Origin of the sequence: Erwinia sp. S43, from assembly GCF_016624745.1 — a bacterium.
GTDB classification, from domain to species: Bacteria; Pseudomonadota; Gammaproteobacteria; order Enterobacterales; family Enterobacteriaceae; genus Erwinia; species Erwinia coffeiphila.
Map to the genome: position 1 here is coordinate 1 of NZ_JACVTX010000023.1, position 57,671 is coordinate 57,671.

General features: G+C 54.1%; 52 protein-coding genes and 6 tRNA genes (1 of these 58 running past the window's edge). 43 read left to right on the forward strand and 15 right to left on the reverse strand.

Annotated features, from left to right (window positions below):
* Window positions 1–58 precede the first annotated feature (58 nt).
* Window positions 59–134: transfer RNA gene (locus IBT47_RS20645), tRNA-Trp, on the forward strand.
* A 168-nt stretch (window positions 135–302) separates the two neighbouring features.
* On the opposite strand, the gene hdfR is transcribed toward IBT47_RS20645, so the two are convergent.
* Window positions 303–1,124 carry an HTH-type transcriptional regulator HdfR gene (gene hdfR / locus IBT47_RS20650; RefSeq protein ID WP_200562686.1) on the reverse strand — a complete coding sequence of 274 codons (822 nt, stop codon included), beginning with the start codon at window positions 1,122–1,124 and terminating at the stop codon, window positions 303–305.
* Between the two features lie 121 nt (window positions 1,125–1,245).
* Here hdfR and IBT47_RS20655 point away from each other — a divergent pair, with 121 nt between their 5' ends.
* The gene (locus tag IBT47_RS20655) at window positions 1,246–1,584 is read left to right on the forward strand and encodes a DUF413 domain-containing protein (protein WP_105595114.1); all 339 of its coding nucleotides are present in this window, start codon (window positions 1,246–1,248) and stop codon (window positions 1,582–1,584) included.
* A 33-nt stretch (window positions 1,585–1,617) separates the two neighbouring features.
* On the opposite strand, the gene IBT47_RS20660 is transcribed toward IBT47_RS20655, so the two are convergent.
* On the reverse strand, window positions 1,618–3,138 hold the full coding sequence (locus IBT47_RS20660; protein WP_200562688.1) for a YifB family Mg chelatase-like AAA ATPase: 1,521 nt from the start codon (window positions 3,136–3,138) through the stop codon (window positions 1,618–1,620).
* Window positions 3,139–3,474: 336 nt separating this feature from the next.
* Here IBT47_RS20660 and ilvL point away from each other — a divergent pair, with 336 nt between their 5' ends.
* The 6 genes from ilvL (at window position 3,475) to ilvA (ending at window position 10,023) form a co-directional block, all read left to right on the forward strand.
* Window positions 3,475–3,573, forward strand: a complete 99-nt coding sequence (ilvL, locus tag IBT47_RS20665; RefSeq protein ID WP_105595116.1) for an ilv operon leader peptide — start codon at window positions 3,475–3,477, stop codon at window positions 3,571–3,573.
* Window positions 3,574–3,712: 139 nt separating this feature from the next.
* Complete coding sequence (ilvG, locus tag IBT47_RS20670; RefSeq protein WP_200562691.1) at window positions 3,713–5,359, forward strand: acetolactate synthase 2 catalytic subunit; 1,647 nt, start codon at window positions 3,713–3,715, stop codon at window positions 5,357–5,359.
* Window positions 5,356–5,613 carry an acetolactate synthase 2 small subunit gene (gene ilvM / locus IBT47_RS20675; protein WP_200547523.1) on the forward strand — a complete coding sequence of 86 codons (258 nt, stop codon included), beginning with the start codon at window positions 5,356–5,358 and terminating at the stop codon, window positions 5,611–5,613. The genes ilvG and ilvM overlap by 4 nt, the downstream gene beginning before the upstream one ends.
* Window positions 5,614–5,631: 18 nt before the next feature.
* Window positions 5,632–6,558 carry a branched-chain amino acid transaminase gene (locus IBT47_RS20680; RefSeq protein ID WP_200562693.1) on the forward strand — a complete coding sequence of 309 codons (927 nt, stop codon included), beginning with the start codon at window positions 5,632–5,634 and terminating at the stop codon, window positions 6,556–6,558.
* Window positions 6,559–6,623: 65 nt separating this feature from the next.
* Window positions 6,624–8,474: a dihydroxy-acid dehydratase gene (gene ilvD, locus IBT47_RS20685; protein WP_105595120.1), complete on the forward strand. Its 1,851-nt coding sequence runs from the start codon at window positions 6,624–6,626 to the stop codon at window positions 8,472–8,474.
* Between the two features lie 4 nt (window positions 8,475–8,478).
* The gene (gene ilvA, locus IBT47_RS20690; protein WP_200562695.1) at window positions 8,479–10,023 is read left to right on the forward strand and encodes a threonine ammonia-lyase, biosynthetic; all 1,545 of its coding nucleotides are present in this window, start codon (window positions 8,479–8,481) and stop codon (window positions 10,021–10,023) included.
* On the opposite strand, the gene ilvY is transcribed toward ilvA, so the two are convergent.
* Window positions 10,020–10,901: an HTH-type transcriptional activator IlvY gene (gene ilvY, locus IBT47_RS20695; RefSeq protein ID WP_200562696.1), complete on the reverse strand. Its 882-nt coding sequence runs from the start codon at window positions 10,899–10,901 to the stop codon at window positions 10,020–10,022. The two genes, ilvA and ilvY, sit on opposite strands and share 4 nt — an antisense overlap.
* A 161-nt stretch (window positions 10,902–11,062) precedes the next feature.
* Between ilvY and ilvC the strand changes: the two genes are divergently transcribed.
* On the forward strand, window positions 11,063–12,541 hold the full coding sequence (gene ilvC, locus IBT47_RS20700; protein WP_200547526.1) for a ketol-acid reductoisomerase: 1,479 nt from the start codon (window positions 11,063–11,065) through the stop codon (window positions 12,539–12,541).
* Between the two features lie 60 nt (window positions 12,542–12,601).
* Here ilvC and ppiC read toward each other — a convergent pair whose 3' ends face one another.
* Entirely contained in the window at window positions 12,602–12,883 is a 282-nt protein-coding gene (ppiC, locus tag IBT47_RS20705; protein ID WP_105595124.1) for a peptidylprolyl isomerase PpiC, read from the reverse strand.
* Between the two features lie 285 nt (window positions 12,884–13,168).
* Between ppiC and rep the strand changes: the two genes are divergently transcribed.
* On the forward strand, window positions 13,169–15,187 hold the full coding sequence (gene rep / locus IBT47_RS20710) for a DNA helicase Rep (RefSeq protein ID WP_105595127.1): 2,019 nt from the start codon (window positions 13,169–13,171) through the stop codon (window positions 15,185–15,187).
* Window positions 15,188–15,195: 8 nt separating this feature from the next.
* On the opposite strand, the gene gppA is transcribed toward rep, so the two are convergent.
* The gene (gene gppA, locus IBT47_RS20715; protein ID WP_200562699.1) at window positions 15,196–16,680 is read right to left on the reverse strand and encodes a guanosine-5'-triphosphate,3'-diphosphate diphosphatase; all 1,485 of its coding nucleotides are present in this window, start codon (window positions 16,678–16,680) and stop codon (window positions 15,196–15,198) included.
* Window positions 16,681–16,687: 7 nt separating this feature from the next.
* Window positions 16,688–17,980, reverse strand: a complete 1,293-nt coding sequence (gene rhlB, locus IBT47_RS20720) for an ATP-dependent RNA helicase RhlB (protein WP_200562701.1) — start codon at window positions 17,978–17,980, stop codon at window positions 16,688–16,690.
* Window positions 17,981–18,110: 130 nt separating this feature from the next.
* Here rhlB and trxA point away from each other — a divergent pair, with 130 nt between their 5' ends.
* From trxA to IBT47_RS20805, 17 genes are all read left to right on the forward strand, one after another.
* Window positions 18,111–18,440, forward strand: a complete 330-nt coding sequence (trxA, locus tag IBT47_RS20725; protein WP_105595130.1) for a thioredoxin TrxA — start codon at window positions 18,111–18,113, stop codon at window positions 18,438–18,440.
* Between the two features lie 360 nt (window positions 18,441–18,800).
* On the forward strand, window positions 18,801–20,060 hold the full coding sequence (rho, locus tag IBT47_RS20730) for a transcription termination factor Rho (protein WP_105595131.1): 1,260 nt from the start codon (window positions 18,801–18,803) through the stop codon (window positions 20,058–20,060).
* A 287-nt stretch (window positions 20,061–20,347) separates the two neighbouring features.
* Complete coding sequence (gene wecA, locus IBT47_RS20735; protein WP_200562703.1) at window positions 20,348–21,436, forward strand: UDP-N-acetylglucosamine--undecaprenyl-phosphate N-acetylglucosaminephosphotransferase; 1,089 nt, start codon at window positions 20,348–20,350, stop codon at window positions 21,434–21,436.
* Window positions 21,437–21,482: 46 nt separating this feature from the next.
* The gene (wzzE, locus tag IBT47_RS20740; protein ID WP_200562705.1) at window positions 21,483–22,544 is read left to right on the forward strand and encodes an ECA polysaccharide chain length modulation protein; all 1,062 of its coding nucleotides are present in this window, start codon (window positions 21,483–21,485) and stop codon (window positions 22,542–22,544) included.
* A 10-nt stretch (window positions 22,545–22,554) separates the two neighbouring features.
* Entirely contained in the window at window positions 22,555–23,685 is a 1,131-nt protein-coding gene (gene wecB / locus IBT47_RS20745; RefSeq protein WP_200562707.1) for a non-hydrolyzing UDP-N-acetylglucosamine 2-epimerase, read from the forward strand.
* Window positions 23,682–24,944: a UDP-N-acetyl-D-mannosamine dehydrogenase gene (gene wecC, locus IBT47_RS20750; protein WP_200562709.1), complete on the forward strand. Its 1,263-nt coding sequence runs from the start codon at window positions 23,682–23,684 to the stop codon at window positions 24,942–24,944. The genes wecB and wecC overlap by 4 nt, the downstream gene beginning before the upstream one ends.
* Window positions 24,945–24,980: 36 nt before the next feature.
* Window positions 24,981–25,676: a dTDP-4-amino-4,6-dideoxy-D-galactose acyltransferase gene (gene rffC / locus IBT47_RS20755; RefSeq protein ID WP_234472025.1), complete on the forward strand. Its 696-nt coding sequence runs from the start codon at window positions 24,981–24,983 to the stop codon at window positions 25,674–25,676.
* The gene (rffA, locus tag IBT47_RS20760; RefSeq protein WP_200562713.1) at window positions 25,673–26,803 is read left to right on the forward strand and encodes a dTDP-4-amino-4,6-dideoxygalactose transaminase; all 1,131 of its coding nucleotides are present in this window, start codon (window positions 25,673–25,675) and stop codon (window positions 26,801–26,803) included. The genes rffC and rffA overlap by 4 nt, the downstream gene beginning before the upstream one ends.
* 1 nt (window position 26,804) lies before the next feature.
* Entirely contained in the window at window positions 26,805–28,052 is a 1,248-nt protein-coding gene (wzxE, locus tag IBT47_RS20765) for a lipid III flippase WzxE (RefSeq protein WP_200562768.1), read from the forward strand.
* Entirely contained in the window at window positions 28,052–29,128 is a 1,077-nt protein-coding gene (locus IBT47_RS20770; RefSeq protein ID WP_200562715.1) for a TDP-N-acetylfucosamine:lipid II N-acetylfucosaminyltransferase, read from the forward strand. Before wzxE ends, IBT47_RS20770 begins: the two co-directional genes overlap by 1 nt.
* Window positions 29,125–30,492, forward strand: a complete 1,368-nt coding sequence (gene wzyE / locus IBT47_RS20775) for an ECA oligosaccharide polymerase (RefSeq protein ID WP_105595140.1) — start codon at window positions 29,125–29,127, stop codon at window positions 30,490–30,492. The genes IBT47_RS20770 and wzyE overlap by 4 nt, the downstream gene beginning before the upstream one ends.
* 22 nt (window positions 30,493–30,514) lie before the next feature.
* Complete coding sequence (wecG, locus tag IBT47_RS20780) at window positions 30,515–31,255, forward strand: lipopolysaccharide N-acetylmannosaminouronosyltransferase (RefSeq protein WP_105595141.1); 741 nt, start codon at window positions 30,515–30,517, stop codon at window positions 31,253–31,255.
* A 178-nt stretch (window positions 31,256–31,433) separates the two neighbouring features.
* Window positions 31,434–31,510 (forward strand) — tRNA-Arg (locus tag IBT47_RS20785).
* 73 nt (window positions 31,511–31,583) lie between these two features.
* Window positions 31,584–31,659: transfer RNA gene (locus IBT47_RS20790), tRNA-His, on the forward strand.
* 13 nt (window positions 31,660–31,672) lie between these two features.
* A tRNA-Leu gene (locus tag IBT47_RS20795) sits at window positions 31,673–31,759 on the forward strand.
* A gap of 31 nt (window positions 31,760–31,790) precedes the next feature.
* Window positions 31,791–31,867, forward strand: a tRNA-Pro gene (locus IBT47_RS20800).
* Between the two features lie 76 nt (window positions 31,868–31,943).
* Window positions 31,944–32,020: transfer RNA gene (locus IBT47_RS20805), tRNA-Pro, on the forward strand.
* Window positions 32,021–32,801: 781 nt separating this feature from the next.
* On the opposite strand, the gene hemY is transcribed toward IBT47_RS20805, so the two are convergent.
* The 4 genes from hemY to hemC are packed head-to-tail and all read right to left on the reverse strand — an operon-like array spanning window position 32,802 to window position 36,878.
* Complete coding sequence (hemY, locus tag IBT47_RS20810; protein WP_105595142.1) at window positions 32,802–33,992, reverse strand: protoheme IX biogenesis protein HemY; 1,191 nt, start codon at window positions 33,990–33,992, stop codon at window positions 32,802–32,804.
* A gap of 2 nt (window positions 33,993–33,994) precedes the next feature.
* Window positions 33,995–35,134, reverse strand: a complete 1,140-nt coding sequence (gene hemX / locus IBT47_RS20815; RefSeq protein WP_200562717.1) for a uroporphyrinogen-III C-methyltransferase — start codon at window positions 35,132–35,134, stop codon at window positions 33,995–33,997.
* Between the two features lie 56 nt (window positions 35,135–35,190).
* Window positions 35,191–35,940, reverse strand: coding sequence for a uroporphyrinogen-III synthase (hemD, locus tag IBT47_RS20820; protein ID WP_200547538.1), 750 nt, complete (start codon window positions 35,938–35,940; stop codon window positions 35,191–35,193).
* On the reverse strand, window positions 35,937–36,878 hold the full coding sequence (gene hemC, locus IBT47_RS20825; RefSeq protein WP_200547539.1) for a hydroxymethylbilane synthase: 942 nt from the start codon (window positions 36,876–36,878) through the stop codon (window positions 35,937–35,939). Before hemC ends, hemD begins: the two co-directional genes overlap by 4 nt.
* A gap of 298 nt (window positions 36,879–37,176) precedes the next feature.
* Between hemC and IBT47_RS20830 the strand changes: the two genes are divergently transcribed.
* The 10 genes from IBT47_RS20830 (at window position 37,177) to IBT47_RS20870 (ending at window position 47,845) form a co-directional block, all read left to right on the forward strand.
* The gene (locus tag IBT47_RS20830; protein ID WP_200562719.1) at window positions 37,177–39,732 is read left to right on the forward strand and encodes a class I adenylate cyclase; all 2,556 of its coding nucleotides are present in this window, start codon (window positions 37,177–37,179) and stop codon (window positions 39,730–39,732) included.
* Between the two features lie 103 nt (window positions 39,733–39,835).
* Window positions 39,836–40,036, forward strand: a complete 201-nt coding sequence (locus IBT47_RS20835; protein ID WP_200547541.1) for a lipoprotein — start codon at window positions 39,836–39,838, stop codon at window positions 40,034–40,036.
* A gap of 27 nt (window positions 40,037–40,063) precedes the next feature.
* A complete protein-coding gene (dapF, locus tag IBT47_RS20840; protein ID WP_105595188.1) occupies window positions 40,064–40,888 on the forward strand; it encodes a diaminopimelate epimerase in 825 nt (274 codons plus the stop codon).
* Window positions 40,885–41,595 (forward strand): DUF484 domain-containing protein, encoded by a 711-nt coding sequence (locus IBT47_RS20845; protein WP_200562721.1) that lies wholly within the window; start codon window positions 40,885–40,887, stop codon window positions 41,593–41,595. Before dapF ends, IBT47_RS20845 begins: the two co-directional genes overlap by 4 nt.
* Window positions 41,592–42,500: a tyrosine recombinase XerC gene (gene xerC / locus IBT47_RS20850; RefSeq protein WP_200562723.1), complete on the forward strand. Its 909-nt coding sequence runs from the start codon at window positions 41,592–41,594 to the stop codon at window positions 42,498–42,500. Before IBT47_RS20845 ends, xerC begins: the two co-directional genes overlap by 4 nt.
* The gene (gene yigB, locus IBT47_RS20855) at window positions 42,500–43,216 is read left to right on the forward strand and encodes a 5-amino-6-(5-phospho-D-ribitylamino)uracil phosphatase YigB (protein WP_105595150.1); all 717 of its coding nucleotides are present in this window, start codon (window positions 42,500–42,502) and stop codon (window positions 43,214–43,216) included. Before xerC ends, yigB begins: the two co-directional genes overlap by 1 nt.
* Window positions 43,217–43,272: 56 nt before the next feature.
* Entirely contained in the window at window positions 43,273–45,435 is a 2,163-nt protein-coding gene (gene uvrD / locus IBT47_RS20860; protein WP_200562725.1) for a DNA helicase II, read from the forward strand.
* A 77-nt stretch (window positions 45,436–45,512) separates the two neighbouring features.
* Entirely contained in the window at window positions 45,513–45,569 is a 57-nt protein-coding gene (gene ysgD / locus IBT47_RS27380; protein ID WP_370569929.1) for a YsgD/CorL family protein, read from the forward strand.
* 147 nt (window positions 45,570–45,716) lie between these two features.
* Window positions 45,717–46,670 carry a magnesium/cobalt transporter CorA gene (gene corA, locus IBT47_RS20865; protein ID WP_200547545.1) on the forward strand — a complete coding sequence of 318 codons (954 nt, stop codon included), beginning with the start codon at window positions 45,717–45,719 and terminating at the stop codon, window positions 46,668–46,670.
* Between the two features lie 131 nt (window positions 46,671–46,801).
* Window positions 46,802–47,845 (forward strand): AbrB family transcriptional regulator, encoded by a 1,044-nt coding sequence (locus tag IBT47_RS20870; protein WP_105595153.1) that lies wholly within the window; start codon window positions 46,802–46,804, stop codon window positions 47,843–47,845.
* On the opposite strand, the gene rarD is transcribed toward IBT47_RS20870, so the two are convergent.
* Together rarD and IBT47_RS20880 are read right to left on the reverse strand one after the other, a co-directional pair.
* A complete protein-coding gene (gene rarD, locus IBT47_RS20875; protein WP_200562727.1) occupies window positions 47,825–48,724 on the reverse strand; it encodes an EamA family transporter RarD in 900 nt (299 codons plus the stop codon). The two genes, IBT47_RS20870 and rarD, sit on opposite strands and share 21 nt — an antisense overlap.
* A gap of 3 nt (window positions 48,725–48,727) precedes the next feature.
* Window positions 48,728–49,198 carry a thioesterase family protein gene (locus IBT47_RS20880; RefSeq protein ID WP_200547547.1) on the reverse strand — a complete coding sequence of 157 codons (471 nt, stop codon included), beginning with the start codon at window positions 49,196–49,198 and terminating at the stop codon, window positions 48,728–48,730.
* Window positions 49,199–49,368: 170 nt separating this feature from the next.
* On the opposite strand from IBT47_RS20880, the gene pldA reads away from it, so the two are divergent.
* Both pldA and recQ read left to right on the forward strand, forming a co-directional pair.
* On the forward strand, window positions 49,369–50,253 hold the full coding sequence (pldA, locus tag IBT47_RS20885; protein ID WP_105595156.1) for a phospholipase A: 885 nt from the start codon (window positions 49,369–49,371) through the stop codon (window positions 50,251–50,253).
* Window positions 50,254–50,574: 321 nt separating this feature from the next.
* Window positions 50,575–52,407 (forward strand): ATP-dependent DNA helicase RecQ, encoded by a 1,833-nt coding sequence (gene recQ, locus IBT47_RS20890; protein WP_105595157.1) that lies wholly within the window; start codon window positions 50,575–50,577, stop codon window positions 52,405–52,407.
* A 44-nt stretch (window positions 52,408–52,451) separates the two neighbouring features.
* On the opposite strand, the gene rhtB is transcribed toward recQ, so the two are convergent.
* Window positions 52,452–53,075, reverse strand: coding sequence for a homoserine/homoserine lactone efflux protein (gene rhtB, locus IBT47_RS20895; protein WP_200547548.1), 624 nt, complete (start codon window positions 53,073–53,075; stop codon window positions 52,452–52,454).
* Window positions 53,076–53,188: 113 nt separating this feature from the next.
* Between rhtB and pldB the strand changes: the two genes are divergently transcribed.
* Together pldB and yigL are read left to right on the forward strand one after the other, a co-directional pair.
* Entirely contained in the window at window positions 53,189–54,181 is a 993-nt protein-coding gene (gene pldB, locus IBT47_RS20900; RefSeq protein WP_200562729.1) for a lysophospholipase L2, read from the forward strand.
* Between the two features lie 69 nt (window positions 54,182–54,250).
* Window positions 54,251–55,051 (forward strand): sugar/pyridoxal phosphate phosphatase YigL, encoded by an 801-nt coding sequence (gene yigL / locus IBT47_RS20905; protein ID WP_200562731.1) that lies wholly within the window; start codon window positions 54,251–54,253, stop codon window positions 55,049–55,051.
* A 541-nt stretch (window positions 55,052–55,592) separates the two neighbouring features.
* On the opposite strand, the gene IBT47_RS20910 is transcribed toward yigL, so the two are convergent.
* The gene (locus IBT47_RS20910; RefSeq protein ID WP_200562733.1) at window positions 55,593–55,988 is read right to left on the reverse strand and encodes a hypothetical protein; all 396 of its coding nucleotides are present in this window, start codon (window positions 55,986–55,988) and stop codon (window positions 55,593–55,595) included.
* Window positions 55,989–56,331: 343 nt separating this feature from the next.
* Here IBT47_RS20910 and IBT47_RS20915 point away from each other — a divergent pair, with 343 nt between their 5' ends.
* Window positions 56,332–57,114, forward strand: a complete 783-nt coding sequence (locus IBT47_RS20915) for a helix-turn-helix domain-containing protein (RefSeq protein WP_200562735.1) — start codon at window positions 56,332–56,334, stop codon at window positions 57,112–57,114.
* A 13-nt stretch (window positions 57,115–57,127) separates the two neighbouring features.
* On the forward strand, window positions 57,128–57,574 hold the full coding sequence (locus IBT47_RS20920) for a hypothetical protein (RefSeq protein WP_200562737.1): 447 nt from the start codon (window positions 57,128–57,130) through the stop codon (window positions 57,572–57,574).
* 50 nt (window positions 57,575–57,624) lie between these two features.
* Here the strand turns inward: IBT47_RS20920 and glpT are convergent, their stop codons facing one another.
* A protein-coding gene (gene glpT / locus IBT47_RS20925) for a glycerol-3-phosphate transporter (protein WP_200562739.1) crosses the window boundary here: on the reverse strand, window positions 57,625–57,671 show its final stretch. The gene runs 1,300 nt beyond the window's last position; only the last 47 of its 1,347 coding nucleotides appear in the window; its start codon lies off the right edge, out of view; its stop codon occupies window positions 57,625–57,627.

Below are 57,671 nucleotides of genomic sequence, written 5' to 3' on the forward strand. Positions count from 1 at the left end.
ACCTGCCTGTCACGCAGGGGGTCGCGGGTTCGAGCCCCGTCCGTTCCGCCACCCTTTTAGGGGCGTAGTTCAATTGGTAGAGCACCGGTCTCCAAAACCGGGTGTTGGGAGTTCGAGTCTCTCCGCCCCTGCCAGATAAAGAAAAAACCTTTGCTTAGGCAAAGGTTTTTTTTTGCCTAAAATTCAAGAAACAAAGCTCATAATGATAAAAGATATGTAACCGCACTTAAAGCTATGCTGTAAGTGCGAGTTATAAAGAGCCGTTCTACGGCTCTTTTGTCGCTTTTATCAACATTAGTTGGTTAGATATTGACCGGTAATTTAATGAGTTGACGGATGTGTGTTTGCTGATCGCTATTTTGTAACCAGACTGCGTAAAGGGGTCTGAGGACAACTGCGGTATCCTGAATTGAGAGAAGATCGCTGTACTCCGCCTCCCAGAAGTCCGGTAAAAATGCACAGGCTCCTGTTGTATGCAACAGCTGGCGCGTTAAATGTGCTGAGGTTGTCGTCAGTACAGGTATGTCATCGGCACCGGCAAGATAGTTTTCATGTTGATGAAAATCGGCCCCCCATTCCAGCTTAATATAATCATATTTCTCCTTTTTCTCCGATTTTCGCGACCTGAACAGCGCCAATGAAATATGGCCAATTTGATGGCTTGTCAGCTCGTCCATTTTGGGTGCTTCAGTGGTAATCAACAGATCGAGTTGACGTTCATGAAGCTGCTTAACCATCAGATGACGCTGAGCGATTCGTGCTTCAAGATGCAGACTCTCGCGCTGTTGATACAGCGTTTGTAGCCAGGGGGTTAGATAGGCTTCCCAGAGCGAAGCACTGGCCCCTATCGACAGCTCATGGTGCTGTTGAGTATGTGAAACCTCTTTCTTAGCCATTTGCCACGTATTCATCAGGCTTTCAGCATATGGCAGTAAACGCTCACCCGCTGAGGTTAACCTGATATTGTTACGGTGCCGGGTAAAAAGGTTCACACCCAGCTGATTTTCAAGCTGTCGAATGCGAAAACTAACGGCGGACTGCGTTAGATAGAGCGCTTCCGCAGCTCGTCCGAAGTGGCGAGTTCTGCTCACTTCAAGAAAGGTTTTTAGTAATTCCGTATCCACAGCGATCTCCTAAAAAACATTTGTCGTTATGATTTAAATGTTTTGTTTTACACTCTGTCAAGCCTATCTAATACTCCGCGCCATAAATAGCTCGGCCTTAAAAGAGTTAGGAGCGTGTAAAATGGCGGAAAGCTTCGCAACAACCAGTCGTTTTTTTGATAACAAACACTATCCCCGCGGGTTCTCCCGGCACGGTGATTTCACCATCAAAGAAGCCCAACTTCTTGAGCGCCATGGTTATGCTTTTAACGAGCTGGATCTGGCAAAGCGTGAGCCGACGACGGAAGAAGAGCGTCTGTTTATCGAAGTGTGCCGCGGTGTACGTGAGCCGCAAACTGAAGCAGAAAGAGTCTGGTCTAAGTACATGACCCGAATTAAACGTCCTAAGCGTTTTCATACCCTTTCTGGCGGTAAACCGCAGATGGAAGGTGTTGAAGACTATTCGGATAGCGACGATTAAGATTAAGGGGCTTCGGCCCCTTTTTAATGCCTGCTATCCCAGACTTTTCTGTAGATTAATCAGTAATCGATCCATTCCCCGATAGCTCACCGCTTCAGTCAGATGTTCCCGATCAATCTCGTTATCATTTGCCAAATCGGCAATCGTCCGTGCCACTTTTAAAATTCGCTGCCAGGCCCTCACCGAGAGCCCAAGTTGATTCAACACCTGTTCCAGCCACTCGGCATCCTCCGTTTTTAACATGCAGAAGTCTTTGATCTCATGATGACTCATCAACGCGTTCACTTTTCCCACGCGTGCGAGCTGACGCTCACGCGCAGCGACAACACGTTTTCTGACGGTATCGCTGGATTCACTGCCACGCCTTTGCGCGCTCAGTGTTCCCGTCGGTAGCAGCGGTACTTCCAGTGAAAGATCAAAACGGTCAAGGAAGGGACCGGATAATCGGCTTAAATAGCGCAGCGTTTGCTGCGGAGAGCAGCGATTATGGGGACCGTTGTAATGACCAGTAGGACTGGGATTCATCGCGGCGATCAGCTGGAATCTGGCCGGATAGGTCACCTTAGCTCGGGCGCGAGATATCCCGATCTCGCCGGACTCCAGCGGTTCACGCAGAGCGTCCAACGCACGGCGTTCAAACTCAGGTAGCTCATCAAGAAAAAGCACCCCGTTATGCGCCAGCGATATCTCGCCCGGCTTTGGTATTGCTCCTCCGCCAACCAGAGCAAACAGTGAGGCGCTATGGTGGGGAGAGCGAAATGGCCGCTGACGCCAGTGAGTATGCACAGTGTCATTCCTGACAAGGCTGGCTATGCAGGCACTTTCCAGCGCTTCCCGATCGTTTAGCGGCGGCATAAGGCCGTTCAGGCGTGTTGCCAGCATCGTCTTACCGGTACCGGGGGGCCCGATTAGCAACAGGTTATGCCCGCCGGCAGCAGCGATCTCTAGTGCGCGCTTGGCCTGCTGTTGGCCGATCACCTCCTGCAGGTCACCCTCCGCTGTTGGCAGGTCATCATGCTTTACACATGCGCGCTCCAGCTGGGCTTCGCCATGCAGAAAGGCGCAGACTTCCAGCAAATCACGAGCAAGCAAATTATCACCGTGTTCTATCAGGCCAACCTCCGCGAGATTATCCGCTGAGAGGATAAGCTGCCTCCCTGCATCATGAGCTGCCATCGCCGCCGGGATAACCGCCTGTACGCCCCTCAGAGCGCCTGTAAGCGCCAGTTCGCCCAGGAACTCATATTGAGTGAGTTTCTCCGCAGGAATCTGTTCTGAGGCTGCGAGAATAGCAACTGCGATAGGAAGATCGAATCTTCCCCCTTCTTTGGGCAAATCCGCCGGGGCGAGGTTAACGGTGATGCGTTTGGCCGGGAAAGAAAATCCGCAGTTAATAATGGCGCTGCGTACCCGGTCACGAGCCTCTTTGACGGCTGTTTCAGGCAGCCCCACCATGGAAAGTGCGGGAAGCCCATTACTGAGGTGGACTTCGACGCAAACCTGGGGGGCCTGAATGCCAATTGCAGCACGAGTGTAAGCAACAGATAACGACATGGAGCCTCCTTTTGGCGTTACTGTGCATACAAATTTCTATCCTGACGATGAGTAAAAGGGATCGCTGTGAGATGGGCTGACAGTTATTTTTTGATGATGGAGCGCGTTTCACCACGCTGCGAGCTGCGACGAAATTCCACTATGTGGAATTAAAGCGATCACGGCAGGTGAGTATTGAAAATAAATCAACATCTTCTTATTCACTGAATAACAATACTTTTTACTTTTTTTGCGTACGCTGTCATAAAATAAAATGATGAAAAAAGTTGAACGCAAACGCGTAACTGTGATAACTCTATAGACATTAATTCGAACAAGTGAATTTACAGAATCCAAATGAAAGCCCTTCTACGAGTCATTAGCCTAGTCGTCATTAGCGTCGTCGTGATTATTATCACGCCGTGCGGGGCTACGCTCGGAGAAAGAAAGGCTTAAAAATCAAGCCTGAATTCGAAAGAACCCCCGCACCGAAAGGTCCGGGGGTTTTTTTTTAGCAAGACAAAACGTGTGAGGAACAGAAGATGAACAGTAGCATAAAATGCTGTTGTTCCCAGCCAGAGGCGGGGGAATAACTATGAATGGTGCACAGTGGGTGGTTCAAGCTTTGCGTGCACAGGGAGTCGAGACAGTATTCGGCTATCCTGGTGGAGCAATTATGCCGGTCTATGACGCGCTCTATGACGGCGGTGTCGAACACCTACTGTGCCGCCACGAGCAGGGTGCAGCCATGGCCGCTATCGGCTTTGCCCGTGCTACCGGAAAAGTCGGCGTCTGTATCGCCACTTCTGGCCCCGGCGCGACCAATCTGATCACGGGTCTGGCTGATGCGATGCTGGATTCTGTTCCTATTGTTGCCATTACCGGCCAGGTCTCTTCTGCGGTCATGGGCACCGATGCCTTCCAGGAGATCGACGTTCTGGGCCTCTCGCTGGCTTGTACCAAGCATAGCTTCCTGGTGGAATCGCTCGATGAACTGCCGGGCGTGATGGCTGAAGCCTTTGCCATTGCTAAATCGGGTCGTCCCGGCCCTGTTCTGGTTGATATTCCTAAAGATATCCAATTGGCCAGCGGCGACCTGATAGCCCATCTGCTGCCTGTGGAAGAGGAGCAGGACCATCCGCACGTTGAACTGCAGCAGGCCCGCCAGCTGCTGGCACAGTCGCAGAAGCCGATTCTGTATGTTGGCGGTGGCGTGGGAATGGCCGATGCGGTCCATGCGCTGCGTGCTTTCGCCAAAGAAACCGGCATTCCAACCGTGGCTACCCTGAAAGGCCTGGGCACGCCGGATGCGGAAGATGAGTGTTATCTGGGCATGCTGGGCATGCACGGCACCAAGGCTGCCAACCTCGCCGTTCAGCAGTGCGATCTGCTGATTGCCGTCGGTGCTCGCTTTGACGACCGGGTGACCGGCAAGCTGGACACCTTTGCGCCGCATGCCAGCGTTATCCATATGGATATCGACCCGGCGGAACTGAACAAACTGCGCCGCGCGCATGTTGCCCTGCAGGGCGATCTGAACAAGCTGCTGCCCGATCTTTATCATCCGGTAGCGATCTCAGCATGGCGTGAAGAGATCAAAGCGCTGAAAGCCGATCACGGCTGGCGTTACGATCATCCGGGCGAAGCGATTTTTGCTCCGCTGTTCCTGAAGCAGCTGTCGGACCGCAAATCGGATAGCAGCGTTGTGACTACGGATGTGGGGCAGCACCAGATGTGGGCTGCACAGCATATGAGCTTTACCCGTCCGGAGAATTTCATCACCTCAAGCGGGCTGGGCACGATGGGCTTTGGTCTGCCGGCTGCCGTAGGTGCTCAGGTGGCTCGCCCCGACGATACCGTGATCTGCGTATCCGGTGATGGCTCCTTTATGATGAATGTACAGGAGCTGGGCACCATCAAGCGCAAACAGCTGCCGGTGAAGATCGTGCTGCTGGATAACCAGCGTTTAGGCATGGTACGCCAGTGGCAGCAGTTGTTCTTCGAAGAACGCTATAGCGAAACCAATCTCTCAGATAACCCGGACTTTCTCACACTGGCCAGCGCTTTCAATATTCCCGGCCAGCGTATTACCCGTAAAGATCAGGTCGACGCCGCATTAGACGCTTTGCTGCACAGTGAAGGGCCATACATGCTCCACGTCGCGATTGACGAGCATGAGAACGTCTGGCCTCTGGTGCCACCCGGTGCCAGCAACGAAAATATGATGGAGAAAACCTCATGATGCAGCATCAATTGTCTATCGAAGCACGTTTTCGTCCGGAAGTTCTGGAACGTATTTTACGTGTTATCCGCCACCGTGGTTTTCAGGTGTGCACGATGAATATGGCTTCGCAGGCGAATACTGACAATATTAATATTGAATTGACCGTTGCCAGCCAGCGCTCTGTCGATTTACTGTCAACGCAGTTAAGTAAACTGATGGACGTTGCATGCGTTCAGGTTCAACAACAGACAACACAACAAATCCGCGCTTAAGCGGGCAAGGAAATTAGAATGACGAAGAAAGCTGACTTTATCTGGTTCAATGGCGAGATGGTTAAATGGGAAGACGCGAAGGTAAGCGTTATGTCCCACGCACTGCACTACGGTACATCCGTATTTGAAGGCGTCCGTTGCTATGACTCGCACAAAGGGCCAGTGGTCTTCCGCCATCGTGAACACATGCAGCGTCTGCGTGATTCTGCAAAAATCTATCGTTTCCCTGTCAGCCAGAGCGTTGATGAACTGATGGAAGCGTGCCGCGAAACGCTGCGCAAGAACAACTTGAAAAGCGCATATATTCGTCCGCTGGTATTTGTTGGCGACGTGGGCCTGGGCGTGAACCCGCCAGATGGCTACAGCACTGATGTGATCATCGCCGCGTTCCCGTGGGGTGCTTACCTGGGTGCTGAAGCGCTGGAGCAGGGGATCGATGCGATGGTTTCTTCATGGAACCGCGTAGCGCCAAACACCCTGCCAACCGCCGCTAAAGCCGGTGGTAACTACCTGTCCTCCCTGCTGGTTGGCAGCGAAGCGCGTCGCCACGGCTATCAGGAAGGTATCGCACTGGACACTCACGGCTACATCTCTGAAGGTGCCGGTGAGAACCTGTTTGAAGTGAAAGACGGCATTCTGTTTACCCCGCCGTTCACCTCTTCCGCACTGCCGGGTATTACTCGTGATGCCATTATTAAACTGGCGCAGGATCTGGGTATTGAAGTGCGTGAGCAGGTACTGTCTCGTGAATCACTGTATCTGGCAGATGAAGTCTTCATGTCCGGTACTGCCGCTGAGATTACTCCGGTACGCAGCGTTGATGGTATTCAGGTCGGTGCGGGCAAACGTGGCCCGGTTACCGAGCGTATTCAGTCTGCATTCTTTGGTCTGTTCACTGGCGAAACTGAAGACAAATGGGGTTGGCTGGATCCGGTTAACTCATAAGAACTATACATTTTCTCGGGCGTCATTTGACGCCCGCGTATCATCGATTTCTGGAGTAATAGAGCATGCCTAAGTACCGTTCCGCCACCACCACCCACGGGCGCAATATGGCGGGTGCCCGTGCCCTGTGGCGCGCCACAGGAATGACCGATGATGACTTCGGTAAGCCGATCATTGCGGTTGTAAACTCCTTCACGCAGTTTGTGCCGGGTCACGTTCACCTGCGCGATCTGGGTAAACTGGTTGCTGAGCAGATCGAAGCGTCAGGCGGCGTGGCGAAAGAGTTTAATACCATCGCCGTTGATGATGGTATCGCTATGGGCCACGGCGGCATGCTTTATTCTCTGCCGTCACGTGAGCTGATCGCTGACTCGGTCGAATACATGGTCAACGCACACTGTGCCGACGCCATGGTTTGTATCTCCAACTGTGACAAAATCACCCCGGGAATGCTGATGGCGTCGCTGCGCCTGAATATTCCGGTGATCTTCGTTTCCGGCGGCCCGATGGAAGCCGGTAAAACCAAGCTGTCGGATAAAATCATCAAGCTGGATCTCGTCGATGCAATGATTCAGGGCGCAAACCCTAACGTCAGCGATGCCGACAGTGAGCAGATTGAGCGTTCCGCCTGTCCGACCTGTGGTTCCTGTTCCGGTATGTTCACCGCCAACTCGATGAACTGCCTGACCGAAGCGCTGGGGCTGTCCCAGCCGGGCAACGGTTCGCTGCTGGCGACACACGCTGACCGTAAAGAGCTGTTCCTGACCGCTGGCCAGCGCATTGTTAGCCTGACTAAACGCTATTATGAGCAGGGTGACGTCAACATGCTGCCGCGTAATATCGCGACGAAAGCCGCGTTCGAAAACGCGATGACGCTGGATATCGCCATGGGCGGTTCAACGAATACCGTTCTGCACCTGCTGGCGGCCGCGCAGGAAGGCGAAATCGAATTCAACATGTCCGATATCGATCGCCTGTCACGTAAAGTCCCGCATCTGTGCAAAGTGGCGCCAAGCACGCCGAAATATCACATGGAAGACGTTCACCGTGCGGGTGGCGTGATCGGCATTCTGGGTGAGTTGGATCGTGCAGGGCTGATCGACACCAGCGTGCGCAATATTCTGCAGCAGACCATGCGTGAAACGCTCGATCAGTACGACATCATGCTGACCAAAGACGAAGCGGTGAAAAAGATGTTCCGCGCCGGTCCGGCCGGTATTCGTACCACTCAGGCTTTCTCACAGGATTGCCGCTGGGACACGCTGGATGATGACCGTCAGGAAGGGTGTATTCGTACCCGCGAACACGCGTTCTCTCAGGATGGCGGCCTGGCTGTGCTGTACGGCAACATCTCAGAAGATGGCTGTATCGTTAAAACCGCCAGCGTTGACGCAGAACTGCTGACCTTCAAAGGTCCGGCAAAAGTCTACGAGAGCCAGGATGATGCGGTAGACGCGATCCTCGGCGGCAAAGTGGTAGCGGGCGACTGCGTTGTTATCCGCTATGAAGGACCAAAAGGCGGTCCTGGCATGCAGGAGATGCTCTATCCGACCACCTATCTGAAATCGATGGGGCTGGGCAAAGCCTGTGCGCTGATCACCGATGGCCGTTTCTCAGGAGGCTCTTCCGGTCTCTCTGTGGGGCACATCTCACCAGAAGCGGCGAGCGGCGGAACCATCGCGCTGATTGAAGATGGCGACATGATCGAGCTGGATATTCCGAATCGTCGCATCCATCTGGATCTGCCAGACAACGAAATCCATGCACGCCGTGAAAAAGAGCTGGCGCGCGGTGATGCGGCTTACACGCCACACGGCCGTGAGCGTCAGGTTTCCTTTGCCCTGCGCGCCTATGCCACTCTGGCAACCAGCGCCGACAAAGGTGCGGTCCGCGATAAGAGCAAGCTGGGAGGCTAAAGATATGGCTGAGTCTCAACCGCTACCCGCACAGCCCTGTGGTGCGGAGTATCTGCGTGCGGTACTTCGCGCGCCGGTCTATGAAGTCGCCCAGGTAACGCCGCTGCAGAAAATGGAGAAAATCTCCTCGCGCCTCGGCAATACCATTCTGGTTAAGCGTGAAGATCGCCAGCCGGTGCACAGCTTCAAGCTGCGCGGTGCGTACGCGATGATCGCCGGGCTGACCGAAGAGCAGAAGGCGCGTGGTGTTGTCACCGCCTCGGCGGGGAATCATGCTCAGGGTGTGGCGCTGTCTGCCACCAAGCTGGGCATTAAATCCCTGATCGTGATGCCGGTTGCCACGGCGGATATCAAAGTTGATGCGGTGCGGGCATTTGGCGGTGAGGCTTACCTGTTCGGTGCCAACTTCGATGAGGCGAAAGCTAAGGCGATCGAACTGGCGGAACAGCAGGGTTATACCTTTGTTCCACCGTTCGATCATCCGATGGTGATCGCCGGTCAGGGTACGCTGGCGATGGAGCTACTGCAGCAGGATGCGCATCTCGATCGCGTATTCGTTCCGGTTGGCGGCGGCGGTTTGGCCGCGGGCGTCGCGGTGCTGATTAAGCAGCTGATGCCGCAGATTAAAGTGATCGCGGTTGAATCTAACGACTCGGCCTGCCTTAAGGCGGCGCTGGATGCCGGTCAGCCGGTCGATCTGCCTCGCGTTGGGCTATTTGCCGAAGGCGTGGCGGTGAAACGGATTGGTAGCGAAACCTTCCGTCTGTGTCAGGAATACATCGACGACATCGTGACCGTAGACAGCGATGCTATCTGCGCGGCGATGAAGGATCTGTTTGACGATGTGCGCGCGGTGGCGGAACCGTCCGGTGCGCTGGCGCTGGCCGGTATGAAAAAGTACATCCAGCAGCACCAGATTAAAGGTGAACGCCTGGCGCATGTGCTTTCCGGTGCTAACGTCAATTTCCACGGTTTGCGTTACGTTTCAGAGCGCTGCGAGCTGGGTGAACAGCGTGAGGCGCTGCTGGCGGTAACCATCCCGGAACAGCAGGGCAGCTTCCTGCGTTTCTGCCAGCTGCTGGGCGGACGTTCCGTCACGGAATTCAACTATCGCTATGCCAACGCCGATGATGCCTGCATTTTTGTCGGTGTGAGGCTGACCCGCGGGCTTGAAGAGCGTGAGGAGATCCTGGCGCTGCTCACCGAGGGTGGCTACAAGGTGGTCGATCTTTCCGATGATGAGATGGCGAAACTGCACGTGCGCTACATGGTCGGCGGTCGTCCATCTAAGCCGCTGCGTGAAAGGCTGTTCAGTTTCGAATTCCCGGAAGCCCCGGGGGCGCTCCTGCGTTTCCTGCAAACGCTGGGAACGCACTGGAATATCTCTCTGTTCCACTACCGCAGCCACGGTACCGATTACGGTCGCGTGCTGGCCGCGTTTGAGCTGAGTGACAACGAACCGCAGTTCGAAGAGCACCTGGCGGCGCTGGGATATGATTTCCACGATGAAACCCATAACCCGGCGTTCCGCTTCTTCCTCGCCGGTTAAAGCAGATTCCAGAACGCATCAATAAGCGGCTCATTGAGCCGCTTTTTTTGTACGCAAACGCCCAGTTCGAACGGCGCAACCATCTCTACGTCTTCCAGTTCCAGAATTCGGTTACGAATCGGTTCCGGGCTGTTCTCCAGCACCACATCCGGCAGCAGCGCAATACCGCAGCCCAGCGCCACCATAGAAACAATCGCCTCATGACCGGATACCGTGGCGTAAATCATTGGATTCGCAATATGACGATGGCGAAACCACAGATCGATGCGGCGGCGCGATGGCCCCTGCGCGGGCAGGATAAACGGGATCTGTGACCAGTCCGGCTCTGCCTGAGTTGCCTGGTTACGTACCGGGCAGGGCAGTGCGGGCGCAATCAGCACCAGCGGGATCAGCCCCAGCGGCATAAAGCCAATGCTGGCAGGCAGCGTCTCCGGGCGTCCGGCAATAGCAATATCGACTTCATTTGCCTGCACTTTCTCTACCGCATCGGCGGCATCCCCGGTGGTCAGCTTGATTTCAACCAGCGGATGCTCCGCGCGAAAGCGGTCGAGGATCGGCGGCAGATGACTGTAGGCGGCGGTAACAGAACAGAACAGACGCAGCTCACCGCTTAGTGATGGGCCGTTCTGCCCGATGGCGTGACGCATCTGCTGATACTGCAACAGCGTCTGCTGAGCAAACTGCCGCAGGCGTTCACCGGCATCGGTCAGGGTGACGGTGCGGTTATCACGCAGGAATAGCGCCTGGCCCAGGTCTTCCTCCAGCCGCTGGATCTGGCGGGATAGCGTGGAGGGGCTGACGTGCATGGCGCGCGCACTGCGCCCGAAATGGCGGCTCTCCGCCAGATGAAGGAATAATTTCAGGTCGCGCAAATCCATGGAATTGAGCCTCGTTTTTACGTTGCAGAACATGCAATGTCACGTTGTTAATATATCAATTTCAGCAATAGATTTCCTGTCATATGATAGGGTCTATTCAGGGCGGAGAAATCGACAGCCCGGACAACAAATAATACGCGAACACAACTTCAGGAGTGCCCATGTCTAACTATTTCAACACTTTGAACCTGCGCAACCAGTTAGCGCAATTAGGTAAATGCCGCTTCATGGCGCGCGAAGAATTTGCTGATGAAGCAAGCTACCTGAAAGGTAAAAAAGTCGTCATCGTTGGCTGTGGTGCTCAGGGTCTGAACCAGGGCCTGAACATGCGCGATTCTGGCCTGAATATCTCTTACGCTCTGCGTGCAGAAGCGATCGCTGAGAAACGCGCTTCATGGCGTAAAGCGACCGAGAATGGTTTCCAGGTAGGCACTTACGAAGATCTGATCCCACAGGCTGACCTGGTGGTTAACCTGACTCCGGACAAGCAGCACTCTTCTGTTGTTCAGGCAGTACAGCCGCTGATGAAAGACGGCGCTGCGCTGGGCTACTCTCACGGTTTCAACATCGTTGAAGTGGGTGAGCAGATCCGTAAAGACATCACCGTAGTGATGGTGGCACCGAAGTGCCCGGGTACTGAAGTTCGTGAAGAATACAAGCGTGGTTTCGGTGTGCCAACGCTGATCGCGGTTCACCCGGAAAACGATCCGAAAGGCGAAGGCATGGCGATTGCTAAAGCCTGGGCAGCGGCTACCGGCGGTCACCGTGCGGGCGTGCTGGAATCCTCTTTCGTTGCGGAAGTGAAATCTGACCTGATGGGCGAGCAGACTATCCTGTGCGGTATGCTGCAGGCTGGTTCTCTGCTGTGCTTCGACAAGCTGGTGGCGGAAGGTACTGATGCTGCCTACGCAGAAAAACTGATTCAGTTCGGCTGGGAAACCATCACCGAAGCGCTGAAGCAGGGCGGTATCACGCTGATGATGGATCGCCTGTCTAACCCGGCTAAACTGCGTGCTTATGCGCTGTCCGAGCAGCTGAAAACCATCATGGCTCCGCTGTTCCAGAAGCACATGGATGACATCATCTCCGGCGAATTCTCTTCCGGTATGATGGCTGACTGGGCTAACGACGACAAAAACCTGCTGGGCTGGCGTGAAGAGACCGGTAAAACCGCATTCGAAACTGCAGCACAGTTCGAAGGCAAAATTGCCGAGCAGACTTACTTCGACGAAGGCGTAGTAATGGTTGCCATGGTGAAAGCAGGCGTTGAGCTGGCGTTTGAAACCATGCTGGATGCGGGCATCATCGAAGAATCTGCTTACTACGAATCACTGCACGAGCTGCCGCTGATTGCGAACACCATTGCACGTAAGCGTCTGTATGAAATGAACGTGGTTATCTCTGATACCGCAGAATACGGTAACTACCTGTTCTCTTACGCGGCAGTACCGCTGCTGAAAGAGTTCATGACTACGCTGCAGGCGGGCGATCTGGGTAAAGCGGCAAGCACTTCGACTACCGTTGATAACGCGCAGCTGCGTGACGTTAACGAAGCGATTCGTCAGCACCCAATCGAGTCTGTTGGCCGCACTCTGCGTGGCTATATGACCGATATGAAACGTATCGCAGTAGCAGGCTAATATTCTCAGCGGAGTGACCCTCCGCCAGAGTGAAAAATGGCACCCTCGGGTGCCATTTTTTTATTTGCGGTACAATACCTTAATGATGTGGTAGCCGAACTGCGTATGCAGCGGGCCCTGCGGCTCGATCAGCGGGCAAGAGAACACCACTTTATCGAACGCCGGTACCATCGCACCCTGTTTGAACTCACCCAGATGTCCGCCTTTTTTCCCTGAAGGGCAGGTAGAGTGTTTCTTCGCCAGCTTTTCGAAATCACCACCCTGTTTCAGCTGTTCCAGCAGATCCAGTGCCAGTTTCTCTTCTTTAACCAGAATGTGCAGTGCTGCTGCCATTTTCGCCATGTTGCTCTCCAGAATATTTAGTCAGTCAGGCCCGCAGGCCGGATGGCGCTTACTATACCTGCTCACTCTTCCCGGCGCGACAGGCGCATTTGTTGCTATCTCCACCAGGTGGCTGAATGATGATTTCATGATCTTGTTCAGGACATGTTTTCAGGCGATGGCATGCGCAGAATTGATTTATCTACCCTTCACTTTTCTTCCCGGTTTTGAACGGCTCCACTGCTCTACAGGCAGGCTTTCTTTGGTTATACTTCCTGCCTGTTTTATTAGTGGAATAATCAAGCTATGCGTCTTAATCCTGGTCAGCAACACGCCGTTGAATTTGTTACCGGACCCTGTCTGGTGCTGGCTGGAGCCGGATCGGGTAAAACGCGCGTGATTACCAATAAAATTGCGCATCTGATCCGCGAATGCGGCTATCAGGCCCGGCACATTGCTGCTGTGACCTTCACCAATAAAGCCTCGCGTGAGATGAAAGAGCGCGTGGCGCAGACGCTGGGCCGCAAAGAAGCGCGCGGACTGATGATCTCAACCTTCCACACCCTCGGGCTGGAGATCATCAAACGTGAATATGCCGCGCTGGGGATGAAATCTAACTTTTCGCTGTTTGACGATCAGGACCAGCTGGCGCTGTTGAAAGATCTGACCGAGGAGTGGTTGGAGAACGATAAAAATCTGCTCCAGCTACTGACCTCGACGATCTCAAACTGGAAAAACGATCTGCTGGACCCACCACGTGCCGCCGCAGGCGCTCAGTCCGAGCGCGACAAGCTCTTTGCCCACTGCTACGCGCTGTATGATAAACACCTGAAATCCTGCAACGTGTTGGATTTCGACGATCTGATCCTGCTGCCCACGCTGCTGTTCCAGCGCAACCAGGAAGTCCGCGAGCGCTGGCAGCAACGCATTCGCTACCTGCTGGTGGATGAATATCAGGATACCAACACCAGCCAGTACGAGCTGGTTAAACTGCTGGTAGGCAGCCGTGCGCGCTTTACCGTAGTCGGGGACGATGACCAGTCTATCTACTCATGGCGCGGGGCGAGGCCGCAGAACCTGGTGCTGCTGAAAGAGGATTTCCCGGCGTTGCAGGTGATCAAGCTGGAGCAGAACTACCGTTCTTCGGAACGTATTCTGAAAGCGGCGAACATCCTGATCGCTAATAATCCGCACGTGTTTGAAAAACGCCTTTTCTCCGAGCTGGGTTACGGAGCGGAGCTGAAGGTGGTGATGGCTAACCATGAAGAGCACGAAGCCGAGCGGGTGGCGGGCGAGCTGATAGCACACCACTTTATTAATAAGACGCAGTATAAAGACTACGCCATTCTCTATCGCGGCAACCACCAGTCGCGGGTCTTTGAAAAAATGCTGATGCAGAACCGCATTCCCTACCGGATCTCCGGCGGTACTTCATTCTTCTCGCGTCCGGAAATCAAAGATCTGCTGGCCTATCTGCGGGTGCTGACCAATGCCGATGACGACAGCGCCTTTATGCGCATCGTTAATACGCCGCGGCGCGAAATTGGATCTGCCACACTGCAAAAGCTGGGTGAATGGGCGATGCAGCGTAATAAGAGCCTGTTTACCGCCAGCTTTGATATGGGGCTGGGCCAGACGCTGACCGGCCGCGGTCTGGAGTCACTCCAGCGTTTCACCCACTGGCTGCAGGAGATCGCCAGGCTGGCGGAGCGGGAACCAGTTGCCGCCGTACGCGATCTGATCCACGGTATTGATTATGAGAGCTGGCTGTTTGAAACCTCCGCCAGCCCGAAAGCCGCTGAAATGCGCATGAAGAACGTCAATACGCTGTTCCAGTGGATGACGGAAATGCTCGAAGGCAGCGATATCGATGAACCGATGACGCTGACCCAGGTGGTTACGCGCTTCACCCTGCGCGATATGATGGAGCGCGGTGAGAGCGATGAAGAGGCCGACCAGGTGCAGCTGATGACGCTGCATGCCTCAAAGGGTCTTGAGTTCCCTTATGTGTATCTGGTGGGCATGGAAGAGGGACTGTTACCCCATCAGAGCAGTATTGATGAAAACAACGTTGAGGAAGAACGTCGCCTGGCCTATGTCGGCATCACCCGTGCGCAAAAAGAGCTGACCTTCAGTCTGTGTCGCGAACGCCGTCAGTACGGTGAGCTGATTCGCCCGGAACCCAGCCGCTTCTTACTGGAACTGCCGCAGGATGATCTGCAGTGGGAGCGAGAGCGCAAGGTGGTGAGTGCGGAAGAGCGGATGCAAACCGGCCAAAGTCGGGTAGCCGGTCTGCGCGCGATGCTGGATAAAGCGAAGAAATAATACGACCGTCAGACGACGGTCAGGTGCCAGTGTACATAGCTCTGCCAGTGGACTTCCTGTTCCAGCAGTTCGGCGCGTAGCGGATGCGCCTGCAGCCAGCCTGCGGGTAGCGTGAGGCTCAGCGTATCATCATCGGCCTGTAAACGAACGGCTGGCAGCGTGTTATCGCGACGGCGGCTGGAGAAGATAATTGCCAGGCGTAGCAGACGGCACAGGCGCTCCGCCACGCGCGGCGGTACGGCATTCTGCTGACTTAACAGTGCCAGATCGATACCGTTGACCTGGTTTTGCAGCAGAGTGGCCAGCAGTTTTTTCTGCGCAGGCGTAAAGCCCGGCAGGTCCAGATGACGTACCAGATAAGCGGAATGCTGCGGAGCCTGGCGGAAATCGACGCTCAGGCCGATTTCATGGATCAGGCAGGCGCTTTCCAACAGGTCGCGGCTCAGATCGTCCAGCTTCCAGCTGTTGCTCACCTGACGGGTGAAGCTTTCCGCCAGCTGGCGCACGCGATCGGCCTGCTCAACATCGATAGCGAAGCGGCGCTGAATATTGTGCAGCGTGCGTTTACGGATATCACGATCGACCGGAAGATGCAGCATGCCGTACACCAGGCCCTCGCGCAGTGCGCCACCTGCCAGGGTCATGCTGCTGATATTCAGTTCGGTGAAAATGGCAATCAGTATCGACAGCCCGCTCGGGAACACCAGAGCGCGCTCCAGCGTCAGGCCTTCAATTTCCAGCTCTTCCAACTTTCCGCACTGAATAGCGCGCTGTTTAAGCTGCTGCAGTTTGTTCAGGGTAATGCGTTCATCCATTCCCTGCGCCATCATAATTTCCTGTAGCGCCTGCACGGTGCCGGAAGCACCGACACAAACCTGCCAGCCCTGCTCACGCAAAACGCTTGCCACCGGGCGGATCATTTCACGCGCGGCCTCTTCGGCCTGGGCGAAATTCTCTTTTCCCAGATGGCGGTCGGTAAAATAACGCTCCAGCCAGGTGACGCAACCCATCGACAGACTGAACAGTGAGGTCGTTTGCGAACCTTTACCGGTGACCAGTTCCGTACTGCCGCCGCCAATATCCACCACCAGGCGTTTATCGGACCCGCCGGTAGTATGAGCGACGCCCTGATAGATCAGCCGCGCTTCTTCTTCACCGCTGATCACATTAATCGGGCAATTGAGAATTTGCTGGGCCTTAACCAGGAAACTGTCGGCGTTGACGGCGATACGCAGTGTGGCAGTGGCCACGACGCGGATCTGCTCCGGGGGAATATCCTGCAGCTGTTCTGAAAACAGCCGCAGACACTGCCAGCCACGCTCCATCGCTTCTTCAGAAAGCTGGCTGCTGCCATCAAGACCTGCAGCAAGACGCACTTTACGCTTGATGCGGGCGATGGTCTGGATACTGCCAGCCACCTCGCGCACCACCAACATATGAAAACTGTTCGATCCCAGATCGATTGCAGCATAGAGTGATGACGCGCTGAGCATAGAGACGTTAACCTGAGCGTTTGCGGTTAGGGTTTCGCGGTGCGCTACCACGGCGATTGTTATTTCCCCCACGACGCAGGTTGTTGCCTGTGCGGTTGCGGGTTAAGCGTTTTGGCGGCGGCAGTTCACTCATCAGCGCATCGCTGTTGTAGCGGCTGACCGGAATGCTGTGACCAATATATTCTTCAATCGCTGGCAAATTCAGCGCGTACTCTTCACAGGCCAGGCTGATTGAGTGCCCATTTGCGCCAGCGCGGCCGGTACGTCCGATGCGGTGAACGTAATCTTCGCGATCGTCAGGCAGATCGTAGTTAAACACGTGCGTTACCGCAGGAATGTGTAAACCACGGGCGGCTACGTCAGTCGCAACCAGGATATCCACGTCACCTTTGGTGAAATCGTCCAGAATACGCAGGCGTTTTTTCTGAGCCACATCACCGGTCAGCAGGCCTACGCGATGACCATCGGCAGCCAGATGGCCCCAGATATCTTCGCAGCGGTGCTTGGTATTGGCGAAAATAATCGCCCGGTCAGGCCACTCTTCTTCCAGCAGCGTTTGCAGCAAACGCATTTTTTCTTCGTTGGAAGGGTAGAACAGCTCTTCTTTAATGCGGTGCCCGGTTTTCTGCTCTGGCTCGACCTCAACGTACTCGGCGTTGTTCATGTTTTCGAAGGCCAGCTCGCGCACACGGAACGACAGCGTGGCGGAGAACAACATATTCAGGCGCTGGTTCGCGGCAGGCATGCGGCGGAACAGCCAGCGGATATCTTTGATAAAGCCGAGATCGAACATACGATCGGCTTCGTCGAGGACGACGACCTGGATAGCACCTAAATTAACGTGATTTTGTTTCGCATAATCGATTAAACGGCCCGTGGTGCCAATCAGAATATCAACACCGCTTTCCAGCACTTTCAGCTGCTTATCATAACCATCGCCACCGTAGGCAAGGCCGAGTTTTAGCCCGGTAACCTGCGCCAGTGGTTCCGCATCCGCGTGGATCTGAACGGCCAGTTCACGCGTCGGAGCCAGGATCAGCGCGCGCGGTTGGTTAATCTGGCGGCCTTCCGGTGCAGGGTGAGAAAGAAGATGATGAAACGTTGACGTTAAAAACGCCATCGTTTTGCCCGTACCGGTTTGCGCCTGACCTGCTACATCACGCCCGGAGAGCGTAAAAGGTAATGCCAGCGCCTGAATAGGCGTGCAATTATGAAACCCTTTATTATCAAGAGCTTCAATGACCTGAGGATGCAGGGCGAAGTCGGAAAACTTCTTTTCGGTTAAGTGTGTTTTGCTCATAGTGTGGTAGAATATCAGCTAAGTATTGCTTTACGAAAGCATATCCGTTGAAATAAAAGCAGTGAAATTGTTAATCTGATGCTGCTTAATGCTACATCATCAAGATCAAGATAATCCCCCTGGAGTAAACATGAGCGCTAAAATTGTTCACCTGTCCGATGATAGCTTCGAAACTGATGTCCTGAAAGCTGATGGTTTAACGCTGGTAGACTTCTGGGCAGAATGGTGTGGCCCTTGCAAGATGATTGCCCCAATCCTGAATGAAGTTGCCGAAGAGTATGAAGGCAAGCTGACGATTGCCAAGCTCAACATTGATGAGCATCCGGCTACAGCGCCTAAGTACGGCATTCGCGGTATCCCAACACTGCTGCTGTTTAAAGGTGGCGAAGTCATCGCGACTAAAGTTGGTGCACTGTCTAAAGGTCAGCTTAAAGAGTTCCTGAACGCGAACCTGGGCTAATCATGCTTTGCCGGCGCCTGGCGGTTTGTAATTTTTCTCAGACCGCTAGACGCCCCGCATTAAGCGTGCTAAGTTAAATCCGCTGCACGACGAACTTACCTGTAGTTTGAATCTTTAGAATTATCCCTTGTTGAATACTGTATTCGTCTAAATCTTACAGACATTCGACAATCTGACGGTTAGCATCAACTGAATTCCGGCGTCTTTCTACACCGTCTCCTCGTTTCGGATCTGCGTTTTCCTGTACGTGATCATCGAGCGGACTTTAGAACAGAGTGCCATTTAACAGGCATGGACCTTTTGCCATACTATTCACGACAAACAGTTCAAGATTTACCCCGAGTTTAAGAACCCACCATTATGAATCTTACCGAATTAAAAAATACGCCGGTTTCTGACCTGATCACTCTCGGCGAAAACATGGGGCTGGAAAACCTGGCGCGTATGCGCAAACAGGATATTATTTTCGCCATCCTCAAGCAGCATGCTAAAAGTGGCGAAGATATCTTCGGCGATGGCGTACTCGAGATACTCCAGGATGGATTTGGTTTCCTCCGTTCCGGAGACAGTTCCTACCTCGCAGGCCCCGATGACATCTACGTTTCCCCCAGCCAAATCCGCCGCTTCAACCTCCGCACTGGTGACACAATCTCTGGGAAGATCCGTCCACCAAAAGAAGGTGAGCGTTACTTTGCGCTGCTGAAAGTTAACGAAGTTAACTACGACAAACCGGAAAATGCGCGTAGCAAAATCCTGTTTGAAAACTTAACTCCGCTGCATGCGAATTCTCGCCTGCGTATGGAGCGTGGTAACGGGTCTACCGAAGACCTTACCGCACGCGTGCTGGATCTGGCATCGCCGATTGGCCGTGGCCAACGTGGCCTGATCGTAGCACCGCCGAAAGCCGGTAAAACCATGCTGCTGCAGAATATCGCGCAGAGCATCGCTTACAACCATCCTGACTGTGTGCTGATGGTGCTGCTGATTGACGAGCGTCCGGAAGAAGTGACCGAGATGCAGCGTCTGGTTAAAGGTGAAGTGATCGCTTCTACCTTTGACGAGCCGGCATCACGCCACGTGCAGGTTGCTGAAATGGTGATCGAGAAGGCTAAGCGCCTGGTTGAGCATAAAAAGGATGTCATCATCCTGCTGGACTCCATCACCCGTCTGGCGCGTGCCTACAACACCGTTGTTCCTGCCTCTGGTAAGGTATTGACCGGTGGTGTGGATGCGAACGCCCTGCATCGTCCAAAGCGTTTCTTCGGTGCTGCGCGTAACGTTGAAGAGGGCGGAAGCCTGACTATCATCGCTACGGCGCTGGTCGATACCGGTTCTAAAATGGATGAAGTTATCTACGAAGAATTCAAAGGTACCGGCAACATGGAGCTGCATCTCGCGCGTAAAATCGCTGAGAAGCGCGTATTCCCTGCTATCGACTATAATCGTTCAGGTACGCGTAAAGAAGAGCTGCTTACCACATCCGAAGAGCTGCAGAAAATGTGGATCCTGCGCAAAATCATTCATCCAATGGGTGAAATCGACGCGATGGAATTCCTCATTAACAAACTGGCGATGACCAAAACCAACGACGAATTCTTCGACATGATGAAACGTTCGTAATGGTTTGATGATGCTCTGAAAGCGGTGCGCTGCTGAAGCGCTGCCGTTTTCGTTGTCCTCGCCAAAAAACAAACTCGGGTAACGCCACGCTTAGTCGTGGCGTTTTTTGTTTTTGACCTATACGCTAGCCGGTTAAGGGAGAACTAAACCTGGTGTATGGTTCAGGACTGCAATTAAACGAGGTTAATTTTTGCTCGTCCTGGTCGATAAAATCAGAATTACACGGATGATTATGGCACTATTTTTGCTTATAACATTACGCAATTCTTCGCAGAGAGCTGATTAATGTGAATTTACTCAATATGAGTACTGAGCTTGCACTGACTTTTGTTTTTTCGCTGGCGTTTCTATTTTTTGCCCGTAAGGCCGCTAAAAAAATCGGGCTGGTGGACAGACCCAACTATCGCAAGCGCCATCAGGGTGTGATCCCGCTGGTCGGTGGTGTTTCCGTGTTTGCCGGCAGCTGCTTCGCTTTTGCCATTTCCGATTATTACATCCCCCATTTTAGCCTCTATCTGGTATGTGCAGGCTGCCTTGTCCTGGTTGGCGCACTCGACGATCGCTTTGATATTAGTGTGAAAATTCGCGCCGTGGTTCAGGCTGGCGTCGCCGTGGTAATGATGGTGAAGGCCAAGCTGTATTTGTTCAGCCTTGGCCATATTTTTGGCCCCTGGGAGCTGGTTGTCGGCCCATTTGGCTATGTACTGACGCTGTTTGCCGTCTGGGCTGCGATCAACGCTTTTAATATGGTTGACGGTATCGACGGCCTGTTGGGGGGCCTGTCCTGCGTCTCTTTTATGGCGATGGGTATCATCCTGCTGTTTGACGGGCAGACCAGTCTGGCAATGTGGTGTTTCACGATGATCGCCGCCATTGTCCCCTACATTCTGCTCAATCTCGGCATGTTTGGTGGCCGTTACAAAGTCTTTATGGGCGACGCCGGTAGCACCCTGATCGGCTTCACGATCATCTGGATTCTGCTGGCCGCAACTCAGGGTGAAAGCCATCCGATTACCCCGGTTACCGCGCTGTGGTTGATCGCTATTCCTTTGATGGATATGGTCGCTATTATGTATCGCCGTCTGAGTAAAGGAATGAGTCCTTTCTCGGCAGATCGTCAGCATATTCATCACCTTATAATGCGTGCGGGCTTCACCTCACGACAGGCGTTTATGCTGATTACTCTGGCCGCAGCGCTGCTGGCAGCGATTGGGGTACTGGGTGAATATCTGAGTTTTACCCCGGAATGGGTCATGCTGATCCTGTTTTTGCTGGCTTTTATGCTGTATGGCTACTGCATAAAACGCGCCTGGCGCGTTGCGCGAATGATCAAACGTGTAAAGCGTCGCCTGCGTAATAACAATAACGACAGCTAAACTTTTTAATTGATTGATAGATGCCCTGACAATAAGGAAATGATGTATGACCCATCCTGTTGCTGCCGATAACGAGCTGGATATTCGCGGTCTTTGCTGTGCGCTATGGCGCGGTAAATTCTGGATTATTGGTGGAGGCGTGCTGTTTGCTCTGCTGGCCTGGCTCTACACGCTGGTGGTCACGCCGAAATGGAGTACCACGGCGATTACCGATCGGCCGACGGTTAACATGCTGTCCGGCTTCTACTCCCAGCAGCAGTTCCTCAATAACCTGGATCAGCGTGCCGGAAATATCAGCCTGAACGCACCGCAGCCAACGGTCATGGATGAGGCTTACCAGGAATTTATCATGCAACTTGCGGCCTGGGACACCCGTCGCGACTTCTGGTTACAGTCCGGCTACTACAAGCAGCGCCAAACCGGCAGCGCGCGTGAAAATGCCGCGTTATTGGATGAGTTGATTGCCAATATCCAGTTCCAACCGGCAGATGCGGCGAAAAACATCAATGACACCGTTAAGCTGGTGGCTGAAACCTCAGGGGATGCCAATACACTGCTGCGCGAGTACGTGGCTTTCGCCAATGGACGCGCAACGACGCATCTGAATGAAGAGCTGGCCGGCGCATGGGCGGCGCGCAGCATCCAGCTAAAAGCGCAGATCAAACGGCAGGAAGCGGTCGCTACCGCGATTTACGACCGTGAGATCCACAGCGTTGAGCAGGCGCTGAAGATTGCTCAGCAGCAGGGTTTCGAGCAGACGAAAACCGATACGCCTTCCGAGCAGCTACCGGATTCCGAGCTGTTCCTGCTGGGGCGGCCAATGCTGCAGGCGCGGCTGGAAAACCTGCGCGCCAGCGGCCCTTCTTACGATGTTGAGTACGATCAGAACCGTGCCATGCTGGCTACGCTCAATGTTGGCCCAACCCTGGTTAAAGCATTCCAGACCTGGCGCTATCTGCGTACGCCGGAAGAGCCGGTAACCCGCGACAGCCCGCGTCGTCTGTTATTGATGATCATGTGGGGGGCAGTAGGTGCCCTGACTGGCGCCGGGACCGCGCTGATACGCCGACCTCGCAAGGGTCATGTTGTTAATCAACGGACCAATTGAGAGAGCGACGGTGAAAGTATTAACGGTTTTTGGCACGCGCCCCGAGGCAATTAAAATGGCCCCGCTGGTCCATGCGCTGGCGCAGGATCACGAAATAGAGTCCCGCCTGTGCGTTACTGCCCAGCATCGCGAAATGCTGGATCAGGTGTTGCATCTGTTCTCACTGGTGCCGGATTACGATCTGAATATCATGCGCCCGGGACAGGGGCTGACCGAAATTACCAGCCGTATCCTGGAGGGGCTGAAAACGGTATTTGCCGATTTTACCCCGGACGTGGTGCTGGTTCATGGTGATACCACGACCACGCTGGCTGCCAGCCTGGCGGCGTTTTATCACCGTATCCCCGTTGGGCATATTGAAGCGGGTTTACGCACCGGGGATCTCTACTCTCCCTGGCCTGAAGAGGCTAACCGCACGCTGACCGGGCACCTTGCCAGCTACCATTTTGCACCGACCGAACGTTCCAGGCAGAACCTGATACGTGAAAATCTGCCTGACTCGCGTATTTTTGTTACCGGCAATACGGTCATTGATGCGCTGTTCTGGGTGCGGGATCGTGTGCTAAGCGATGAAAATCTGCGAAACGGTCTGGCGGCCAGATACCCTTTTCTCGATGCCGATAAAAAGCTGTTGCTGGTCACCGGACACCGCCGGGAAAGCTTTGGCGGTGGTTTTGAGCGTATCTGTAACGCGCTGGCTGAAATCGCCCGTCTGCATCCGCAGCTGCAAATTGTTTATCCGGTCCACCTCAATCCGAACGTCAGCGAGCCGGTGAATCGCATCCTTAAAGGCATCGACAATATCATTCTGATAGAGCCGCAGGAGTACCTTCCGTTTGTCTGGCTGATGGACAGGGCCTGGCTGATCCTCACCGATTCAGGAGGCATCCAGGAAGAAGCGCCGTCGCTGGGTAAACCGGTGCTGGTGATGCGCGACGCCACTGAACGTCCCGAAGCGATTGAGGCCGGTACGGTCAGGCTGGTGGGGACCGATGGCGCTAAAATAGTCAGTGAAGTGACCCGCCTGCTGACCGATGAAGCAGCTTGGCAAACAATGAGTCACGCACATAATCCCTACGGCGACGGGCTCGCCTGCCAGCGCATCGTGCAGGCATTAAAAAATAATCGGATTACATTATGAATTTCAACACCATTTCAGTTATCGGCCTGGGGTATATCGGCCTGCCAACCGCTGCGGCTTTTGCCTCACGCCAGAAGCAGGTTATCGGCATTGACGTTAATGCCCACGCAGTGGATACCATCAACCGTGGTGAAATCCATATTGTTGAACCTGACCTCGATCGGGTGGTGAAAACCGCCGTTGAGGGGGGATTCTTACGTGCCGCCACCCGGCCGGAACCCGCTGACGCTTTTCTGATCGCCGTTCCTACGCCGTTCGAGGGCGACCATCAGCCCGATATGTCCTATGTCCGTGCCGCTGCGGCCTCGGTTGCGCCGGTGCTGAAGAAAGGCGATCTGGTGATCCTGGAGTCCACCTCGCCGGTCGGTGCCACCGAGCAGATGGCCGAGTGGCTGGCCGGCGAACGTCCCGATCTGACCTTCCCGCAGCAGTCGGGCGACGCGTCGGATATCCACATTGCCTATTGCCCGGAGCGTGTGCTGCCGGGGCAGGTCATGATTGAGCTGTTTAAAAACGATCGGGTCATCGGCGGCATGACCGCCACCAGCTCGCAGCGTGCCTGCGACCTGTACAACCTGTTCCTTGAAGGTGAGTGCGTGGTGACCAACGCCCGCACCGCGGAAATGTGCAAACTCACCGAGAACAGCTTCCGCGACGTTAACATCGCCTTTGCCAACGAACTTTCGCTGATCTGCGCCGAGCAGCAGATTAATGTCTGGGAGCTGATCCGCCTGGCTAACCGCCATCCGCGGGTGAATATCCTGCAGCCGGGACCGGGCGTCGGCGGCCACTGTATTGCCGTCGATCCCTGGTTTATTGTCGCGCAAAACCCGCAGCAGTCGCGTTTGATCCGCACCGCGCGTGAAGTCAACGATGCTAAACCCCACTGGGTACTGGAACAGGTGAAGCAGCGGGTAGCAGAGTGCCTGATGGCCAGCGATAAGCGTGCCAGCGACCTGAAAATTGCCTGCTTCGGTCTGGCGTTTAAACCGGACATCGACGATCTGCGGGAAAGTCCTGCGATGCAGGTCACCCGACTGATTGCCGACTGGCATCAGGGCAGTACGCTGGTGGTGGAGCCGCACATACACCAGCTACCGGAAAAACTGCGCGATAAGGTCACGCTGCTGGCGCTGGACGATGCGCTTCAGCAGGCAGATGTGCTGGTGATGCTGGTCGATCACCGCCAGTTTAAAGCCATCAGGCCGGAAGCCGTGCAGCAGAGCTATATCGTCGATACCAAAGGCGTGTGGCGATGATTAACCCGCTCGCTTTTCCTGCCCGTGGAGGTGCGTATGTTTGCCACGCTTAAACCTCTCGCCTGGGAAAATGCATTTTTCGGTCAGCAAAGTGCCCTGCTGGAATTGCAGGGCGAAACGCCGCTGGATATCGCCGCACTGGATGACTGGCCGCTGGTACAGGTGAAAGTGCTGGCACAGCAAAGTGCCGAGCTGGATGCGCTCAGCGTCCTGGGTTTCAGCATGGTGGAGGGAGAGGCCGATTGCGTACTGGGCATCACCCCCGCCGAGCGCCCAACCGGTATTCGCATCGCCCGCGCCGAACATATTCCGGCCCTGCGGCAGGCGGCGAGTGAAGCCTTTATCTGGAGCCGCTTTCGCGCGCCCTGGTTTGCTGCGGGCGACAGCGGACGCTTCTACGCGCAGTGGATTGAGAACGCCGTTCGCGGCACTTTCGACCATCTGTGCCTGCTGGCGGTGGATGAGCAGGGCGCCATGCAGGGCTTTGTCTCTCTGCGCGAGCTGGAAGATCGGACGGCGCGCATTGGGCTACTGGCCGTGCTGCCCGCTTATCAGGGATTAGGGATTGGCCAGCGGCTGATGGATGCGGCAAATGACTGGTGCCGCGCCCGGCGTCTGACCCGACTTCACGTTGCAACGCAGCTGGGTAACCTTGCAGCGCTGCGCCTCTATCTTCGCTGCGGTGGCGTGATTGAACGTACCGCCTACTGGTTATACAGGAAAACGCCATGATCCCGTTTAACGCACCACCGGTGGTGGGAACTGAACTTGAATATATGCAGTCGGCCATGGGCAGCGGTAAGCTGTGCGGCGATGGCGGCTTTACCCGCCGCTGCCAGCAGTGGATGGAACAGCGGTTTGGCAGCCGTAAGGTGCTGCTGACCCCGTCCTGTACCGCCTCGCTGGAAATGGCCGCGATCCTGATCGACATCCAGCCCGGCGATGAAGTGATTATGCCGAGCTACACGTTTGTCTCTACCGCCAATGCCTTCGTTCTGCGCGGTGCCACCATTGTCTTTATCGACGTGCGCCCGGATACGATGAATCTTGACGAGACGCTGATTGAAGCGGCGATCACCGAGCGCACTAAGGCGATCGTGCCGGTCCACTATGCGGGCGTGGCCTGCGAGATGGACACCATTATGGCCGTGGCGAAGAAGCATAAACTCTGGGTGATTGAAGATGCCGCGCAGGGCGTGATGTCGACGTATAAAGGCCGCGCGCTGGGCACCATTGGTCATATTGGCTGCTTCAGCTTCCATGAGACAAAAAACTACACCGCCGGAGGCGAGGGTGGGGCGACGCTGATTAACGATGCGGCGCTGGTTGAGCGTGCGGAAATCATCCGCGAAAAAGGCACTAACCGCAGCCAGTTCTTCCGTGGGCAGGTGGACAAATATACCTGGCGCGACATCGGCTCCAGCTACCTGATGGCCGATTTGCAGGCCGCCTATCTCTGGGCGCAGCTGGAGGCGGCGGAGCGCATCAACCAGCAGCGTTTACACCTCTGGCAAAACTACTACACCGCGCTGGAACCGTTCGCCGCGCGTGGACGGATCTCTCTGCCGGGCATCCCGGCAGACTGCGAGCACAACGCACATATGTTCTACCTGAAGCTGCGTGATAACGACGACCGTACCGCGTTGATTTCCTGGCTGAAAGAGGCCGAAATCATGGCGGTGTTCCACTACATCCCGCTGCACAGTTCGCCTGCCGGGCAGCGCTTTGGCCGTTTCCACGGTACCGATCGCTATACCCAGCAGGACAGTGACCGCCTGCTGAGGCTGCCGCTGTTCTATAACCTTTCTGATAATAATCAGAAAACGGTAATTGGCTCCTTACGCAGCTATCTTTCCTGATATGTCTCTGGCCAGAGCTTCCGTGTGGACTGCCGCGTCCACGCTGATTAAGATTGCTGCCGGGTTGCTGGTGGTGAAGATGTTGGCGGTGTCGTACGGCCCGTCGGGCGTGGGGCAGGCGGGTAACTTCCGCCAGCTGATTACCGTGCTGGGCGTGCTGGCAGGGGCAGGGATCTTCAACGGCGTGACCAAACTGGTGGCGCAGCATCAGCAGCAGCCAGCGGAGCTGCGTGCGGTGACCGGCACGGCGTCGGCGATGGTTCTCGGGTTCTCGCTGCTGCTGGCGGTCGGTTTCCTGCTGTTTGCCGCCCCCATCAGCCAGGCGCTGTTTGATGATGTGAAGTACCAGCAGGTGATTCGCATCGTGGCGTTTTTACAGCTGGGCATCGCCTGGGCTAACCTGGCGCTGGCGATCGTCAAAGGCTTCCGCGATGCGGCCGGTAATGCGCTGGCGCTGATTGTGGGCAGCATCATCGGCGTGGCGGCATGGTTTGTCTGCTACTGGCTGGGCGACTACAGCGGCGCGCTGGTTGGGCTGGCGATGGTGCCTGCGCTGGTGATGATCCCGGCGATGGCGGTGCTGGCCCGTCGTGACCATCTGCCGATGCGCTATCTGCTACCGGTGTGGCAGCCGCAGTATGCCCGTCAGCTCGGCAAGTTTACGGTGATGGCGCTGATTACCGCCGTCACGCTGCCGGTAGCGTGGGTGATGATGCGGAATCTGCTACAGGAACATGCGGGCTGGGAGCAGGTAGGGCTGTGGCAGGGGGTGAGCAGCATCTCCGACGCTTATCTGCAGTTTATTACCGCTTCGTTTAGCGTCTGGCTGCTGCCAACGCTGGCGAGACTGGAGAATAAAGCGGATATTTCTCGGGAGATCATTCGCGCGCTGCGCTTTGTTCTCCCGGCGGTAATGGTGGCCAGTTTCTGCGTCTGGCTGCTGCGCGACTTCGCCATATGGCTGCTGTTTTCCAGCCAGTTTACCGGCATGCGCGACCTGTTTGTCTGGCAGCTGATTGGCGATGTGCTGAAGGTCGGCTGCTACGTCTTCGGCTATCTGGTGATCGCGAAGGCATCACTGCGTTTTTACATTCTGACCGAAGTGAGCCAGTTTATCCTGCTCACTGGATTTTCCCGCTGGCTGATCCCGCTGCACGGTGCGGCAGGGGCGGCGCAGGCATATATGGCGACCTATATCGCTTACTTTGCGCTCTGTGCAGGCGTATTTACTCTCTACCGTAGACGATAATGACCACAGTAATCCATCTTTTAGGCTCGGATATACCGCATCATAATCAGACGGTTCTGGGCTTTTTTAACCAGGTAATTTATGACGTGGTGCCCACGGCGGCCCCGCGTCAGTTCTGGCTGGTGTCAAACCAGCCCTCTGTGGCTGAGCAGTATCCCCGGCTGCAAATTCGCGTGTTCGCCGATAAAAGCGCGCTGGCCGAAGCGGTTATCACTTTGGCTCGTCGCCAGCGTGAGACGCGCTTCTTCTGCCACGGCCAGTTTAACCCCAAGCTTTGGCTGGCGCTGCTGGCGGGGAAGATTTCGCGTTCACAGCTCTACTGGCATATCTGGGGAGCGGATCTGTACGAGGATGCGACCAGCCTGAAATTCCGCCTGTTCTATCTGCTGCGTCGGCAGGCGCAGAAGCGTGTGGCGCAGGTGTTTGCTACACGGGGTGACATCAATCATTTCCATCAGCGCCATTCGCGCGTGCCCGCGTCGCTGCTCTATTTCCCAACGCGCCTGGCGCAGAACGTCCCTGTCGCTCAGCCTCATCAAGGCCCACTGACGATCCTGCTGGGCAACTCGGGTGATGCCAGCAACCGGCATATCCAGGCACTACAGGAGATCCATCAGCAGTTCGGCGATGAAGTGAAGGTTGTCGTGCCGCTGGGCTATCCGGCGAATAATGACGTCTATATCTCCCGCGTGCGTGCTGCAGCCGATGCGCTGTTTACCTCCGGTCAGGTACAGCTGCTGACGGAGAAAATTGAATTCAGTGATTATCTGCAGCTGATCTCCGGCTGCGATCTCGGCTGGTTTATCTTTGAACGCCAGCAGGGGATCGGCACGCTGTGTCTGCTGATTCAGGCCAACATTCCGTTTGTCCTGAATCGTAAAAACCCGTTCTGGCAGGATCTGGTTGAGCAGCAGGTGCCGGTACTGTTTACTGGTGACGCGCTGGATGCCGCGACGGTCAGCGAAGCGCAGCGGCAGCTGAGCCTGATGGATAAGCAGCAGATTGCCTTTTTTGAACCGGGCTATCTGGCGGGCTGGCAGCAGGCGCTGCGGCTGGTTGAGGGAGAAAGCGTATGAGCTTATTAGAATTTTCCGGGCTGCTGGTGGTCTGGCTGCTGGGCGCTGGATTTATCCTGACGCTGACCTGGCGCGAGTTTCGCCGGGTGCGGTTCAATTTTAATGTTTTCTTCTCGCTGCTGTTCTTGCTGACCTTCTTCTTTGGCTTTCCGTTTACCAGCGTGCTGGTGTTTGGCTTTAACGTCGCCGTGGTGCCGCCGGAATTCCTGCTACAGGCGTTGCTGGCGGCGAGCTGCTTCTATGCCATCTACTACGTAAGCTATAAAACCCGGCTGCGCGCGCGCAGCACCAGGCCACCGCGGCAGGTGTTCACCATCAACCGGGTCGAGGCGAACCTGAGCTGGATATTGCTGGCGCTGGTCGCGCTGGGCACGGTCAGCGTGTTCTTCATGCACAACGGCTTCCTGCTGTTCAAACTGCACAGCTACAGTCAGATTTTCTCGGCGGATGTTTCGGGCGTTGCCCTGAAGCGCTTCTTCTACTTCTTTATCCCGGCGATGCTGGTGGTCTACTTCCTGAAGCAGGATTTTCGCGGCTGGCTGCTGTTTTTAGTCAGTACCGTTGCCTTCGGATTGCTGACTTATGTGATAGTGGGCGGTACGCGCGCCAACATTATTATCGCCTTCGCCCTGTTCCTGTTTATCGGCATTATCCGCGGCTGGATCACTCTGTGGATGCTGGTGTTGGCGGGCGTCGGCGGTATTGTCGGCATGTTCTGGCTGGCGCTGAAACGCTATAACCTGGATGTGAGCGGCTCGGAGGCGTTTTACACCTTCCTCTACCTCACCCGCGATACGTTCTCGCCGTGGGAGAATCTGGGGTTACTGCTGCAAAACTACGACAAAATCAGTTTCCAGGGGCTGGCACCGATCGTACGGGATTTCTACGTATTCATTCCCAGCTGGCTGTGGCACGGTCGCCCGTCACTGGTGCTGAACAGTGCGAACTACTTTACCTGGGAAGTGCTGGATAACCACTCCGGTCTGGCGATATCACCGACGCTTATTGGCTCACTGCTGGTCATGGGCGGCGCGCTGTTTATTCCACTCGGTGCCGTTGCGGTCGGGTTGATTATTAAATGGTTTGACTGGCTGTATGAAAAAGGCCAGCAGGAACAGAACCGCTATAAGGCCGCGATCCTGCAAAGCTTCTGCTTTGGTGCGGTGTTTAACATGATTGTACTGGCGCGAGAAGGTCTGGATGCGTTTGCTTCCAGAGTGGTGTTCTTCTGTGTCATTTTTGCGGTCTGCGTGGTGGTGGCGAAGCTGCTGTACTGGTTACTGGATAGCGCGGGCTTAGTCCGCGACCGTACCGGTATTCGCCCGCTTGCCGCACAGCCGGATGCGGCAAGCGGGCCGTTTTGATTTCAGACTTAAGGTAAATACCATGCATGCCTCTGTAACCGTGCCGCAGTATCAAATTCGTGGCCTGTCGCTGGCCGGGTTTCGCGATATGGCGGAGTTTGTTGATTACCTCAATCAGGATGGAAAGCTGAAGAGTGGAACGCTGGTAGCGATCAATGCGGAAAAGGTTTTGACGGCGGAAAATGATGCCGAAATCTTTAATCTCATTACCGCTGCCGAATATCGCTATGCCGACGGCATCAGCATTGTGCGTTCGATTCGTAAGAAGTACCCGCAGGCTCAGGTATCCCGGATTGCCGGGGCCGACCTGTGGGAAGCACTCATGGAGAGGGCCGGGCGCGAGGGTACGCCGGTATTTCTGATTGGCGGGCGCCCTGACGTGCTTGAGCAAACCCAGGATAAACTGCGCCGTCAGTGGAATGTGAATATTGTGGGGGCGCAGGATGGCTATTTCACGCCTGACCAGCGCGATGCACTGCTGGCGCGTATCGTTGCCAGCGGAGCAAAGCTGGTCACGGTGGCAATGGGATCGCCTCGGCAGGAGCTGCTAATGCGTGACTGCAAGGCTTTTTATCCGGATGCGTTGTATATGGGCGTGGGGGGCACCTACGATGTGTTTACCGGCCACGTTAAACGCGCCCCCAGAATTTGGCAAAAAATGGGTCTGGAGTGGCTCTATCGCTTACTTTCACAACCGTCGCGTCTTAAACGCCAGCTCAGACTGCTGAAATATCTCAACTATCACTGGAAAGGCGATCTTTAATTCTGGATAAATTGCGACGGTAATTCGTTGCTGCCGTGGTTTTTCCGTCCGAAAAGGCGGAAAAATGCTGCGAGTTTAGACGGAATGCACAAAGCGTAATCAAACGCGTTTTTTTGTGAAAAAAGCACTGGACAGGTAAGGCTCCTATCCGTAGTATGCACATCCGCAACGGCGCTACGCGCCCGTAGCTCAGCTGGATAGAGCGCTGCCCTCCGGAGGCAGAGGTCTCAGGTTCGAATCCTGTCGGGCGCGCCATTAAGTTTGTGCGCAAGAGCTGCGGTGGTATCATTACCGCGTTATAAGAAGTACGTAGTTGGAAGTAGTTGTGGTGGCTATAGCTCAGTTGGTAGAGCCCTGGATTGTGATTCCAGTTGTCGTGGGTTCGAGTCCCATTAGCCACCCCAGATTTTGTTGAATGCGAAGGTGGCGGAATTGGTAGACGCGCTAGCTTCAGGTGTTAGTGTTCTTACGGACGTGAGGGTTCAAGTCCCTCTCTTCGCACCACAAAATCTTTAGAGTGAAGTGAAGCAGTACTCGGCGAGTAGCGCAGCTTGGTAGCGCAACTGGTTTGGGACCAGTGGGTCGGAGGTTCGAATCCTCTCTCGCCGACCAATTTTAAAATCCTGCGTTAGCGGGGTTTTTGCCTAAAGCCTGAGGGTTTTGGGCGATGCAGTAAGGTAGTACAGTTCGGCGAGTAGCGCAGCTTGGTAGCGCAACTGGTTTGGGACCAGTGGGTCGGAGGTTCGAATCCTCTCTCGCCGACCAATTAAGAAACCTGCTTGAAAAAGCAGGTTTTTTTTCGTTTTCAATTTAGTCATTTTTATCTGATGGTTCCCCCTTCTTAATAATACCAGCCATACTGCTATTTTCGTTCGCACCACTCTTTATCGAGTACTCAGGCGATACACATTTGTATTTCGTCCATATCGGATTGAGCCAGTGGCGTGCACACTCTCTTCTATACAAACATTCCCCTATCCAATGATATTTGCTGTTCTCACTAATTTTGCTTTTTGTCTCCAACTTGAGACATTTAATGCATTGTTTTTAAATAGATTTACCTAACTATGCAATGGTTGTCTCCATCTGGAGACGCTTTATCAAGGCTGGTGTCCGCTTTTGGCGACGGTGGTGGAGATGACGTAATGCTAAAAAAGACATTAAAAGTGATAAAAATCATAGCAATAGAATATTAGGAATTATGGAAGTGCCATTCTGGCACAGGCTGTGCAACACTATAACTGTAGATGCTCATTCCACCCCTTATGTTTGCTGATGCTTCATAAACCTGGGAATGACGCAGAGCCACTTTACGGTACCCGTTGTCCAGCCAGCCAATATCGCTAACGCCTTATTGGAATCCAGGGCACAACGTTGAGTCGGGTACCAATCGGTTGTCTTAACCGACCTGATCGTTACACCTGTCTTCGGGCAGGTGTTTTTTTTGCCCTAAGCGAAAAAAAACCGCTATCTCAGAAAGATAGCGGTTTGATCAACCCGAAACAGCAGCGCCACAACGAAGAGTCCGTGACGCTTCAGCCGCGGCTCAGGAATTATTTTTCAGCGTCAGCAGCAGACCATCCCGGCGCATTGCCGCGGCCTCTTCTGGCTTGTGCTGGCGGTCCAGGGTATCAGCCAGCCATGCATAGTCAAACGCATCAGGCCGCTGCTGTAGCGCAGCGCGGAAGGCTTCGCTGGCCTGTTCCCACTCACCGTGCTGCATCAGCAGCTGCCCCAGCGTGCTGTGGAGCAGCGGCGTGGCACCGTGCTGCTTGATCTGCTGGCGGAGGGCTTTTTCCAGCTGCTCTGGATTACCGGACTTCAGGCGCGGCATCAGCAACACCAGGCGTTCATCATACTGGCGTTTGAGGCCGTCCAGCACAATTTGCTGCGCGGTCTCATGGTCGTCACAGACGATAAGATGATCCGCCATTGCCACCTGCAGTGCAGTTTCATGCCGCGTTTTACGGCTCTGATTTTGCCACCAGCGTTTCAGACCATCGCTGCCCTGATCGGCCATTGCCTGATTCATCAGGCCCAGCCAGGCCTGCTGCTGTAGAGCAATACGATGGTTGTCATCGCCGAGCTTCACTTTCTCCATCGCAGGCAGAATATCCAGCAGCGCGCTCCAGGCACCGGTGCGGATATAGGCCTGTTCCGCCAGGCGTAGCACTTCCGGATGGCGCGGGGCGATCTCCAGAAGACGATCGATCCCGTGGCGCGCGGCATGATCCTCGTTACGCGCCAGCTGAATACGCACGCGGGTAATCTCTACCGGCAGCGGATCGCCATCATTTAGCTCGGTAGCACGTTCAAGATGCTGATTGGCTCGTGCTTCATCACCGCGCTGCTGTGCTGCTTCAGCCGCCAGCAAATAATTGATCATCGGCTGTTCTGCATGGTCGGCATTGCGCGAAAGCAGTTTTTCAACCTGCTGATGGTCGCCTTCCGCCAGTTTCACCAGTGCGGCCTGGGTCTGTCGGCGCGCACTGCGGCGTTTCCTGCCGGTAAACCAGCCACGGGTGCGGGCTCCGGTGCGGAAAATACGGCGCAGCAGCCACTCAATACCGAGGATCACCAGCAGTGACAGGATCAAAATAATCACCAGGCCGGTCACGCTGGTTTCAATATTCCAGTTATCGGTCTGAATCAACACGTAACCTTGATGACCCGCGATCATTGGGCCGAGAACGACACCGGCAATCAACAGCAAAAACAGTAGAAGAACTTTTAACATCGTTATTCTCCCTGCTGCTGTGGAGTGGCCGGAGTTACGGCGGGCTGTGCCAGCAGACTACGCACGCGTGTCTGCATCAGCTTATCAAGCAGCGGCTGGCTCTCCAGTGAGTCAGGAACATCCATTGAGACGCTTTGCTGGCTGAGTTCATCCAGCTGTTCGAGGAAGGCTTTGGTATTGGCATCGTTAGTGTCATACCAGGCACGAACCCAGCCGGACACGGTATCAATCGACTGTTTATAGATTTCATCCTGGTGACGCGGCACGGCCTGTGCGGCAATCAGCAGGCGGGAACGGATATTTTCACGCAGATAGACATCCTGGTTTGGTGCCAGCAGGGGTTCTGCGGTGGTATCGCGGCGACGGATGGTAATAAAATCATCCATGAAGTTATGCCAGCTTTTTACCAGATTTTGCCGCCATTCGCGCAAAGATGACGACAGTTCGCTACTGTTCGCGTCCATCGGTGCATCGTCGTTATCATTATCGGCAAGGCGCAAATTATCAATACCGTTAGACAGCTGGTTCAGCTTGAGGATGATGCCATCATAGTCAACCTGGCTGAGTGCGGAAAGAGTGCTGATATCGTGAGTGAGTGCACGGCGTGCCTCGAGCAGGCTCGGATCGTTCATATCGGCCAGGCTGGCATCGGCGCTTTTCAGCAGCGCCACCGCCGTTGTGACATCCTGATCGCTCCACAGCTTGCGGCCAGCCATTTTGACCAGATAATCCGCCTGTGACAGCATCCAGGTATGCACATCGTTTCCGGAGATAGTTGCCACTTTTTGTTTCAGTTCATCCAACTGCTGGCTTAGTGCGGCCTGCTGTTGCTGAGCGGTATCCAGCGCTTTGGTTTGCGCCGAAAGTTGCTCGATCAGCGACTGTTTATCGCGAGTAGACTGCTGCTGCAAATCGGCAATCTGAGCGGCAAGCGCCTGGCGCGCTTCTTCCTGCTGTGCAGCCTGATGTTTGCCATTCAGCCACAGGCCGACACCCAGCGCTAATGCAATGGCAATTGCCACCGCGCCTAAAACGACGCCGTGATTTTTTGATTTATCCGAAGGCGGCTGCCCGGAGGTTGAGTCTTTAACCGCAGGGGTAACATCTTCAACCATGGCGGAGAAATCTTTTTGTTCCGTCATAATGGCTCATCCCATATTTAAGTGTGATATACCTTAATCTTCCCGCTCGCGAAATCTTAAGAGTATAAGTCCAGTGCGCGCAGCAGCGCGTCATTATCGGCACCCCCGGCGACACAGACGTTCGCCCAGCCCAAATCCCTGGCCAGAGTGGCTAAACGTTCACTGACGACCACCAGCCGACAGTGCAATAACCATGCATCCCGGTCGATGACGGGAAACAGGGCGTAGAGCTGTTGCAGCATTTCTCCACTGGTCACCACCAGCGTATCAATCCCGCGATCTCGCCATCTGCGGCCTTCTTCAGCACCGTGATAATGCTTTGCACAGCGTTGATAGCATTCAATAAACTCTACCTGAGCGCCACGGTTATGCAAAGTTTCCCCCAGCAATTCACGGCCACCGTTACCGCGCAGTATTAGCGCTTTCCTGCCGGCGACCTGCTGAAGCTCAGGCAATTGGATCAAAATTTCACTGATTTCCTGCTCGTGCGGCCAGACGACCGAATGTCCGCTTACCGCGTGCATCGCTAACGCCGTGCTACGGCCTATTGCATAATAGTTCAGACTGGCGGGCCAGGTCTTGCCAACCTGCGTTATCGCCGGATTAGCATAGTGAATGGCATGCTGGGAAAGGATAAAGACCAGATCGTCTGGCCTGAGTGCATCAAGCCGCGAGGGAAGGAGATCGAGCTGACTCCCCGGAGTGAATTCAATCAGAGGGAACGCCCAGGCAGCCTGCCCGCGGCTACGCAGCCTGCTGACCAGTTGGTCAGCGGCCGGTGACGGGCGGGTGACCAGGATATTCATGCTGGCGGATTTCCCTGATAAACTTCAGCCAGAATCTCCCTGGCGCCGTTGTCCAGCAACTCTTCTGCCAGTGAGATCCCCATCTGTTCTGCATCGCCGCGTGGGCCTCGACGCTCACCGCAAATCATCCGACTGCCGTCCGGTGAACCGACCAGGCCACGCAGCCATAGTTGATCCCCTTCCAGCACCGCATAGCTGCCAATCGGCACCTGACAACCGCCTTCCAGACGCGTGTTCATTGCTCGCTCGGCACGAACCCGGCAGGCTGTATCTGCATCATTCAGTGCAGCCAGCAGGCTAATGGTTTCGGTATCGTCAAGGCGGCACTCAATGCCGACTGCACCCTGACCGACGGCGGGCAGCGATTCTTCAGCGGGCATAACCTGGCGGATTCGATCGCCCAGCCCAAGACGCTTCAGACCGGCTACGGCAAGAATAATGGCATCATATTCACCGGCATCCAGCTTGCCCAGGCGAGTACCGACGTTGCCGCGCAGAGAGCGGATCACCAGGTCCGGGCGACGGGCACTAATCTGGCACTGACGGCGCAGGCTTGAGGTGCCAACAATCGCGCCATGTGGCAGTGCATCAACGGAAGCATAATGATGAGAGACAAAAGCATCATGCGGGTCTTCACGCTCGCAGATGGTCACCAGGCCCAGCCCTTCCGGGAATTCAACCGGTACATCTTTCATTGAATGCACGGCGATATCGGCGCGATCGGTGAGCATTGCCTGCTCAAGTTCTTTAACGAACAGCCCTTTACCGCCCACTTTAGCCAGTGGGGTATCAAGGATCACATCGCCGCGTGTAACCATAGGCACCAGCTCAACGCGCAGCCCGGGATGGCAGGCGATCAGGCGCTGCTGTACATATTCTGCCTGCCATAAGGCCAGGGGGCTTTGTCTGGTTGCTATTCTTAAAATTTTGTCTGACATGCTCAATACCGTTTTGATCGTTCATTGATTATCCTATCATTTAACCGCGAAGGCTGTCAGTGAATAGCATTTAAACGACCGTCTGGAGAAGCATCGTGATGGTTTGGCGCAAAAATGTGCTAAACTGTTAACTAGCGCAACTTTCTTTACGGTCAATCTGTCTGATGTTAGATTGATCACGTTTCCAGCAATAATCTGCACGACTATTTTTAAAGCAAACGGCAGATTTTGGAAAAAAGAGTTCTTGTATACCCTTCTCTCTAAGGGTGTAAGCACTGGGATAATCAGGCGAGACGTCTTGTACCTCTACATTGAGACACTGAAACAGAGACTGGATGCCATTAACCAGCTGCGCGTCGATCGCGCACTGGCTGCGATGGGACCTGCGTTCCAACAGGTTTACAGTCTGCTGCCGACCTTACTACATTATCATCATCCGCTGATGCCGGGTTACCTTGAGGGTAACGTTCCACATGGCATCAGCTTCTACACGCCTGATGAAAATCAACTTGTCTATCTTAATGATTTGCAAGTTAAATCAGACAGCTCCGTGACCGCACCTCCGCGCGGCGAAATGCCGATTACCGGGGTGTATTCCATGGGGAGCACGTCTTCCGTCGGGCAAAATGCCACATCCGATCTTGATATCTGGGTCTGCCACCAGTCGTGGCTGGACAATCAAGAGCGTCTGGCCCTGCAGAAAAAATGCACGCTGCTACAAAACTGGTGTGCGGCGATGGGCGTTGAGGTCAGCTTCTTCCTGATTGATGAAAACCGCTTCCGCCACAACGAAAGTGGCAGCCTCGGCGGCGAGGACTGCGGTTCAACCCAACACATTCTGCTGCTGGATGAGTTTTACCGCACGGCGGTCCGCATGGCGGGGAAACGTATTCTGTGGAATATGGTGCCGCGTGAGGAAGAAGAGCACTACGACGACTATGTGATGTCGCTGTATCAGCAGGGCGTGCTGACGCCGAACGAATGGCTGGATCTCGGTGGCCTGGGTACGCTGTCGGCGGAAGAGTACTTTGGTGCCAGCCTGTGGCAGCTGTACAAGAGCATTGACTCCCCTTATAAGGCCGTGTTGAAAACGCTGCTACTGGAAGCGTATTCGTGGGAATACCCGGATACTCGTCTGCTGGCGATGGACATTAAACAGCGCCTGCACGATGGCGAGATCGTTTCCTACGGTCTGGACCCGTACTGCATGATGCTGGAGCGAGTCACACGTTACCTTATTAGCATTGACGACCATGCGCGTCTTGACCTGGTACGCCGATGTTTCTACCTCAAAGTGTGTGAGAAACTGTCTCAGGAGACTGAGCACTCCGGCTGGCGTCGGGAAATACTCAGCCAGCTGGTAACAGAATGGGGTTGGGATACGCAGCGTCTTGAGGTGCTGGATAGCCGGGCCGACTGGAAAATCGGCCGGGTGCGCGAGGCGCATAATGAATTACTGGATGCGATGATGCAGAGTTATCGCAACCTGATCCGCTTTGCCCGCCGTAATAATCTCAGCGTCAGCGCCAGTCCGCAGGATATTGGCGTATTAACGCGTAAGCTTTATGCCGCTTTCGAAGCATTACCGGGTAAGGTGACGCTGGTCAATCCACAGATCTCTCCCGATCTGTCCGAGCAGCATCTGACCTTTATCCATGTCCCGAACGGCCGCGCCAACCGCGCGGGCTGGTATCTGTACAATCAGTCGCCGGACATGAGTTCCATCATCAGCCATCAGCCGCTGGAATATAACCGCTATCTGAACAAGCTGGTGGCGTGGGCGTGGTTTAACGGTCTGCTGACCAGCAAAACGCGGCTGCATATGAAGGGCAACGAGGTTTGTGATCTTGCCCGCCTGCAGGAGCTGGTTGCCGATGTATCGCACCATTTCCCGCTGCGCCTGCCAGCGCCAACGCCAAAAGCGCTCTACAGTCCCTGCGAGATCCGCCATCTGGCGATCATCGTTAACCTGGAATACGACCCGACTTCGGCCTTCCGTAATCAGGTGGTTCACTTTGATTTCCGCAAGCTGGATGTGTTCAGCTTTGGTGCTGAGCAGCAGTGTCTGGTTGGTAGTGTCGATCTGCTGTATCGCAACTCGTGGAATGAAGTGCGTACGCTGCACTTTAACGGCGAGCAGGCGATGATTGAGGCGCTGAAAACCATTCTGGGCAAAATGCATCAGGATGCCGCGCCGCCGGATGCGGTAGAGGTCTTCTGCTACAGCCAGCACCTGCGTGGGCTGATCCGTACCCGTGTTCAACAGCTGGTTTCAGAGTGCGTTGAGCTGCGGCTTTCCAGCACTCGCCAAGAGCCAGGTCGCTTCAAAGCGCTGCGCGTGGCGGGGCAGACATGGGGACTGTTCTTTGAGCGCCTGAGCGTTTCGGTACAGAAGCTGGAAAATGCCGTTGAATTTTACGGTGCGATCTCTAACAACAAGCTTCACGGCCTGTCGCTGAAGGTTGAAACGAATCAGACCCGGCTGCCGGCGGTGGTCAATGGCTATGCCAGCGAAGGCATTATCCAGTTCTTCTTCGAAGATACACTCGACGATCACGGCTTCAATATCTATATCCTGGATGAAACCAATCGGGTGGAGGTTTATCACCACTGCGAAGGCAGCAAGGAAGAGCTGGTGCGTGACGTCAGCCGTTTCTATTCGTCATCGCACGATCGTTTCACCTACGGCTCCAGCTTTATTAACTTTAACCTGCCGCAGTTCTATCAAATTGTTCAGGTTGAAGAGCGATTCCAGGTGATTCCCTTCCGCAGCCAGACGCTGACTCAGCTTTGCGCTGCCGTGCCGAACAGTGAAATCAGCAGCGATTATCCCCAGCGCTATCAGATGCATTGAGGCCGCTGGCATTCATCCAATTTGATTCTGCTTTTCCTGTTGCTTTTCAGTCTTCACCTGCGATGATAGACAGCAACGGGTATCTTTTACGAGCAGAATGAGAATGAAAAAAGCTATTTGCCAGCTGGCAATGTTACTTGCCGTTGTCAGCCTGGCGGGATGCGGACTCAAAGGGCCGCTCTACTTCCCGGCAGACGAAACGAGCAAACCGCAGGCCACTCAGACCTCTTCGCCGACGCAGTCCGGCAGCAGCGTGTCATCTCCTGCCACGACCTCCGGGCAGGATGTTAAACCGGTCCAGTAAACTATGACACACTCGGCGGAGCAGAAAATGCAGTTCTCGAAAATGCACGGTCTCGGCAATGACTTTATGGTGGTCGATGCCGTTACGCAAAACGTTTACTTCTCACCTGAGCTGATCCGTCGACTGGCGGATCGCAATCTGGGGATCGGCTTCGATCAGCTGCTGATCGTTGAGCCGCCTTACGATCCCGATCTCGATTTCCATTACCGCATTTTCAACGCTGACGGCAGCGAAGTCGCCCAGTGCGGCAACGGTGCACGCTGTTTCGCCCGCTTCGTTCGCTTAAAAGGCCTGACGAATAAAAGCGATATTCGCGTCAGTACGCAAACGGGCCGTATGGTGCTGAGCGTGAATCAGGATGAACTGGTTTGCGTGAATATGGGCGAGCCTAACTTCGAGCCTCAGCAGGTACCGTTCCGCGCGAATAAAGCCGAAAACATTTACCTGATGCGGGCCGCAGAACAGACCGTGATGTGTGGCGTGGTGTCGATGGGTAACCCACACTGCGTCCTGCAGGTGGATAGCGTGAAGACCGCCGCTGTCGAAACGCTGGGACCGGTGCTGGAAAGCCATGAACGCTTCCCTGAACGCGTGAACGTCGGCTTTATGGAAGTGGTCAACCGCGAGCACATTCGCCTGCGCGTGTATGAGCGCGGCGCGGGTGAAACCCAGGCCTGCGGTAGCGGAGCCTGTGCGGCAGTCGCGGTGGGTATTCAGCAGGGGCTGCTGTCAGAGAAAGTGCGTGTTGACCTGCCGGGCGGCACGCTAAACATTGCCTGGAAAGGGCCGGGGCATCCGCTGTTTATGACCGGGCCAGCCACTCACGTTTACGACGGGTTTATTCATCTATGAAAACTGTCGGGGAGCCACAACAGGACAGCAGCGAAGTGCTGCTGGACGATCGCCTTGTTGGCGATTACCTGCTGCAAAATCCAGACTTCTTTATTCGCAATGCCCGCCAGGTTGAGCAGATGATGGTGCCGCATCCGATCCGCGGTACCGTTTCGCTGGTGGAGTGGCAGCTGGCGCGGCAGCGCAACCATATTCATCAGCTTGAAGAAGAAATCACCCTGCTGATGGAGCAGGCCAGCGCGAACCAGCAGCTGTTCGAGCGTCTGTTCACCCTACAGGGACGGCTGGCCTCGGCATCAAGCCTGCAGGACATGCTGAATCGTCTGCATCTGTGGGCGCGTGAACTTGGGCTGGCGGGAGCGAATATCCGACTGTTTAGCGAACAATGGCGTATTGGTGCGCCGTCTGATTTCACTCAGCTTGCGCTGCCAAGACCGGCATTTGAATCGGTGCGTATTCAGCGGCTGGGTAAAGAGAACCACTACCTTGGCAATCTTAACGGGCCTGAGCTGCTGCTGCTGCTCCCGCAGGCGAAAGCCGTGGGATCGGTCGCGATGTCGCTGCTCGGCGAGCGTGGCGATCTTGGTGTACTGATCTTCAGCAGCCGCGATAAGCAGCACTACCAGCGCGGCATGGGAACGGTACTGCTCCAGCATCTGTCGCTAATGCTCCCCGATCTGTTATCGCGCTGGATTGAGCGCGCGTGAGCAGTGAATCGCCCCTGCTTCCTGCCGTAGAGGGCTTTCTGCGTTACCTGAAAGTTGAACGCCAGCTTAGCCCTCTGACCCTGATTAACTATCGTCGGCAGCTAACGGTGGTGGTTGAACTGCTGGATGCATTAAAAGTCACGGACTGGACACGCCTTGATGCTGCACTGGTTCGTACGCTGGCCGCCCGCAGCAGCCGCAGCGGACTGAAGACTGCCAGCCTTGCTCTGCGTCTTTCTGCACTGCGTAGCTTCCTCGACTGGTTGATTAGCCAGGGAACGATTCAGGCCAATCCGGCGAAAGGCGTTGCCACGCCGCGTGCGCCACGACACCTGCCAAAGAACATCGATGTCGATGAAGTTAACCAACTGCTGGAAATCGATCTCAACGACCCGCTGGCGGTGCGCGATCGTGCCATGCTGGAAGTGATGTACGGCGCGGGTTTGCGCCTCTCTGAGCTGACCGGCATTGACATAAACCATCTTGAGCTGGCTTCCGGCGAAGTCTGGGTAACCGGTAAGGGCAGTAAAGAACGCCGCCTGCCGATGGGGAAAACGGCGGTACTCTGGCTGGAACACTGGCTGGCGCTGCGGGAGCTGTTCTCACCGCAGGACAACGCGCTGTTCCTGTCTAAACTGGGCAAACGTATCTCCGCGCGTAACGTGCAGAAGCGCTTTGCCGAATGGGGTATTAAGCAGGGCCTGTCCAGCCACGTTCATCCCCATAAACTGCGCCATTCATTTGCGACACATATGCTGGAGTCCAGCGGCGATCTGCGCGCAGTGCAGGAGTTGCTTGGGCATGCCAATCTGGCAACCACCCAGATTTATACCCATCTTGATTTCCAACACCTGGCGTCCGTGTACGACGCTGCACATCCCCGTGCGAAACGAGGAAAGACCTGATGCATTTTTACCGACCACCGCGTCCGATCGCGGCGATGACCTTCGATCTCGATGATACGCTGTACGACAATTATCCGGTTATCGCACGAACCACAAAAGAATCTCACGCCGCATTACAGGCACATCATCCGGCGCTAAAAGATTATAGCGTGGAGCAGTATCAGCAGGTGCGTCAGCGACTGCTGCTCGCCGAACCGGAGATCTACCATGATGTCAGCGAGTGGCGGCGTCGCGCCGTTGAGCAGTCGATGCTGGATGTGGGGCTGGCTCCCGCCCAGGCGGCCGACGGCTCGCGCGAAGTGATGTCCGTATTCGCTGAATGGCGTAGCAAAATCACCATCTCTGATGAAAACCATGCAACGCTGGCGGCACTGGCAGAGCGTATTCCTCTGGTGGCGATCACCAACGGTAACGCTGAGCCGCATCTGTTTGGGCTGGATAAATACTTCCAGTTTATCCTGCGCGCGGGCCCCGATGGCCGTGCCAAGCCGTATCAGGATATGTACCACACTGCCGCAGAACGGTTGAATCTGGCACCGGAACGCATTCTGCACGTGGGTGACGACCTCACCACCGACGTTGCCGGTGCAGTGCGCTGCGGGATGCAGGCCTGCTGGATCAATTTACGCGGTGGCAATCTGATGCATATCGATGATGCGCGTCTGCTCCCAACGCTGGAGATTTCTCAGTTGGCATCGCTGACTGCGTTGTTATAATAAACTGGTTAAATAACCAGTAGGGCGGTGTGCCGCCCTCTACCCCGATGGTGCTTATGGACGTTTCCGATCTGCTCGACAGCCTGAATGACAAACAACGCGAAGCCGTCGCCGCGCCGCGCAGCAACCTGCTGGTGCTGGCGGGTGCCGGCAGTGGTAAAACCCGCGTCCTGGTTCACCGTATTGCCTGGCTGATGGCGGTTGAAAACTGTTCCCCTTACTCCATCATGGCGGTGACCTTTACCAACAAAGCCGCCGCTGAGATGCGTCACCGTATCGAACAGCTGATTGGAACCAGCCAGGGGGGCATGTGGATCGGGACCTTCCATGGACTCGCTCATCGCCTGCTGCGCGCCCACCATCTGGATGCCAACCTGCCGCAGGATTTTCAGATCCTCGACAGTGAAGACCAGCTTCGGCTGTTGAAGCGTCTGATCAAGGCGATGAATCTTGATGAGAAGCAGTGGCCTGCACGTCAGGGCATGTGGTACATCAACGGCAAAAAAGATGAAGGGCTGCGCCCGAAAAATATTGAGAGCTACGGCAACCCGATTGAACAGACCTGGTTACGCATCTATCAGGCCTATCAGGAAGCCTGCGATCGTGCCGGCCTGGTGGACTTTGCCGAACTGCTGCTGCGCGCGCACGAGCTGTGGCTGAACAAGCCGCATATTCTTAATCACTACCGCGAACGTTTCACCAATATCCTGGTGGACGAATTCCAGGATACCAACAACATTCAGTATGCGTGGATTCGCATGCTGGCCGGCGACAGTGGCAAGGTGATTATCGTCGGCGATGACGATCAGTCTATCTACGGCTGGCGTGGTGCGCAGGTTGAGAACATCCAGCGCTTCCTGAACGATTTCCCGGGGGCGGAAACCATTCGCCTCGAGCAGAACTATCGCTCCACCAACAATATTCTGAAAGCCGCTAACGCCCTGATCGCCAATAACAATGGCCGTCTGGGCAAAGAGCTGTGGACCGACGGCAGCGACGGTGAACCGATTGCCCTCTATTGCGCCTTTAACGAGCTGGATGAAGCGCGCTTTGTGGTTAATCGCATCAAAGTGTGGATGGAAAACGGCGGGGCGCTGAATGACTGCGCGATCCTCTATCGCAGCAACGCCCAGTCGCGCGTGCTGGAAGAGGCGCTGCTGCAAACCAGCATGCCTTACCGCATTTATGGCGGCATGCGCTTCTTCGAGCGTCAGGAAATCAAGGACGCGCTGGCCTACCTGCGTCTGATTGCCAACCGTAATGACGATGCCGCCTTTGAGCGTGTGATCAATACGCCAACACGCGGTATTGGCGATCGTACCCTCGACGTGGTGCGGCAGACCGCTCGTGAGCGTCAGTTGACGATGTGGCAAAGCTCACGCGTGCTGCTGCAGGAAAAAGCGCTGGCAGGGCGTGCCGCCTCGGCGCTGCAACGATTTATTGAGCTGGTGGACTCGCTGGCGCAGGAAACCACCGAACTGCCGCTGCATGTGCAGACTGACCGGGTGATCAAAGATTCCGGCCTGTGGCTGATGTACGAGCAGGAAAAGGGTGAAAAGGGCCAGGCGCGCGTCGAAAACCTTGAAGAGCTGGTCAACGCCACACGTCAGTACAGCTATCAGGATGAAGATGAAGACCTGATGCCGCTACAGGCTTTCCTCTCTCATGCGGCGCTGGAAGCGGGCGAAGGGCAGGCGGATAAGTGGCAGGATGCGGTGCAGCTGATGACCATGCATGCGGCCAAAGGGCTGGAGTTTATGCAGGTATTTATCGTCGGCATGGAAGAGGGCATGTTCCCCAGCCAGATGTCGCTGGATGAAGGCGGAAGGCTGGAAGAAGAGCGTCGTCTGGCTTACGTCGGCGTCACCCGCGCGATGCAAAAGCTGACGCTGACCTACGCGGAAACGCGCCGCCTGTATGGCAAAGAGGTCTATCACCGGCCTTCACGCTTTGTCGGAGAGCTGCCGGAAGAGTGCGTTGAAGAGGTGCGCCTGCGCGCCAGCGTCAGCCGCCCGGTCAGCCATCAGCGTATGGGTACGCCGGTAGCGAAAAACGACAGCGGCTTTACCCTTGGGCAGCGCGTTCTCCACGCCAAGTTCGGTGAGGGGACGATTGTTAACCTGGAAGGCAGCGGTGAACACAGCCGTCTGCAGGTGGCGTTCCAGGGACAGGGCATCAAATGGCTGGTTGCTGCGTACGCGAAGCTGGAAGCGCTGTGATGAAAGGTGGGCCCGCTTGACGCCTTTTTCGTCTCAGCGTAACATGCGCCCACCATTACCCTAAGAGGACATTCGCCTTGGACACACCCAGTAGATACTGGCTCATTGACCTGCACACCAGGTACAACTCCTAAGGCTATCCTCTTTTGCCGATAGCCTTCGTGGTTGTTGGCGACCGCATTCCCCGTCGCTCTGAGTCAGATCTGTTCGCTGACTGAAACGCATGTTTCCCGTGTTCAAGCGCTCTGTCCCACTAGTCACTGCGAATTGGGAGTATTGCTATGCTGAGCGCATTTAAACTGGACCAGAGCCGTCTGACCCGTCTTGAGCTGGATGATGCCAGCGAAGAGCTGACCGGCTCCGTCTGGGTCGATCTGATCGAGCCAGAAGAAGCTGAGCGAGACCGCGTCCAGACCGAGCTGGGCCAGAGCCTGGCCACCCGTCCTGAACTGGAAGACATCGAAGCATCGGCACGTTTCTTCGAAGACGAAGACGGCCTGCACATCCACTCCTTCTTTTTCTTTGAAGATGCTGAAGATCACGCCGGTAACTCAACGGTGGCGTTTACCATTCGTGAAGGGCGTTTATACACCCTGCGCGAGCGCGAGCTGCCCGCCTTCCGTCTTTACCGCATGCGTGCGCGCAATCAGGTTCTGACCGACGGCAATGCCTATGAGCTATTGCTGGATCTGTTTGAAACCAAAATCGAACAGCTTGCCGATGAGATAGAAAATATCTACAGCGATCTGGAAAAGCTTAGCCGGGTCATTATGGAAGGGCAGCAGGGCGATGAGTTTGACGCCGCGCTGTCTACGCTGGCCGAACTGGAAGATATCGGCTGGAAGGTGCGTCTGTGCCTGATGGATACCCAGCGCGCCCTCAACTTCCTGGTACGTAAAGCGCGTCTGCCGGTTAATCAGCTGGAACAGGCCCGCGAAATCCTGCGGGATATCGAATCCCTGCTGCCGCACAACGAATCGCTGTTCCAGAAGGTTAACTTCCTGATGCAGGCGGCAATGGGCTTTATCAACATTGAGCAGAACCGCATTATTAAAATCTTCTCGGTGGTATCGGTAGTCTTCCTGCCGCCAACGCTGGTGGCATCCAGCTACGGGATGAACTTTGAGTTTATGCCGGAACTGCGGTGGAGCTTTGGTTATCCGGGAGCCATTACCCTGATGATCCTCGCCGGGCTGGCACCGTACGCCTACTTTAAGCGTAAAAACTGGCTCTGATTGCCGTTGGCTCAGCCTGATTTATCGGGCTGGGCCGGTCTTTACTCTCTCAAAATGTTTCACGATCTGGTACTCCGTCCACGCTGCGGGTAATCTGTAAGTTCTTATTTCAGCTGAGATCGCTTCACTCTATGGAACGGTTATCCCTGCGATACCAGTGGGCGCTGCTGCTCATTACATCGCTGCTGTTGGGGTCTGTCCTGCAGGTTTTTCATGTACCGGCTGCGCTGTTACTGGGCCCGATGATAGTCGGCGTGGTAATGGGGTTGAGCGGTGCGCAGATCCGCATCAGTAAACGCCTGTTTGTACTGTGCCAGGCCGTGCTGGGCTGCATGATTGCCCAGAGCCTTTCGCCTTCCATTCTTCAACCGCTGCTGGCCGACTGGCCCATCGTCCTGTCCGTGCTTCTGCTCACGCTGGCAGCCAGCGGACTGTCCGGCTATCTGCTGGTGCGCTTCAGCGACCTGCCTGGTCCGACCGGCGCGTGGGGTTCCTCCCCCGGAGGCGCATCCGCAATGGTGGCAATGGCCGGTGATTTTGGGGCGGATACCCGACTGGTGGCATTTATGCAGTATCTGCGCGTGCTGTTTGTCGCTGCCGCTGCCGCGATAGTGGCACGTATCAGCCTGGGCGACAGCGCGCAGTCCAGCGGGCTGGAGTGGTTTCCGCATCTGGGGTGGGGGTTTGCCGCGACGCTGGCGGTGATTGTGCTCGGGGCGGTGCTCGGTCAGAAATTCCGTATTCCCTCCGGCGCATTGCTGTTGCCCGCGCTGATCGGGGCGACTCTGCATTCCAGCGGTACGGTAACGTTACAGGTGCCAGAGTGGCTGCTGGCGCTGGCGTATGCGCTGATTGGCTGGACGGTTGGTCTGCGTTTTACGCGTCCGGTCTTTCTGCTGGCCCTGCGCACGTTACCGCAAATGGTGGTGTCGATTATCGGCCTGATGCTGCTGTGCGGCGCGATGGCGTGGATGCTGACCCGGGTACTGCATGTCGACATGCTGACGGCGTATCTGGCGACCAGCCCTGGCGGGCTGGACACCGTTGCGATTATTGCTGCCGGTAGCCGGGTCGATCTGGCTTTTGTGATGGCGATGCAGACGCTACGCCTGTTCTCCATCCTGCTGACCGGCCCGGCAATGGCCCGATTTCTTTCACGCTATGCGCGACGGTGATCGGTGCAGCGTCCAGAGTGCGTCCGCGATAAACAATGCGAGCGCCGCCCAGATAAAGCCGAAGGTCACGGCTTTATCTGACGTCATCTGCTCACCGTAGAACAGCACGGCCAGCAGGAACATCAGCGTCGGGCCAAGATACTGGAAGAATCCCACGGTAGAGAGGCGCAGACGTGTGCAGGCGGCGGTAAACAGCATCAGCGGGACGGTGGTGATAATCCCGGCGGCGGCCAGCAGAATATTCAGGCTTGCCGCATTGTTGCCGAGGTGGCTGGTGGGACTGTCGACGATGGCGAACAAATAGACGGCAGCGGGAACCAGCAGCCAGCTGGTTTCAACCAGCATGCCGGTTTGTGCATCCACCGCAATTTTCTTACGCAGTAGCCCATACATTGAGAACGTCGCCGCAAGGCCAAGCGCGATAACGGGTACTGAACCGAACTTCCACAGCTGCACCAGCACGCCACAGGTGGCAAGCGCAACGGCCAGCCACTGTAAACGGCGGAAGCGCTCGCCAAGAAACAGCATACCGACCAGAACGTTTAGTAGCGGGTTGATAAAGTAACCGAGGCTGGCTTCCAGCATATGATGATTGTTTACCGCCCAGATATACAGCAGCCAGTTGCTGCAGATCACCACGGCAGATACGGCCAGCAGCAGCACCTTTTTCGGCTGGGCGGCAATGGCGCGGATATTACGCCAGCTGCGGCTGATGCTGATTAGTACCAGCATAAAAAAGAAGGACCAGATAACCCGATGGGTCATGATCTCCCCGGCGGGTACCTGCTGGATCAGTTTGAAATAGACCGGAGCCACGCCCCAGATAAAATACGCTCCTAGCGCAAAGAGCACGCCCTGGCGTGTTTGTTGTGGATTCATTTCTTAACCAATCATATAGGTAGCAGTAGCGCTGGCAATGTGAACACCGGCATCGTTATGGAGTTCAACGCGGGCAACGGAGACTTTGTTACCGCCGCGCAGCAGGCTACTGCTGGCGACAAAACGCTCGCCGCGCCCTGGCCGCAGGTAATCCACGCGCAGATCGATGGTGCCCATGCGCGACAGGCGCTGGCGAAGCTCTTCTTCGGTGATGCTTTGCTGACGAGTCAGCGCGCTGCTGACGCAGACCAGACCCGCCGCAACGTCCAGCACCGAGGCAATCACCCCGCCGTGCAGGATTTTCTGCGCATAGTTGCCGACCAGCATAGTTTGATTCGCCAGGCTTAGCTGAGCAAAGTCCGGTTCAAGGCGATCCAGCTCCAGCCCGAGCGAGCGGTTGAAGGGCATATCATAAACAAAAATTTCGCCAATCAGCCGACGTGCTGCCGCCTGATCCAAAGGTAACGCTGACATTATTGTGATCCTGTAAAGCCGGGGAAAAGTAAATCAAAGGTTAATGAGGTGAGTATCTTATGCTTCGTTGGCAGTGCTTTCCACTTTCAGAAAACAGCACTAAAGCGGGCAGCACTTTATGTGTAGAATGGCGTGCTTTTATCTTCATATTCGCCCACCGGGAGTAAATTATGGCTCTGCTGAAAGGACTGCTGGCGACAGCACTCCTGGTTCCGACAATTGCGCTGGCACAGGAAGCGACGCTAAAAGAAGTTCATGACCGGCCTGAGGTTCCCGGTAGCATCATTGCTAACCTGCTGGAAAAACACGATAACCCGTTTGTTCTCTATCCCTACGAGAGCAACTATCTGCTTTATACCTATACCAGCAATATCAACCGGGAAGCGATTGAGTCCTACAACTGGGGTAATGAAGCCAAGCACGACGAGGTGAAATTTCAGCTGAGCCTGGCCTTCCCGCTGTGGCGCGGCATCCTGGGCGATAATTCCGTGCTGGCGGCCTCCTATACACAGAAATCCTGGTGGCAGCTCTCCAACCGTGGAGCGGGGGCATCTTCACCGTTCCGTGAAACCAACTATGAGCCACAGATTTTCCTCGGCTGGGCAACCGACTACAGCCTGGGTGGCTGGACGCTGCGGGATGTAGAAACCGGTCTCAACCACCAGTCAAACGGGCGTTCCGACCCCACTTCACGCAGCTGGAACCGGGTTTATGCCCGACTGATGGCGCAAAACGGCAACTGGCTGGTGGAAGTGAAGCCCTGGTATCGCCTGCCGGAAAGTGAAAGCAACGACGATAACCCCGATATCACCAAATATATGGGGTATTACCGTTTGACGCTGGGCTATCAGATGGGTGACAGCATCTTCAGTGTGAAGAGTAACTACAACTGGAACAGCGGCTACGGCGGCGCGGAGCTGGGCTGGAGTTACCCGATGACTGAACACGTGCGCTTCTATACCCAGGTATTTAGCGGCTACGGCGAATCGCTGATCGATTATAACCATCGTCAAACTCGCGTTGGTGTGGGCGTAACGCTTAACGATCTGTTCTGATTTCATCTTCGCCGGGCGCAACTGCCCGGCGAATAAAACCCAGCCAAAGTCGGTTTTCCCCTGTTCTGGATCCCGGCTTTGCGCAGCAATATTACGTTTTGCAGCCGCTTCGCAGACAGAGCCATCGATGAAAAGTGACGCAGCAAAACGGCGCGAACCGCTTCGCAAATAAGCAAAATGCTCGCGATAATCCAGATCTTACTCCGGACATGAGTTATCATTCTTCGCTGTGGTTGAGTCTTGCTCAACCGTCGGTTCCGGCATCACCATCGGGCAGGCAGTGCCCGGTAGCGCTTCACACCACTTCAGATTGGGGACAATGTGTCTACGGCAGCAGTAATCAATAATGAGACGCTGGCAGAGCAGGTACTTCGCGATACCTTCGGCTATCAGCAGTTTCGTCCGGGACAGCAAACGATAATCCAGGCATCGCTCGACGGACGTGATTGTCTGGTGGTTATGCCGACCGGTGGCGGTAAATCTCTTTGTTATCAGATTCCTGCACTGGTTCGCGATGGGTTAACGCTGGTTGTATCGCCGCTGATTTCACTGATGAAAGACCAGGTCGATCAGCTGCTGGCAAACGGGGTGTCTGCGGCCTGCCTGAATTCTACGCAGAGCCGTGAACAGCAGCAGGAAGTGATCGCAGGCTGTCGTACTGGCAAAGTACGCATGCTGTATATCGCCCCTGAGCGGCTGATGATGGATAACTTCCTCGACCAGCTGACGCACTGGAACCCGGCGATGCTTGCGGTGGACGAAGCCCACTGTATTTCACAGTGGGGACATGACTTCCGCCCTGAGTACGGTGCGCTGGGGCAGCTCAGACAGCGTCTGCCTAATGTTCCGGTGATGGCACTGACAGCCACCGCGGATGAAACGACGCGAAACGATATCGTTCGTCTGCTTCAGTTAGACGATCCGTTGATTCAGATCAGCAGCTTCGACCGCCCGAATATTCGCTACACGCTGGTGGAAAAATTTAAACCTACCGAACAACTTCTACGCTATGTGCAGGATCAGCGCGGTGCGTGCGGCATTATTTACTGCAACAGCCGCGCCAAGGTGGAAGATACAGCCGCACGTCTGCAAAGCCGCGGGTTGAGCGTGGGTGCTTATCACGCCGGAATGGACAATGCGCATCGCGCGCATGTGCAGGAAGCCTTCCAGCGTGACGATTTGCAGATCGTCGTGGCCACCGTGGCGTTTGGTATGGGCATTAACAAACCCAACGTGCGTTTCGTGGTGCATTTCGATATTCCGCGCAATATTGAATCCTACTATCAGGAAACCGGCCGCGCCGGTCGCGATGGCCTGCCGGCGGAGGCTTTACTGCTTTACGATCCGGCAGATATGGCCTGGCTGCGCCGCTGCCTGGAAGAAAAAGCGCCGGGGCAGCTGCAGGATATTGAGCGCCATAAACTCAATGCCATGGGTGCCTTCGCCGAAGCGCAAACTTGCCGCCGTCTGGTTCTGCTGAACTACTTCGGCGAGGGGCGTCAACAGGCCTGTGGAAACTGCGATGTTTGCCTCGATCCGCCGCGTCGCTATGACGGGCTGGTGGAGGCGCAGAAGGCGCTTTCCTGTATTTATCGCGTCGGTCAGCGTTTCGGTATGGGTTATATTGTCGAGATCCTGCGCGGTGCAAATAATCAGCGTATTCGCGACATGCAGCACGACAAGCTGCCGGTTTACGGCATTGGTCGTGAGCAGACGACTGAACACTGGACCAGTGTACTTCGCCAGCTGATCCACCTTGGCCTGGTCACCCAGAATATCGCTATGTATTCCGCGCTCCAGCTGACGGAAGCGGCCAGGCCGGTATTGCGTGGTGAAACGCCGCTGATGCTGGCAGTACCAAGGCTGGTGACGGCAAAACCGCGCAGCAGCAGCCAGAAATCATGGGGTGGCAATTACGATCGTAAGCTGTTTGGCAAATTGCGTAAGCTGCGTAAAGCGATTGCCGATGAGGACAACATCCCGCCTTATGTGGTGTTCAGCGATGCTTCACTGATTGAAATGTCTGAACAGATGCCACTAACGGCCTCAGAAATGCTGAGTATTAACGGGGTGGGGCATAAAAAGCTGGAACGCTTTGGCAGGCCGTTCCTGTTGATGATTAAGGATCACGTTGACGGTGTCGATGACGATTAACCATCGTGTTGAGCGGGCCGGGTGACCGGCCCTTTTACGTTCAATCAGGCGATACGCCGCGCCGACGCCAGTAGTGCACCCACCGCCATAAATAACCCACCGAAAATTCGATTTAACAGCTTCATTTGCTGCGGGCCTTTTATCCAGACGGCAATACGCGTAGCCAGCGTGGCATAGCCAATCATCACAATAATGTCGACCACCACCGTGGTTACGCCCAGCACAAGGTACTGCATCGCCTGCGGCTGATGCGGGATGATAAACTGGGGGAACAGCGCCGCAAGGAACACGATGCTTTTCGGGTTGGTCAGGTTAACTAAAACCGCCCGCTGGAACAGTTTACGTCGCGGCATCGCCTTCGCCACGGCATTCAGATCGATGGCTCCGGCAGAACGCCACTGTTGAATGCCCAGCCAGACCAGATAGGCAGCGCCAGCCCATTTCAAGATCTCAAATGCCAGCAGCGATTGTGAAAACAGCGCGCCCAGGCCGATCCCAACCAGGATAATATGCAATGACAGCCCGACCTGTAGCCCGGTAATGGAGGCAGCGGCCCCGCGATAGCCATGGCTGATACCGGTACTCATAGTATTAATGGCACCAGAGCCTGGCGAAAGGCTCAAAATGCTGGTTGTCAGAAGGTAAGTCAGCCACCATTCGATGGTCATGGGTAAAGCTCCCGAAAAACGCTTAATTGTGACACAATACGTGAATGTTGAACGTTGTGCTATGGGTAACAATGGCCTGCTGAATGGTAAAACATCTTTCTGGAAAAAGTCTGATGGATCTTGGTAAATCAGGCTGGTTGACCCGTGAACAGTCTTTTGCGGCCTTTTCAACGGGCCCTTTGCTGAGCTTTTGGCAGCAGCGCGAAGAAGATGAATTCGCCGGTGTTGGCAACGTGCCCATCCGCTATGCCCGCTTCATCTCTTCGCAACATGACAAGGTTATTTTGCTCTGTCCCGGTCGAATCGAAAGTTATGTCAAATATCCTGAGCTGGCTTACGATCTGTTTCACTGCGGCTATGATGTGATCGTTGTCGATCATCGTGGGCAGGGACGATCGGGGCGCTTGTTGCAGGATTCGCATCGTGGCCACGTGGCGGCCTTTGAGGATTATGTCGACGATCTGGAAACGCTTTATTTAAAAGAGATCGTCGCTCGTCATTATCGTCATCGCTATGCCCTGGCGCATTCGATGGGCGGTGCAATCCTCACGTTGATGCTGGCGCGTCAGCCTGCGGCATTCGATGCCGCTGCATTAACCGCGCCGATGTTTGGCATCACGCTGCCGATGCCGCAGTGGATGGCCCATCGAATTCTGGACTGGACGGAAAAACGCCCGGCAGTCAGCGAGGGCTACGCTATTGGTACAGGAAAATGGCGTCCGCGACCGTTTGGCCTCAATCATCTGACCCACAGCCGCGAGCGTTATCGGCGCAATCTGCGCTTTTACGCTGACGATCCCGGGCTTCGTGTCGGCGGACCTACCTATCATTGGGTGAGGGAGGGGGTGATGGCGGGTAAGATGATCCTGCAGCAGGCATCCCGCATCTCAACACCGCTGCTGCTGCTACAGGCAGAAGAAGACAGGGTCGTGGATAACAGAGCACAAAATCTTTTTTGCCAGGCAATGGTTGCCGCCGGACAGCCCTGTGAAGGGGGAGCTCCCAGGATTATCGCAGGCGCCCGCCATGAAATACTGTTTGAGAAAGACAGTATGCGGGCTGAGGCACTGGAAACGATTATGGCGTTTTTCGCTCGCCATCCCTGATTACCCGCTGCGCAAAGTTTATGTTACCTGATGGGCCCTGCCCGCCAAATGATATTAACCAGAGGTTTTATGTACCGTATTGTTGCTTCAGATCTGGATGGCACGCTGTTATCTCCCGATCATACACTTTCCCCTTTTGCCCGCGAAACTCTGCAGCTGCTGGTTCGCAAGGGAATCCATTTTATTTTTGCCACCGGCCGACACTATATTGATGTCGCGCAGATGCGTGATAGCCTGGGCATCGACGCCTTTATGATCACCTCTAATGGCGCACGTGTGCATAACACCGCCGGTGAACTGGTTTTCAGCCATAATCTCGATGAAGACATTGCGCGCGAATTGTTTGCTATGCAGCACAGCAATCCTGACATCTATACCAACATATATCGCGATGAAGAGTGGTTTTTGAATCGCCATCGTCCCGATGAAATGGATTTTTTCAAAGAATCAGATTTCAACTATCAGATTTACCATCCCGGCGATCTGCCGACAGACGGTATCAGCAAAGTCTTTTTCACCTGTAATGATCCTGAGCTACTGGTTCCGCTGGAGCTGGCGCTGATCGCACGATGGGGCGATCGGGTCAACGTCAGTTTTTCGCTGCCAACATGTCTTGAGGTGATGGCCGGTGGCGTTTCTAAGGGCCATGCGCTGGATGCCGTATCGCAGTCTCTCGGTTCTTCTCTGAAAGAGTGCATCGCGTTTGGTGATGGGATGAATGATAAAGAGATGCTGAGCATGGCGGGTAAAGGATACATCATGGAGAATGCGCATCAGCGCCTGAAGGATTTGTTGCCGGAACTGGAAGTCATTGGTTCTAATGCCGAACAGGCCGTATCGAAAACGCTGCGTACCTTGTTTGGTGTGTAGTCACTCTTAGTTATAATTTTTACCCGCTCGATCAGCGTTGCGAACCCATAACCAGGATAATACATTTTCTCCTGGTTTTTTTATGTCTAGAATAAATATTTTTCATCAAAAATAGTTAATTTATGACATTGGGTTTTGGGGATGATTTAATTTCGTTTAAATGTGTCATTGTGTTTTTAATTAGTAAATTGGGGTCTTTGTCATTTCATTATGAGTCGATTATGAAATGCTCTCGCCACAAACAATCTTCATAGCGCATTGAATTTTGAGGGATATAATTCTATTTCCATCTTTTTTTTAGATTATAGTGTTATATTTATTATTTATGCTTTTATAGCATGGTATTTTTATGTGAATTTTAGTAGTGATGTTTTTTAAGCTTTTCAACGACTATCCTTGCTGTAATAATTATCGAATCAAACCATTATGGATGGTTTGATTTTGGGCCACTAAGCTGTATTCATCATGCTTTGTTTATGAAATTATTATGGTGACCCGATTAATTATCTGTATTTATACTGATGTAAATTTAAATTAACTGTTAAAACTGCATGTCTGAAGTTGTTATGTATTTATCTTCCATGCTATTGGTCTTCGGTGTTTTGTTTGAATTCAAAAAAAATTTGTTAAAGCACAATCCATATCTGTGGATTGTCATAATCAGATCGTTGGGAAATCCTTGTTTAGACAGGAGAACTCTGGTTTGGAAAACCAGTTGATTATAATTCTTCTCTTTTGACATGGATGTGTTTCCTCCCCAAACATTTTGAATGATTTTTTCTTTTTCGATAATTTCATTCATCAAACACAGAATGAGGATTCTTTGGTTTTTACTAACCTTAGCCATAATATTGCTATCTTTAATCATTAAATACTTATCCTTTAACAGGAGTTTTTCATTTTCATACTTTACTGATTTTGGTTCTATGCTGTTCATTTTTTAAATTTCTCTTTTTTACAAGTCGGGAATAGCACCTAAAGTTTTTCTTTAGGGTTTTTTATTTTTAATACATCATTTCGTTAGAGTTATTTTATTATTATGGAAAGATTAATAACAATATATATTGTCTTTTTATTTTTTTATAGGTTTTTATTTTGTTATTAATTAATTTATTAGTTTAATACTCTGTGTTTTGTTGGGTTTATGTTGGTATCTTTTAAAAGAAACCAATAGCTCGTTTATGATTAAAATGTGTTTTTTCTTAAAAATTAAGATGGTAAATAGGTTGCTATCTTGTGGTTTTCAGGATGGCAATTATTCTGGATGATTAGGTGGCGTTGTGAATTACTTAATAAATGGGACTTTAAAATACAATTCCTATGATGGAACGTTGTATTTGATTGACGGTAGTGTAGATATGTTAACGCTTAGTCGGATTGCTAATGAATTGCTTTGCTTGATGGTGGAGAATAATAACAATCCATTAAGCAGAGAACATATTCTGAATGATCTTTGGACTAAAAAGGGTTTGTCATCCTCTGGTAATAATTTAAATAACTACATGTCAATATTGAGGAGGGCTTTGTCTAATCTTGGGTTCTCTGACGTGATCATTACTATTCCCCGGCATGGCTTCATGCTTAGTGCGGACGTCGAGATTATGTCAGATGATAATGATGAAGGTGAGATTTTTACGGGGGGAAATAAGCAGTTAGCGAATAGCTTAATCAATGATGACAGCTTAAATAAAAAAATAAATTTTATTTTCTTATTTATCAGAAAGGGAAATGTAAGTCTTTTAACCGTGTTGTTACTTGTTTTATTAATCTCCCCTTTGCTGTTTTTTCATTTTTTAGTGCGAAGTGATTATTCTTTTAAAATAAATAATTGTAATGTGTATTTGCTGGATAACTCCGGAGTTAAAAGAAAAACAGCGGATGATTTTTCAGTAGTAAAAAACCATGTTGTTAAATACAAAATAAACTGTGGCCGTAAAGCAGATATTTTTTATTGGTCCGGGCGGGAGGTTAGTGTAAATGAAAGCTCCACAGGTAAAGAAATTTTAGCCTACTGCGATAATAGCAGCGGAGGAGAATGCGTTAATTACGGTCTGCTCAAATGAGAGAAATAAACTAATGTCTTTAATCAGGCAACGTTATCCTTGCTGGGTGGTGGTGGTGGTTCTCTCACTGTGTATTCTCTGGTTTGGCAACATGAATAAGAGGCAAGACTTTAGTTGCAGGGCACAGTTAGATATGGAACCTCTTGTTAATCAGTGTGGTAGCAGAAACTTGCTCGACCTGTTTATGGCAATAAACGGTAATGGCGAAGGGTATCTGTTGCTTTCAGGGAAGTTGAGGTGTCTGGGGAAAGATCAAGCTGTCAATGACATTCTTGATTTCGATTATGAAAAAGAGGGGGGATATTATGATTTACATCTGCGGAAAAAAGACACGGTGATAAATAAATTTCTACCGCAGCTCAAGGATAAAAATCTCATGGTAAAAATAAGAAAGTTGGATCGTCGAAGGTATCTTCTTTCGTTTAATAAACAGGCGTTGCTGGTGTGTACGTCTGAGTAAGGGAAAATGAGTAGCGGTCTTTGAAAGCTATCCCGCTACTCAGATTTTAATTATTGAGCGTTCATCTGCTGCTTATGCTTCTTTTCGCTCATCATGG

Coding starts and splice junctions, on each gene's coding strand:
- IBT47_RS20655 (WP_105595114.1), top strand. CDS start 1,246: ATGGCGGAAAGCTTCGCAACAACCAGTCGTTTTTTTGATAACAAACAC.
- IBT47_RS20660 (WP_200562688.1), bottom strand. CDS start 3,138: ATGTCGTTATCTGTTGCTTACACTCGTGCTGCAATTGGCATTCAGGCC.
- ilvL (WP_105595116.1), top strand. CDS start 3,475: ATGAAAGCCCTTCTACGAGTCATTAGCCTAGTCGTCATTAGCGTCGTC.
- ilvG (WP_200562691.1), top strand. CDS start 3,713: ATGAATGGTGCACAGTGGGTGGTTCAAGCTTTGCGTGCACAGGGAGTC.
- ilvM (WP_200547523.1), top strand. CDS start 5,356: ATGATGCAGCATCAATTGTCTATCGAAGCACGTTTTCGTCCGGAAGTT.
- IBT47_RS20680 (WP_200562693.1), top strand. CDS start 5,632: ATGACGAAGAAAGCTGACTTTATCTGGTTCAATGGCGAGATGGTTAAA.
- ilvD (WP_105595120.1), top strand. CDS start 6,624: ATGCCTAAGTACCGTTCCGCCACCACCACCCACGGGCGCAATATGGCG.
- ilvA (WP_200562695.1), top strand. CDS start 8,479: ATGGCTGAGTCTCAACCGCTACCCGCACAGCCCTGTGGTGCGGAGTAT.
- ilvY (WP_200562696.1), bottom strand. CDS start 10,901: ATGGATTTGCGCGACCTGAAATTATTCCTTCATCTGGCGGAGAGCCGC.
- ilvC (WP_200547526.1), top strand. CDS start 11,063: ATGTCTAACTATTTCAACACTTTGAACCTGCGCAACCAGTTAGCGCAA.
- ppiC (WP_105595124.1), bottom strand. CDS start 12,883: ATGGCGAAAATGGCAGCAGCACTGCACATTCTGGTTAAAGAAGAGAAA.
- rep (WP_105595127.1), top strand. CDS start 13,169: ATGCGTCTTAATCCTGGTCAGCAACACGCCGTTGAATTTGTTACCGGA.
- gppA (WP_200562699.1), bottom strand. CDS start 16,680: ATGCTCAGCGCGTCATCACTCTATGCTGCAATCGATCTGGGATCGAAC.
- rhlB (WP_200562701.1), bottom strand. CDS start 17,980: ATGAGCAAAACACACTTAACCGAAAAGAAGTTTTCCGACTTCGCCCTG.
- trxA (WP_105595130.1), top strand. CDS start 18,111: ATGAGCGCTAAAATTGTTCACCTGTCCGATGATAGCTTCGAAACTGAT.
- rho (WP_105595131.1), top strand. CDS start 18,801: ATGAATCTTACCGAATTAAAAAATACGCCGGTTTCTGACCTGATCACT.
- wzzE (WP_200562705.1), top strand. CDS start 21,483: ATGACCCATCCTGTTGCTGCCGATAACGAGCTGGATATTCGCGGTCTT.
- wecC (WP_200562709.1), top strand. CDS start 23,682: ATGAATTTCAACACCATTTCAGTTATCGGCCTGGGGTATATCGGCCTG.
- rffC (WP_234472025.1), top strand. CDS start 24,981: ATGTTTGCCACGCTTAAACCTCTCGCCTGGGAAAATGCATTTTTCGGT.
- rffA (WP_200562713.1), top strand. CDS start 25,673: ATGATCCCGTTTAACGCACCACCGGTGGTGGGAACTGAACTTGAATAT.
- wzxE (WP_200562768.1), top strand. CDS start 26,805: ATGTCTCTGGCCAGAGCTTCCGTGTGGACTGCCGCGTCCACGCTGATT.
- IBT47_RS20770 (WP_200562715.1), top strand. CDS start 28,052: ATGACCACAGTAATCCATCTTTTAGGCTCGGATATACCGCATCATAAT.
- wzyE (WP_105595140.1), top strand. CDS start 29,125: ATGAGCTTATTAGAATTTTCCGGGCTGCTGGTGGTCTGGCTGCTGGGC.
- wecG (WP_105595141.1), top strand. CDS start 30,515: ATGCATGCCTCTGTAACCGTGCCGCAGTATCAAATTCGTGGCCTGTCG.
- hemY (WP_105595142.1), bottom strand. CDS start 33,992: ATGTTAAAAGTTCTTCTACTGTTTTTGCTGTTGATTGCCGGTGTCGTT.
- hemX (WP_200562717.1), bottom strand. CDS start 35,134: ATGACGGAACAAAAAGATTTCTCCGCCATGGTTGAAGATGTTACCCCT.
- hemD (WP_200547538.1), bottom strand. CDS start 35,940: ATGAATATCCTGGTCACCCGCCCGTCACCGGCCGCTGACCAACTGGTC.
- hemC (WP_200547539.1), bottom strand. CDS start 36,878: ATGTCAGACAAAATTTTAAGAATAGCAACCAGACAAAGCCCCCTGGCC.
- IBT47_RS20835 (WP_200547541.1), top strand. CDS start 39,836: ATGAAAAAAGCTATTTGCCAGCTGGCAATGTTACTTGCCGTTGTCAGC.
- dapF (WP_105595188.1), top strand. CDS start 40,064: ATGCAGTTCTCGAAAATGCACGGTCTCGGCAATGACTTTATGGTGGTC.
- IBT47_RS20845 (WP_200562721.1), top strand. CDS start 40,885: ATGAAAACTGTCGGGGAGCCACAACAGGACAGCAGCGAAGTGCTGCTG.
- yigB (WP_105595150.1), top strand. CDS start 42,500: ATGCATTTTTACCGACCACCGCGTCCGATCGCGGCGATGACCTTCGAT.
- uvrD (WP_200562725.1), top strand. CDS start 43,273: ATGGACGTTTCCGATCTGCTCGACAGCCTGAATGACAAACAACGCGAA.
- corA (WP_200547545.1), top strand. CDS start 45,717: ATGCTGAGCGCATTTAAACTGGACCAGAGCCGTCTGACCCGTCTTGAG.
- IBT47_RS20870 (WP_105595153.1), top strand. CDS start 46,802: ATGGAACGGTTATCCCTGCGATACCAGTGGGCGCTGCTGCTCATTACA.
- rarD (WP_200562727.1), bottom strand. CDS start 48,724: ATGAATCCACAACAAACACGCCAGGGCGTGCTCTTTGCGCTAGGAGCG.
- IBT47_RS20880 (WP_200547547.1), bottom strand. CDS start 49,198: ATGTCAGCGTTACCTTTGGATCAGGCGGCAGCACGTCGGCTGATTGGC.
- pldA (WP_105595156.1), top strand. CDS start 49,369: ATGGCTCTGCTGAAAGGACTGCTGGCGACAGCACTCCTGGTTCCGACA.
- rhtB (WP_200547548.1), bottom strand. CDS start 53,075: ATGACCATCGAATGGTGGCTGACTTACCTTCTGACAACCAGCATTTTG.
- pldB (WP_200562729.1), top strand. CDS start 53,189: ATGGATCTTGGTAAATCAGGCTGGTTGACCCGTGAACAGTCTTTTGCG.
- yigL (WP_200562731.1), top strand. CDS start 54,251: ATGTACCGTATTGTTGCTTCAGATCTGGATGGCACGCTGTTATCTCCC.
- IBT47_RS20910 (WP_200562733.1), bottom strand. CDS start 55,988: ATGAACAGCATAGAACCAAAATCAGTAAAGTATGAAAATGAAAAACTC.
- IBT47_RS20920 (WP_200562737.1), top strand. CDS start 57,128: ATGTCTTTAATCAGGCAACGTTATCCTTGCTGGGTGGTGGTGGTGGTT.